This is a genomic window from Paraburkholderia sp. RL17-347-BIC-D, from assembly GCF_046027915.1.
In the GTDB taxonomy this organism is placed as follows: Bacteria; Pseudomonadota; Gammaproteobacteria; order Burkholderiales; family Burkholderiaceae; genus Paraburkholderia.
This window is the reverse complement of record NZ_JARESS010000033.1, coordinates 1-57,325: the sequence shown is the minus strand read 5'-3', so window position 1 is coordinate 57,325 and position 57,325 is coordinate 1. Positions and strand designations below refer to the sequence as shown.

Here is a 57,325-nt window from a genome sequence, read left to right as displayed (position 1 = left end):
TGCCGTGGCCGGCGCACGAGGAGGTCTTTCTCAGCGAGTCCGGCGAACGCCTGCGGACTCGTGTACTCGTTCATGATATGCAGGTCCGCATACAGCAGCACATGCTGTTCGTCGAGGCGGTCGACCGTATGTGACGCGACGAGCTTTTGATAGAAGGTGTGCGGCATGGACTCCTCTGGCCGGTTGAATCTGAAGCGTGGGGCGCGGTCATGATCGACCGATGAGCGGGAGTCTAATTCGCCAATTCCGTTATAGAATTCAGTAGAATCTAAACTACTCTTAAATTAAATTTATCAATGGATGCGGTTTCGGACCTCGAGTTTTTCGTCAAACTCGTCAAACATGGCAGCCTGTCGGCGCTCGCGCGGGACGTTGGGGTCACGCCGCCCGCGGTGAGCGCGCGTCTTGCGCAGATGGAGCGGCGCCTCGGTGTGCGGCTACTGAACCGGACTACCCGGCGGCTCAGCATGACGCACGAGGGCGAGCAATACCTGACGACGGGGTCGAAGCTGCTGTCTGCGTTACAGGAACTCGACCGGACCATTTCGAGCAGCAGAGCGACGCCAAAGGGGCTGCTGCGCGTGAATGCGACGTTCGGCTTTGGCCGCCGTCACATCGCCCCGGCCATCGCAGCGTTTCATCGCCAGTATCCCGACGTCGAGGTACAACTCGAGTTGACGGATCGCCCGTTGAATCTCGCCGAAGCGGCGTTTGACGTCGGCGTGCGGTTCGGCGAGATTCCTGATTCGAGGTTGATCGCACGCAAGGTCGCGACGAACCGCCGGATGGTCTGTGCGTCGCCTATCTACGTGCGCGCGAAAGGCGAACCGGATACGCCGCGCGATCTGCAGCGGCATCAATGCATCGTACTCAGGGAAAACGACACGGCCTACGGCACCTGGCATTTCAGCAAGGGGAAGCGCCACGAGACGGTCAAGGTGCACGGTGTGCTGAGCAGCAATGATGGCGAAGCAACGCTCGTTTGGGCGCTTGACGGACAGGGCATCCTGATGCGTTCGGAGTGGGATGCGACCACCTATCTGCAGTCCGGCCGTCTCAAGCAGTTGCTGCCCGATTGGTCGTTGCCACCAGCAGATATCTACGCTGTGTATCCAGAGCGGCTCAATCTGACGGCGAAGGTGACGGCGTTCGTCGAGTTTCTCGAAGGCTTTCTCGGGAAGGGGCCGGGAGCGGGCTGAGATGGCGAAAAAGCCGGTGGTTTTCCGCTCACCTGCGATTTGCACCGCAACCCGGAACACGTCGGTCGAGCCGGCTGGCAATGGACATTTTGCCGTGCGTCTAGTCGGCGTCGTCGACGCGCTTCCAGAATTCGAACGCAGCGGCGCATACGTTGAGCGGCGCGCCCGTCGCGACCAGCAGCCAGAGAAGTAGACGCGCCTTGCGCGGCCCGAGCCACCCTGAAAACAAAGCGCCACGGCGGGCCAAGTCGATTTCTGAACCAGAAAATCCATAGGTGCGCGCCGCCGTCGATCCCGATCCCGTGCGGCTGGCGATGACGATCGGCAGCCGCGGCGCCAGCGCTTCGATGCGCTGTGCTTCGTCATCCGAAACATGCCCTGCACCGTAGGCCGCGATGACGATCCCGTGATATCCCGCGTGGGCGACCGCATCGAGCATCTCACCCGTCTCGCCCAGACATGTCTCGACGAGTGCCACTCGAACCGACAGGTTGGGCTTTGAGAAGCGCTGGGAATAACGCCTTGACGGTGGACGGAAATACTGGGGCACACCTTCGAGCACCATGCCAGCCGACCCCACGACCGGCGACTCGAAGGTTTCGACGGACATTGAGTTCGCTTTGCGCACCCAGCGCGCCTCATGGATCGTGTTGTTCATGACCACGGCTACACCGCGCCCGCGGCTGGCGCTGCACGCCGCGCAGGCCACCGCGGCGAGAATGTTGGCCGGCCCATCCGCGCCCGCAGCCAGCGGCGTGCGCATCGCGCCTGTGACTACCAGTGGCTGTGGATGCGTCCATAGAAGATCGAGCAGGAAGGCGGTTTCCTCGAGCGTGTCGGTCCCTTGGGTCAGGACGATCCCGGCGGCGCCGTCAGCCACCATGCGCTCTGCCCACACTAGACTGTCCAGCACATGCGCAAAGTTCAGCGAAGGGCTGGGTAACTGCAAAAGCGTCTCGGCGTGAATCTGCGCGATGTCAGCCAGACCGGGGACCGCAGCCACCAATTGTTGCGCCGAAAGACGTGGCAGCGCGCCAGCGTCGGCGTTGTCGGCGGACATGCATATCGTGCCGCCCAATGCCCCGACAGCGATGCTCGGATAGTTCATCGAAGTATTCCTTTCGAGTGTTTGGGAAAAAGACCAGCTTGAACCGTAGCTCAAATAGCGTGCAAAGAGTCGGTACCGACGAGGAGCGCCGTATCGCGCCCGGAATCGGTGCGATGCCGAACTTGCACTGCTTGATGCACCTTCCTCGCGCGCACTTGCACAAGTCCCGCGCATCGCGGTGCGCTCTTGCCGATTGAGTAAGTGTCCGCTCGCCCACACGTACTGGATTTACGCATGATGGCACGCTTCGTGCCTATACGCATGTAAATTGCAATTGTTGCAAGTTGCAATTAATCGGCATAGTGGAATCGCAGATCAGCCCGTCGCAAGCGCATATCCGAGATTGGAGCATCTGAACTTCAGCCTGGATGTCCGAAGGCTTACCACTGTATCGACGAGCTTACTGAACACGTCGAAGAGAGTGGCGAGTGGACGCGGCCGCCAATACGGCGCAAGCGCGGCCCGAATTCATTTTGTGTCATTTCTTCCTATTGGAGTGAAGCATGTTGAAGCGATTGTTTACTCGATGCGTGGCTGGAGCGCTGATCGCGAGCGCTGCGACGATGGTGTGTGCGCAGGATGCATCCAAGGTGTTACGAATCGTGCCGCAAGCCGATCTGAAGATCCTCGATCCGATCTGGACCACGGCATTCATCACGCGCGATCACGGCTACATGATCTACGACACCCTGTTCGGGGTGGATGCCAAGGGTGTAGTACAACCGGAGATGGTGGACACATATACGACCTCACCGGACAGCAAGACCTGGACGTTCACGCTGCGCAAGGGGCTCGCGTTCAGCGACGGCAAGCCGGTCACCTCAGCTGACGTTATCGCGTCGATCACGCGCTGGGGCAAGCGCGACGTGTTCGGTGAGAGAATGTTTGCGGCCCTGCAGTCGTTCGATGCGGTCGACGCCAAGTCCTTTCGCATGACGTTCAAGCAACCCTTTCCGATGGTCCTGGACGCGCTAGGCAAGCCGTCGGGCAGCGCCCCGTTCATCATGCCGAAGCGGGTCGCCGATACGCCGGCGGACCAGCAGATCTCTGATTACACCGGTTCGGGCCCCTACATCTTCAAACAGGACGAGTATCGCCCGGGCGCGAAGATCGTATACATCAAGAACCCAAACTATGTGCCGCGATCGGAGCCGGCTTCCGGGACCGCAGGCGGCAAGCATGTCTATGTCGACCGGGTCGAATGGATCGTGCTCAAGGACGCACAGACGCAGGCCAATGCGATTGCGAACGGTGAAGTGGACATGATCGAATGGATGCCCGCCGAGCAGTACGCCGCGTTCAAGAACAATCCGAAGCTGGAATTGCTGAAGCCGACGCCGGCCGGACTCTTCGACCTGCACCTGAATCATCTCGTGCCGCCGTTCAACAACCCGAAGATTGCCCAGGCGGCAATCATGGCGATCAATCAGGAAGCGTTGATGCGCGCGCAACTGGTGAACAAGGATCTGTACCGGACATGTTCCTCGATTTACCCGTGCGATTCGCCGTTGGCGTCGACCGAGACGGCCTATTTCACTGGCAAGCCTCAGTTCGCGGCGGCCCGCAATCTGCTGAAGGAAGCAGGCTACGACGGCAAGCCGGTCGTGCTGATGTATCCGTCGGACTACGCAGTACTGAACAAGTTTCCGCCGGTCATGGCGCAACTGTTGAAGCAGGCCGGGTTCAATGTCGACCTTCAGGCAATGGACTGGTCGACGCTTGTGACGCGCCGAACCAGCAAGGCGCCGGCCGAGAAAGGTGGCTGGAACCTGTTCATTACCGGATGGGCGCCCGGCGACACGATGAATCCCTTGTTCTTCACGCCGCTGACGGGCAATGGGGAGAAGGGCTGGTTTGGCTGGGCCACTGACGACAAGATCGAGCAGCTCAAGAGCGATTACCTTGCCGCCAGCGATCCTGCGCAGCGCAAGAAGATCGCCGCGGCGATCCAACTGGAAACGTACCAGAGCGGGATCCTGGCGCCGTTGGGCGACTTCGATTTCTATTCGGTGATCCGCAAGGGCGTGGTTAGCGGCGTCGTCCCGGCTCAGGTCAACGTGTTCTGGAACATTCGCAAGAGCTAACCGGTGTCGGCGGCTGGGCCGTTCACCGGCCGGTCGCCGTCTCGCAGGGCAACGCAAACCTGTCCATCTGTCAACCGGCTTGGAGCGTAACCGACATGGCTTTCTTTCTTTTCCGACGCGTACTGTCGACGGCGCCAGTGCTGGTCATTGTCGCCCTTATCGTGTTCATGATTCTGCGCCTGACGCCGGGCGATCCGGCTGCGGCGCTCGTCGGAGACAACGGCACTAGCGCGGACATCGCGCGGATCCACGCGAGCCTCGGACTCGACCGGCCGCTGCCAGTGCAGTTCGTTAAATGGACTGGGCAATTGCTGCAGGGCAACCTCGGCGACTCGTACTACATGAAACAGCCGGTAACCCGATTGATTGCGCAACGCATCGCACCGACCGTGTCGTTGTCCGCCCTGACACTGGTGATGACGCTCCTGCTCGCGGTGCCGCTCGGCGTGATCGCGGCCTCGCGGCACGGAGGCTGGCTGGACCGGATGCTGATGGGAGTTTCCGTGATGGGGTTCTCGGTGCCGTCGTTCGTGGTCGGCTACATCCTCATATGGGCGGTCGCCTTGCATGCGAAGCTGTTGCCGGTGCAGGGATACGCACCACTGAGCGCGGGTATTGGTCCGTGGCTCGCGCACCTGATCCTGCCCGCCATTACGCTGTCCATTGTCTACCTTGCGCTCATTGCCCGCGTCACGCGCGCTGCGGTAGCCGAGGCGCTGACCGAAGACTACATTCGCACCGCCCGCGCCAAGGGTATCTCCGAAGCACGCGTGCTGATTCGCCATGCGCTAGCCAATGCCGCGGTTCCGATCGTTACGGTGATTGGCATCGGCATCGGCCTGCTGATCGGCGGAGTGGTGGTCACCGAAACCGTCTACGCGATCCCCGGGCTCGGGCAACTAACGGTCGATGCTGTACTGGCGCGCGACTTCCCTCTGGTACAAGGCATCACGCTGTTCTTTTCCTTTGTTTATGTGCTTATCAACCTGCTGGTCGATATGAGCTATCTGCTGCTCGACCCGCGTATCCGCTATTGAGTGAAAGGACGACTGGACATGAGCGACGATCACGATCCGATGACCCTTGCCGCGCCGGGCGCCATGCTTGCCAACCTGGAGGTGGCGCCGGCCATGCGCTCCCGCACACCGTTGTGGCGCCGCGTGCTGCGGAACTGGTCGGTGCGCCTGGGATGCGGCGCACTGGTGCTTCTGGTCTTCGTAGCTGTCGCCGCACCGTGGCTTGGCACGATCGATCCGACCGCGATGGATCCCGCGAGCGCTAACCTTGCGCCTGGCGTGAGGGCCGAATTCAGTGATCTGTCAGGCGCGACGTTCCAGCACTTCTTCGTGATGGGCACGGACAGTCTCGGCCGGGACACTTGGAGCCGGGTGGTATATGGTGCGCGCGTGTCACTGTCGGTCGGTATCTCGGTGGCACTGCTGGCGCTCACCTTCGGTGCAGTGGTCGGTGTGGCGGCGGGATATTTTCGCCGCCTCGACGATGTGATCATGCGCGCCATGGACAGCTTGATGGCGATTCCCAGCATCCTGTTCGCGATTACGTTGATGGCGCTCTGGCGGCCGACGCTGGTCACGGTGATCGTCGCGATCACGATTCCCGAAATTCCACGCGTCGCGCGGTTGGTGCGCTCGATCGTACTCACCATTCGCGAGGAGCCCTACATCGAGGCCGCCATTTCGTTGGCCACGCCGACCCTCAAGATTCTGTGGCGTCATATTCTGCCGAATGCCATCGCACCGCTGATTGTGCAGGGAACCTACGTGTGCGCGTCGGCGATCCTCGTGGAAGCGATCCTGTCGTTTCTCGGCGTTGGCCTGCCGCCGGATATTCCGACGTGGGGCAACGTCATGGCCGACGGGCGCATGCAGTTCAACCAATATCCTCAGACCGTGCTGTTCCCAGGTGTTTTTCTGGCGCTGACGGTGCTGGCGGTCAACATTCTGGGCGACGGATTGCGTGACACGCTCGATCCGAAATTCAACAAACGGGGGAGCTGACACGATGCGCGATTTCGACTCCAAAACGGCAGCACCCTCCGCCGCCGAGCCGGCCACGAGTGTCCTCGCCGTGAATAACCTCACCATTTCTCTGCCGGGCGGTGCCGACCGCCCCCATGCGATCCGGCATGTCTCGCTCGACGTGCGGCAGGGGGAGATTGTCTGCCTGCTGGGCGAGTCGGGCTCGGGCAAATCGGTGATCGCACAGGCGGTGATGGGCTTGCTGCCAGCGACGCTCAAGGCGGTGGACGGCAGCATCGAACTGCTCGGCGAGGACGTGCTGACAGCAAGCCCGGACCGCATCCGCCAATTGCGCGGCGAGAAAATGGCGATGGTTTTCCAGGAGCCGATGACGGCCCTCAATCCGATCATGACGTGCGGCGCGCAGGTCGACGAGATGCTGGCACAGCATAGCCGTGCCGGCGTCGGTGAGAGGCGTCGGCGCATACTGGAAATCTTCGCCCACGTCAGGCTGCCGGAACCGGAGCGTATCTACGCGTCTTATCCGCATCAGTTGTCGGGCGGACAGCGTCAGCGCATCGTGATTGCCATGGCGCTGATCCTGAAGCCGTCGCTGCTGATCTGCGACGAGCCCACCACGGCGCTCGACGTCACGACCCAGGCCGAGATCCTCAAGCTGATTCGCGAATTGCAGACTGAGAGCGGAACCGCCGTGTTGTTCATCACGCACGATTTCGGCGTTGTCGCCGAGATCGCCGATCGTGTCGTCGTATTGCGGTTGGGCGACATGGTCGAGCAGGGCGCCAAGTTGCAAGTATTGCAGCAGCCGCGCGAGCCCTACACCCGCATGTTGCTGGCAGCCGTGCCCGCGCTGGTGCCGCGCACGCGCCCCCCGGTGGAGAAAGCCTATCCGCTGCTCGACGCGCGGGGGATCGGGAAGACGTATGTGACGGGTTCCTGGCCGGGCCGCAAGCGCAAGGTGCAGGCGGCCAGTGATGTCTCGCTGACGGTGCATCCGGGCGAAACGGTCGGAATTGTGGGCGAATCCGGCTCGGGAAAATCGACTGTCGCGCGCTGCATTGCCCGGCTAATCGAGCCGAGCGCCGGCGATATCTTCGCCGACGGTCGATCGGTGGCCAAGGCGCGCGGCCGCGCGCTATATCCGTTCCGGCGCGGCGTACAGGTCGTGTTCCAGGATCCCTACCGGTCGCTGGATCCGCGCCAGACAGTGGGTGCCTCGATCGTCGAAGGGCCGTTGAATTTCGGCGTGCCATACGCTCAAGCGTGGCAACGTGCCGAAGAATTGATGACACTGGTACGGCTCAGGCCCGATGCGCTGAACCGCTACCCAAGCGAATTCTCCGGCGGCCAGCGGCAACGTATCTCGATTGCGCGGGCGCTGGCCTGCGAGCCACAAGTGTTGATTGCCGACGAGGCGGTGTCCGCACTCGACGTCTCGGTCCAGGCGCAAATTCTCGAATTACTGGACGACATTCAGCAGCGGCTGCGGATCGGCATTCTATTCATTACACACGATCTGCGAGTGGCCAGTCAGATCTGCGATCGGGTCATCGTGATGCGGCGCGGCGAGATTGTCGAGGAAGGGGCGATCCAGGACGTGTTCCTCACACCGCGCCACGAATATACGCAGGCTTTGCTGGCGGCGGCGCCAGGGCGCGGCTTTGCGTTCGGCGCCGCTTGACGCGAGCCATTTGATCACAAAGATTTCCTGAGGTTCTGGTCAGTCATGGCGATGACCCGATACCGTCGATATTTTCAAAGAGACAGCAATGCAAACACCTAAGCGAATCGTCTTCTGTGGCTTCCAGCACGAGACGAATACCTTCGCACCGACACAAGCGGACCTGCTCGCGTTCGAGCGCGGCGGTGGCTGGCCGGGACTGGTGAGCGGCGATGCGGTATTCGAAGCGATTGCGGGCAGAAATATCCCCGCCGCCGGTTTTGTCGATGCAGCACGAAGTGCCGGCCATACGCTGCTGCCGACCCTGTGGTGCGCGGCCAGCCCGTCAGCGCACGTCACCGAGGCAGCCTACGAACATATCGCCGGTGAGATCCTGGCCGGCATTGAGGCAGCGCTGCCGGTCGACGCGGTCTACCTGGACCTGCATGGCGCGATGGTCACGACTCATTTCGACGACGGCGAGGGCGAACTGCTGCGGCGCATACGTGCGCTCGTTGGTGATGCTGTGCCGGTGGTGGGCAGTCTCGATCTGCACGCCAACGTTACCGCGCAGATGTTCGACAGGGCAGACGCGCTGGTCGCATACCGTACCTATCCGCACGTCGACATGGCGTGCACCGGCAAGCGCGCATTTGTGCTCCTTGAGAAGCGCTGGTCGAGCGGTTCACGTGCCGCGCTCGCATTCCGCCGGCTACCGTTCCTCGTGCCGATCTGCTGGCAGTGCACCGACATGCAGCCGGCCGCGCGTCTTTATGCGTTGCTCGAGGAGATCGAAGCGGCGGATGGCGCCGACCTGTCGTTCGCGACGGGTTTCCCGGCGGCCGATTTTCCGGAATGCTCGCCGGTGATCTGGGCTTATGCGAACGATCCCGCCGTTGCCGAAGCGGCGGTCGACGAGTTGACGCGGGCGGCGAACGACGCTGAAGCCGAATTCGCCGGTACCCTGTATTCACCCGACGATGCGGTCCGTTACGCGATCGAACAGAGCCGCGCCGGCAGGCGCCCGATCATCGTGGCGGACGCGCAGGACAATCCGGGTGCCGGCGCGAATTCGGACACCACCGGGGTGCTGCGGTCTCTGATCCGCCAGGACGCGCAGCAGGCCGCGATCGGCCTGATCGTCGATCCGGCGGCCGCCGAAGCGATTCACGAGCGGCGTGTCGGAGAGACGATCCGGCTGTCACTGGGTGGTCATTCCGGCATCCCCGGCGATGCGCCTTACGAAGACGAGTTCCTGATTGAAGCGATCTCGGACGGCAAGATCGACGCGACCGGCCCATACTATGCCGGCTTTCACCTGGATGTCGGGCCGGCCGCCTGCCTGAGGCGCGGCGGCGTGCGTATCGTCGTGGCCTCGTTCAAGGTGCAGATGGCCGACCAGGCGCTGTTTCGCCTCGTCGGCATCGAGCCCGCCACGCAGGCGATCCTGGTCGTCAAGAGCGCGGTGCATTTCCGCGCCGACTTCGCACCGATCGCGGCCGAGATTATCGTCTGCGCAGCGCCCGGTTCAATGCCCATGCGGCTTGAGCAACTGCCGTGGAGCAAGCTTCCCGTCGGAATGCGGCTTGGCGCCAAGGGGCAGCCTTTCGAGCCAGGATGGACGGCCTCGGCGTGCGGCTGAGTTGCGCACCGACACCTTCTATCCTACTTTTTCAGTTACCCACTCGTCACATTTCACCAATCGAGATCGCTACACATGGAAGACTATTTTGTATTCAATGCCGGAAACGTGGTGTTGCAATCCGGTATCACGTTCAGAGATGCCAAGCTCGCCTACCAAACCTACGGAAAGCTGAACGCAGAAAAATCGAATGTCATTCTATACATGACGTCATTTTCCGCGCATCACTATGACATCGAGTGGATGGTCGGTCCGGGCAAGGCGCTAGACACCGACAAGTACTTCGTCGTTATTCCGAATCTATTCGGCAATGGATTGTCGTCCTCGCCCAGCAATGCAACCGAGCCCTTTAGCGGAAACCGTTGGCCGAATTTTACGATTGCCGATAACGTCGCGATTCAACACCAACTCCTGACGCAAGAACTCGGCATCGACGTATTGCAATTGGCGTGCGGATGGTCGATGGGCGGGTTGCAGGCGTATCAATGGGCAGCAATGTATCCGGACATGGTCAGGCGGCTGGTCGTGCTCTGCGGCGCGGCAAAGACCTCGCCGCACAATCAGGTATTCATCGAGGGCGTGCGCGCGACCCTGACGACGGATCCCGGTTTTCAAAACGGAACGTTCGTTGAGCGTCCCGAACGCGGTCTGCGGGCCATGGGCCGCAACTACGCCGCTATGGCGATGTCGCAGACGTTTTATCGTGACGAGGTGTGGCGGCAGGCCGGCTTTTCCTCGCTCGAAGACTATCTCGTGATGTCTTGGGAAGCGAATTTCCTGAAGCGAGATGGCAACAACCTGCTGGCTCACCTATGGACATGGCAGCATGCGAACATCGCGGCCAATTCCAAATATAACGGTGATTTTCACGCAGCGCTGAAGGCGATTACGGCAAAGGCGTTGATCATGCCTAGCGAAACCGATCTGTATTTTCAGGTGGAAGACAACCGTCTCGAGGTCGCGCAAATGCGAAATGCGAGGCTCCTCCCCATTTCGTCGATATGGGGCCATCGTGCCGGGCTGCCGACAGCCAATCTGGACGATGCCGCGTTTATTTCCGACTCGATAACCCGGCATCTCGAGGACTAACGTACCAGACTTGCCGCGGCGGTGCCTTGTGTTTATCTTGCAGTCCTCATCGGCACCGCACGCCCCTACCTCGGTGCTGTTGAGCAACATTGCGGAAGTCGCTGAAGCAGACCCGCGTGCGACTGCAACATGTCGGGCGGGACGTCAAAGGCGTCCCCGGCATGGCAATCATCCGGCCCAACGTGCCCTGATCCCAGGTCGCACGACTCTCTCCGCATGCTTTCGAAACGGGTCATTTCACGCGCGTGGCGTGCTGCCTGACGCAGCAACTTACGCGGCTGTCAGACCGGTGACGCAACAAAGGCAGCTCACACGAACCGGCGGCGTTCTCCATCATCGGCGAGCGTCGAGGACAACATATTGCGCACTGCGACGAAACTGAGTCGGGTGTTTCGGCAGATTGCATCGTCACATCTAAATCGCTCCTTGAGATCGTCGCAACCGTCCGGGTGCGACGAATGCCAATGCTGCGCCCGGAACCGGTGCAACGGTGATATTGCGTCGCGCAGTGCACCTTTCTCGCGCGCATCGCGCATGGTTTCTGCGCATGGCAGAGTCTGCATCGCGGTATGGAAAACGCCTGATTTGTCGATGAATACGGGTTTTGCCGGGACGTGGCACACTTCGTGCAAATCAAAGTCACATGTAAATGACAATTATTGGAAATTGCAACTATATCGACGCGATGTAAACGCACTGGCAGATTGTTGATAGGTGACGTTTCCAGGGCTGGGTCATCTGAACTTACGTTTCGATGTACTGAGCGCGTTGTCCAGCAGCGTGGCGTCGGATCTTCAGGAAAACGCGCTGCCTGAGTCATTTCGTGTCACTTATTCGTACGGAGTTGAAGCATGAGCACCCAGAATTTCGGCGCCGGCACCCGCGCCCCACTTGTCCTTTCACTACACAGCCGCTGGTGGCAATTATTGTGCGGCCTCGTATGCGCGATGGTCGCGTCCAATCCGCAATACATCTGGACTTTGTTGACGCGACCGCTGACAGCGCAGCTCGGCGTGTCGCTGCCGAGTCTGCAGGTCACCTTTTCCATCCTCATTGTCTGCCAGACTTTTCTGTCGCCGCTCGAGGGCTATTTGATCGAGCGCTTCGGGCCGCGCTGGTTACTGGCCGCGGGTGGCGCGATTACGGGGCTTAGCTGGGTACTGACGAGCCGCGCGGAGTCTCTGCTGTCCATTTACCTCTGCTATGGCGTTCTCGGGGGAATCGGTGTTGGCATTGTCGTGGTCGGCACGATCGGTCTGATGGCACGCTGGTTCCCAGACCGTCGCGGTTTTGCGATAGGCGTGGTGATGGCGGGCTTCGGCATGGGCGCGATGCTCACGACATTTCCGATCACCAATAGCATCGCCAAGTACGGCTATCAGCATACGCTGGTCGTCTATGGCGTGATCCTCGGCGTGATCGGCATACTTGCCGCGCTCGGCATGAGGCTGCCGCCTCCCGGCTACATGGCGGACTGGCGGCCGCAGAGAGCCGCGGCCGCCATACCCGACACGCGGCCCAGCAACATGCTGCGCACGCCGCTGTTCTGGCTGATGTTTGTGATGATGTCGATGATGGCGACCTCCGGCCTGATGGTGACTTCGCAAATGGCAGTCTTCACGCGAGATTTCGGCATGGCGGGAGTCACCGTGTTCGGCCTCGCCGCGTTGCCGCTTGCGTTGACGATCGATCGCGTGGCGAATGGCGTGACGCGGCCTATGTTCGGATGGATCTCCGACCTGATCGGGCGCGAGCATACGATGCTGATCGCGTTCGGGATGGAAGCGATAGCGATGGCCTTATGGCTCACATCGCGGCACGACCCGTTGTTGTTCGTGCTGCTGTCGGGCGTCGTTTTTCTCGGCTGGGGCGAGATTTTTTCGCTGTTCCCTTCGACGCTCACGGACACCTTTGGCAGCAAGCATGCGATCGTCAACTACGCGTGCCTGTCTTATGCGCAAGGTATCGGTTCGATCCTGGGCGGACCGGTGGCGGCGCTACTCCACGAGCATACGGGCGGTTGGGACGCGGTGTTCGGCACGGCAATCGCATTGGATAGTTGTACCGCGGTGCTCGCGATCGCCGCACTCAGGCCGATGCGCCGCGCGTGGTTTGCCCGCGCTTCCAGGCGCTCGTAATGCAATGGGCCACGTCCAGCCTGCCAGTAATCTCGCCCACGTGAATCTGCGCGGATGCCGCACCGCCTCGTCGATTCTCTGTTTTTTCGTCTCCTTGATTTTCCACTGAAAGGGATTAAATTCCGATGGATAGCGACCTGATCGACCTCATGATGAAGTGGCGGCACGCACTGCACTCCTGTCCGGAAACTGCGTTCGAGGAGGTTGCAACCGCGGACCTCGTCGCTGGCGTATTGCGACAGTATGGCTTCGAGGTACATGCCGGCATTGGCCGGACCGGTGTGGTGGGCACCATGACCCGAAGCGCGGGGCCTGCCATCGGCTTGCGCGCCGACATGGACGCGCTGCCGATCGCTGAAGCCAATAGCTTCGCGCATCGATCGCAACATGAAGGCAAGATGCATGCGTGTGGCCATGACGGCCATACTGCAATGCTGCTCGGCGCCGCCGTTTCGCTGAGCCGCGACTCCAGTTGGCGCGGTACGGTGCATGTGATTTTTCAGCCAGCAGAAGAAGGGCCGGCGGGCGGCGGCAGGATGATGGTCGAAGACGGACTCTTCGAGCGCTTTGCGTGCGATGCCGTGTTCGGTTTGCACAACTGGCCGGGCATCCCGCGCGGACATTTTGCGATCAACGACGGTCCGATGATGGCATCGTTCGACACGTTCGAGATTGTTGTCGACGGCAAGGGTTCGCATGCAGCGATGCCGGAGGAGGGGAGCGACGTGCTGGTGTGTGCCAGCCAGATTGTCACCGCATTGCAGACGATCATAAGCCGACGAATTTCCCCGAAGGAATCAGGCGTCGTTAGCGTCACGCAAATTCATGGTGGCGAAGCGTGGAACGTATTGCCTGACCGTGCAGTCATTCGCGGCACCGTCCGCTGTTTTTCAAGCGCTGTGCAGGAACGGATCCGCGCGTCGATCGGCGAAATCTCCTCGGGTATTGCGCGGGCACTGGGCGCAAACGCGACGCTCGACTATCGCTACGCGTATCCGGCCACCGTCAACAGTGCCGTTCAAGCCGACCTTGCGGCCGCAGCCGCTGAGGCGACCGTCGGCACTTCCGGCGTGCGGCGAGGTTGTGTGCCTTCAATGGCCTCGGAAGATTTTGCGTTCATGCTGCACGCAAGGCCCGGCGCGTATATCTGGATGGGTGTTGACGAGGCGACTCCGGCAGCACCGCTCCATAATCCGCATTACGATTTCAACGATGCCGCACTTGCGATCGGTGCGAGTTATTGGGTGAATCTCGTCAAGCTGTTTGGTGCCCGGTAAAGGACCCTCATGCAATCTGCCAACCTCCAGCATGCTGTGCAATTCGCGATCGATCATGAAACGCCCTGGGACCGCGAGGTCGATGGCGTTTGGGGCGTACATCCGGACGACCCGCCACCCTGGAACCGGCTGCTCGGACCGGTGCATGGACGTGGCCCGGTGTCCGGCGTCATCACTCGGGCCGGCCGCCCGCTAACTTCGTGGGGCGAACCTGATCGTGCCGACCTGACCTTTAGCATCGCCAAGACTTATCTGGCGCTGCTGGCCGGTGTTGCGCACGATCGAGGCCTGATGCCCGATGTCGACGAGCCGGTGCACGTGCGCGTGCCTGGTATCGGCTTTGATGACGAGCACAACGCGAGCGTGACCTGGGCGCATCTTCTGCAGCAGACGAGCGAATGGCAAGGCGTGTGTTTCGGCTTGCCCGACGAGGCCGACCACTATCGATACGTCAAATTCGGCAAGGAGCCCGATGGGAAAAAAGGGGAGCGGCGGTCGTTACGGGCTCCCGGTACCTACTGGGAATATAACGACGTGCGCATCAATCAGCTTTCGCTGGCGCTGCTGAACCTGTTCCGCCGCCCGGTGCCGGAGGTGTTTCGAGAAGCGATTATGCGGCCACTCGAAGCGAGCGAGAACTGGCAATGGGTCGGTTACGACAATGCCTGGGTGGAGGTGGGTGGGCAGCGCGTGCAGTCGGTTCCGGGCGGCACGCATTGGGGTGGCGGCCTGTCGATCAGCGCCCAGGACCAGATCAAGGTGGCTCACCTGTTGCTGGGTCAGGGCAGCGTCAACGGCCAACAGGTAGTCTCCAGCGATTGGCTGCAGCGCATGTTGACACCGTGTGCGATCGCACCGTTCTATGGCTACCTGGTCTGGCTCAACCATGAGCGCAGCGTATTTCCGAGCGTGCCGGCGTCCAGCTACTTCGCAATCGGTGCGGGCGGTTCGTTCACCTGGATCGAGCCCGAACGCGAGCTGGCGGTGGTGGTGCGTTGGCTCAATCCGGCGCATGCCGACGAATTTTTCGGTTTGGTGCTCAAGGCGATTGACGAAGGGGTGAGGGGTTAATCTGTGTCCATCCACTTGCCGCACAGGCATCGTGCGTGCTTGCCCCACTCGTGCGCATTGCGTTACGCTCGTGCCGTTTGGCAAGCGCCCGGCTTGTCCGCACCTTGGGGGTTTCCGCACGGTGGTATGTTTCGTGCACGAAACTCGTGAAATTTAAAAGTTGCAGTGTGCAACTGAATCAAAGTAGCCGAATGGGAGGACAGCATGTCGAAGGCGCCGTATCCAAGACTGGAACATTTGAACTTCCGCCTCGATGTACTGAGCGAGTTGGCCAAGGGCGTGGCGTCTGGCCTTTACGAAGCCGAATGTGACGTAACCCTTCGTGACCTGCGCGTGCTGCGTTTCGTCGATATGCAGCCGGGCATTTCCCTCGGCCCGCTGATTGAGCTGACATACCTAGAAAAGACGCTGGTTTCGAAGCTGGTCACTACGCTAGCAAATCGCGGCTTGCTGACGCGCTCTACCGGCACGACGGATGCACGTGTCATCAACCTGAACTTGACCAGGAAAGGCAAGGCGATTGTCCGCAAGTGCGACCGGATCGGCAAGATCTTCGACGAACAGCTCATGTCCGTTTTGTCAGCAGAGGAAAAGCGAGTGCTTTTTGACTGCATCAACAAGCTGACGGAACACGTTGAGGAGGGCGGCGAATGGACGCTCCCGGCGACACGGCGCAAACGCACAGCCTGAATTGAGACGCCGGGGCGAGTATAGGTTGCCACCGCTCGGGCAGACGATCGGCAGCATGTGGCGGACGCCGGTTGCCACGCCCGCGCGCTATCCGTGCTATCGCAATGCGGTCCGCGTATGGCCACTCACCTCCCGGCCTGCATCCGGGTCTATGCCGATAAAGTAGAAGACCGAGATCAGCACCAGCACAGCCACTAGCAGGAAGGCGACCCGGAAATCAGCTAGTGAGAGTTGGGCGTGATTTCCATGAACCAGGACCGCAGCGTGCAGCGCTATCGCACCAAATGCGATGCCCAGACCGATTGTCATCTGCTGAACCATACTGAAGAATGTGCTCGCTGAGCTCATTCGCGCCGGCGGAACGTCCGCAAACGCGAGCGTGTTGATGCTTGTGAACTGCATCGACCGGCACAGGCCGCCCGCGAGCAACACCAGCATGATCAGCGCGCGCGGCGTGTCCGGCGAAAGCAGGCTGCACAATGCGATTGTCACTGCGGTAAGCACCCCGTTGACGATCATTACCTTCCGAAAGCCAAAGCGTTTGAGGATCGGCGTGGTGACAGTCTTCATGCCCAGATTGCCAGCCGCGTACGCGAGCACCAGCAAACCCGCAGCGAATGCATTCAAGCCGAAGCCCAGTTGGAACAGCAGCGGTAACAGGAAGGGTGAGACGCTGACCGACACGACATATAACGAACCGCCGTCAAGGGTCACGCGGAACGTCGGAATTCGCCAGGGCGAAAGATCGATCAGGGGGTGTTCGGCGCGGCCGAAATGCCGTATGGCCAGGACTGCAGCGACCAAGCCGCAGATCAGCGCGCCGGCCGTGATGCGCCAGTCGCTATGCAGTTGCCCGATCAGGACCATGCCGTACATCAGGCACGTCAGCGCAATACCGCTCAGCACGAACCCCGGCACATCGAACGGACGGCGGGTGGGTTCGCGGTAGTTCGGAATGAATAGGGCGGTTAGCGCCAGACCCACCAACCCGATCGGCACGTTTAGCAGAAAGATCCAGCGCCAGTTGAAATAGGTCGAGATAAACCCGCCCAACGCTGGACCCAACACCGGTGCGGCGAGGCCGGGCCACGTGATATAGGCTATCGAGCGCATCAGGTGACGTTTCTCGGTGCTGCGCAGCACGGCGAGGCGGCCTACCGGCACCATCATTGCGCCGCCGATTCCCTGCAGGATCCGCGAGATCGTGAATTCGACGAGGCCGCTACTCATCCCGCACAATATGGAGGCGCCGGTGAACACGATGATCGCGCCACCGAACACCGAACGTTGCCCAAATCGGTCGGCCACCCATCCACTGATCGGAATGAAGACCGCGAGCGCCAGCAGATAGGCAGTCATGCCGATACTCAGGCTCACGGACGTGACGCCAAACGTGGCGGCCATGTGGGGCAGTGCGGTCGCGATCACCGTCGCATCCAGGTTCTCCATGAAATAGGCGCTGGCGACGATCAGCGCGATGATGACTGGCTGGCGGCTTGACAAAGACATGGGCGGAGAACGGAATTCGGGTTGTGCGACATGCCCTCAAGCGCGTCAGATTGTGGCGTTTGCAGCGGGTGGTAGTCGAAGATGGGGTTCGCCTCGCGGTAGCCTGAGATAATGCATGGCTGCGCCCGGGTGCGTGGCGAGACTGTTCCCCGTACCCGGACGATATACTCTACCAAACCATAAGTCGTCATGTGAAGACTTATTTTTCGAAAGCGATGGACCGAGGAGCATCATGAAGGCCAAACCCAGCGATGTTGCAGATCCGGGCAGCAAGACCGTAGCGGGTCGCGCGCCGATCAAGCGGCCAATGAGGAAAGCACCGCAGCGTCTGCCACGCGCCGAGCGTCAGGCGCGCGTGTTGGAGAAGGCCGCCGAATATTTCGCCGAGCACGGCCTGAACGCGCAGACTCGCGCGATTGCCGAGGCCTGTGGCGTGTCGCAACGTTTGCTGTATAGCCTGTTCCCCAGCAAGGCCGCGTTGATCGACGAAGTTTACAAGCGTGAAATTGTGGGGACCTTCAAGGCGATGTGGTTTGTTCAACTGAAAGACCGCAGTGTGCCCATTGAAAGCAGGCTCAATACTTTCTATCGCGACTACTACGATACCCTTCTGACGCGGCAGTGGCTTCGCCTGTTCCTTTACTCTTCGCTTGAAGATCTGCAAATGGCGCCGACGTACACGAATGCTGTCGTGACGCACGCGCTTGAGATCATTGTCACTGAGACGGCGCACGAATTGGGACGCGGCGTACCGGCCGATCCGGCTCATCTGACCGAGGTGGGCTGGCTGCTGCACGGCGCGGTGTCCCACCTTGCGATTCGCCGCCGTATTTATTCGAACGACAACGCCACGCCCAGCGACGCGGTGATTGCGATGCACGTGCGCGCCTTCCTCACGAGCGCGCCAGCGCTGCTTCCGGCGCTGGAAAGCACCTGAGCGCGAGGCGCTGGCGGCGTCACGTAGGTTGGTGCACCATCTTCGTCCTGTCAGCGGCGTTGAACATGGAGTCGATCGACCGCTTTTTCTCCTCATCGGCTATGGGAGCAACTAACCGCTCGCCGGCCACGCGGCGCGCACCAAGGCCGTCAGCTGATAGTCGCACGTGGTGGAATTACCGGGTGCGCATAGCGCGGTACGAGGCCAGTTCGTTCGAGCTGTTGCAACGTCTTTGTCGGTATTTTCTGGCTCACGCCGCTCACCTCGTCGCGTAACCGCGAAAAACGCATCGCGCCGTGCGTGCCGAGTACATCGATTGCGAGGTCGTGCATCTGTCGGCGATCTGCTCGATGATGTTGCGTGCGAGATCATCGAATTTCTTTTGCAGGTTGCTATCGTCGTGAAGGCCGTCGTAGCAATTAGTTTCCGTGAGGAAAGTATGAAACCGTCAGGTGCCTTCTTGCGATTGCTGGATGTGACTGAAATAATCGGTGCGCATGTCAGACCGACGGACACGGCTCCGTCTTTCAGGCTGCATCTGGCACTGACGCAGCGTTTCAAGCAGAGAACATCGCATGACTATTGAAACAATCGCTATTGAACGTTTGTCGAACCGGTAACGCGCGTCGGCCTGGGCACCTGGGAAATTGCCGAATGGATGTGGGACGGCACCGATGAGAAAGATTCGAACAAGGTGATTCGTCGGCGCTCGCGGCTGTGCGTTCAATCAAAGATTGCCGCAACGCCGCTAAAGCATGGACTAGATGTCTGACGTTATTCTGTGCGTACGCGCGGCCATCTAATTTTTCGACATATTGAAAATAGTATGGAGTAGAAATTGTTTAATTTTTTTGATATTCAGAAAATTATCAGCAAATTCCCCGACGATGCGGATAGCACAATCGTCGACACCTACCTCACCGACGAACCGTCTGCAAGCTCAAGACTCTTTCGTGTTTACTATCCGATACCTCGCCACTACCACGAAACGTGTGAAGAACATCTGTACCTCCTGACCGGCAAGGTCACTTTTGTGATCGAGGACGAGGCGCCCCGCGTCCTTACCGCCGGCCAATTGGTCACCTTTGAGCGGAACACCGTGCACGCAATCAGTGAGATTCTAGAGTCACCGGCGGTCTTTTTTACAGTAGATGCTCCGCGTCGTGTGCCGACCGATGTTGTGTATGTGAATCCCGATGACGCAAATATTCGACCTTTTGTGACTCACCTGGAAGATATCTAAAGGTTGACGCCTGGTGGAGACAAACGGCGTCCCATCGCGAACTGGGGTAGTCGCCGGCACTCGCGCTCGTCCTCACCCGAAAACGATAGGCGCCATCAAGGCCTCGCCAACCCCTTGCGAGGCCTGCCAAGCAGATTCAGGGTCACGCGTCGCATTGTAGTGCCATCGGGTTTCCACACAACCCGGCTGCTTCGCCGTCACCCTGTCAAGGCCCGTTGATTGCGGTGAACGGCCATTTACCCCGACTTCGATCGCAATTTTTCAGGCGTGCACCCGTGCTGACAAGACCGCCTGCATATGTCCTACTGATTTCGTTTCTTTTCGCTCTGAAATCCTTCCCGCAATGCCTCAATCAACGCCTCGCCTGCCGGCTGTATGGCACGTCCCTTGGCTCGCGTGATTGAAACCGTCCGATAAAGGCCGTCGGGCGCGACGCGCGCGGTGCCCAGCGCGGTCATGTCAAACATGGAAAGCATGCCCACAGGCATGAACGTCACGCCGAATCCCGCCTTGACGAGGGCCAGCACCGAGATCGCGTTGTGTGTCTCGAACGAAGGATGAAATGGCAATGCTTGCGCCGCGTAGGCGTTGGCAAGCATTTCGCGAGTCGCGGTTTCGCGCGGCAGCGTGAGCAAGGGGTACTTCGACGTCTGAGCAAGCGTGACCGTATCAGTCTGCACGAGTGGGTGGCCCTTCGGAGCAACGAGCACGAACTCCTCATCACTCAGCGGCTCGCAATCGAATCGGTCATCCGCATCGGCAGACGGCGTCACGGCGAAGTCGATTTCCCCGATGTGTACGCGATCCAGCGCACGACCGAGTAGATCATCGTGCAGCACGACTTCAATACCCGGCCAGCGTGCCCGGAACTGTTGAATGATGGAAGGGAGGAGCGCGCTGGCGATGGTCGGCGTCGCACCTAGCACAACGCGCCCGCGCTTGAGACGGGATTCGTCCCTGAACTCCTGCGCAAGCATGCGGAGTTCGACCATTGCCTGCTCCGCTCGAGCGACGAACCGTTCGCCGTGGCTCGTGATCGTGACCCTGCGCGTCGTGCGATTGAAGAGCTTTACGCCGAGCACGTCCTCTGCGTGACGTACGCGAGCCGACACCGACGGCTGTGCAATACCCAGTGCGGCGGCGGCGGCGCGAAACGATCCATGCCTGGCCACCGCGAGAATGGCCTCGATGTCGCGCGGTCCGATATTGATAGGATTCATCGATCAATTTATAGAATAAAAAGCCTTTTTCTGTCAATCGTCCATTCCTAGAATGCCATTACCGGTTAGCGCGATTCGCGCGCCGCAGCAAAACAGCGCGCCGATTGCGATCGGGCACGCTCAGGAGACGAGACATCATGCATTCCACACCGCCCGTTGCGGGGCGCACACAGTCGCAGGCGCTCGCGGCTTTCGCGTTGCAATTCGAGACTTCGTTGGTTCCCGACACGGTTCGCGATAGTGCGCGCGATCATTTCCTCGACACGCTAGGCGTCGCGCTCGCGTCGTCTACGTTCGGATTCGGCAACGCCGTGCTTGCCGCTGCACGTGAACTGGGATCCGGCGGCGATGCTCGCGCAATCGGTTCGGGCGCGGTATTGCCAGCGGCTTCCGCCGCGCTGGTCAACGGTACGCTCGCGCACGGACTCGACTACGACGACACGCACATCGGCGCGATCTATCACGCAAGCGCACCGGCGCTCGCAGCGGCGCTGGCGGCCGGACAGGCGGTGCACGCATCCGGGTCCGACGTACTCGATGCATACCTGATCGCGCTGGAGATCGGCTGCCGTCTCGCCGGCGCGGCACCGGGCGAGTTTCATGCGCACGGCCTGCATCCGACAGCGCAATGCGGCGTATTCGCCGCCGCCGCGGCCTCTGCGCGGTTAAGGCGCAGCGAACCTGGCGAACTGGTCTCGGCATTCGGTCTGGCCGGAAGTCAGGCCAGCGGCATTCTGGAGATCGGCCGGAGTTGGCTCAAGCGGCTGCATCCAGGCTGGGCTGCGCACGCCGGCCTAGTCGCGGACTCACTCGGGCGTGCCGGATTTCTCGGACCGGACACGGTCTTCGAAGGGCCGCATGGCTTCTACGCCGCTCACATTGGACACGTTCCGGAAGATGAGTCTCTGCCTGCTCACCGGCTCGGCGAATGCTGGCATGCATCGGATATCGCGCTCAAGCCGTATCCGTGCTGCCACTTCATCCACGCGTTCGTCGACGCGGCGCTGGCGGTGCGCCACGACGTGGTGATCACGGACATCGAGCGTATCGATTGCCTGTTGAGCCGCGATCTCCAACATCTGGTCGCCGAGCCGAGGGAGCACAAGATTCGCCCGGCCGCCGTCTATGAGGCATTGTTCAGCGTGCCGTACACCGTGGCATTGGCGCTCGTCAAGGGACGCGTCGATCTTGCTGCGTACTACGATGAACCACTTGATGACGCCCACGTACTGGCAGTTGCGGCCCGCACGCATTGCGTCGACGACCCGAAGAGCGACTACCCGAAACATTTCCCCGGTGAAATCCGCATCGTTCTCAAGAACGGCCGCGTCCTCGAGCATCGCGAAGCAAACAGCCTCGGCGCGCCTGAACGTCCGCTTTCGCGCTTGGCAGTCGAAGAAAAGTTCATAGCGAATGCTTCGCGCGCACTCGGCCGGAACGTGCGCAACGCGTGATCGAGGCCGTCCGGAATCTCGACGACATGCCCCGGATCGACGAGTTGCTCGAACTTTGTACCACTACTCCAGAGAAGCAAGCATGAATACGAAGCGCATTCCACATGGCCTGATGTATGAAGACTTCGAACCTGGCAGACGGTTTCGCCACCACTGGTCCCGCACGTTCAGCGACGCCGATGCCACCACGTATAGCGCGATGACGATGCAGTACAACCCGATCTACTTCAGCGCGCCGCATGCGGCGGCCGCCGGATATGACGGTATCCCCCTTCATCCGATGTTTGTTTTTGCGACGACAGTTGGACTGTCCGTAGAGGATCTGTCGGAAGCGGGCGGCCCGTTCCTCGGTGTGGACGATGTCGTTTTCCACCAGACCGTGTACCCGGGCGACACAATCTGCGCACTGTCGGTAGCGACGAGCCGCCGTGCGACCGAGTCTCGTCCCGGCTGGGGCGTCGTGGAATGGCATACCACGGCGCTCAATCAGCGCGGCGAGACGGTGATCGAATTTCGGCGGCGCAATCTCTCGCGGATGCGTTCGATTCCGCAACAGGTGGTTAGCTAACCGGTCAGGTCGGACGGTTCAATGGGAAGAGCAGAGATGAAAATAGATAGCATTACTGAATTTACGGATGAGCTTCGCGAACTGCAGCAGGCAACACGCGACTTCGCCGAAGCTGAAATCGCACCCGTGGCGCAGAAGCTTCACCTGGCTGGCGAGGAAATTCCGGACAGCCTGCTGGCGAAGATGCAGGAGATGGGTTTCTTCCGCGTGCTCGCATCACCCGAGTATGGTGGATTGGGGTTGGGCGCGCGCGCCGTGGCACTCGTTACGGAGGAACTTAGCCGGGCCTGGTTCAGTGCAGGTGCGCTTCCGGCGCGCAACTGGGGACTTGGCGTACTGCTCGAAAGGTTCGGCACGCTCGAGCAAAAGAAAAAGTGGCTGCCTGGAATCGCATCTGGTGAACTGCAGGCGGCGCACTCGGGCACAGAGCCGGAGGCCGGCTCGGATGCAGCGAACATCAAGACGACCGCAACCTTGCGCGACGGACGCTACGTGGTCAGCGGCACGAAGCAATGGTGCACGCACGCCAACCGCGCGGACCTGATCTCGCTCTTTTGCCGCACGGGGCGGGACGCCGGCAAGCACGGCGGCATTAGTTTGCTGCTCGTCGAGAAAACCCGCGGTGAGCAGTTCGTGCCGCCGACGCTGACCGGTAGCCGGATCGAGACGATCGGCTATCACGGCATGCACAGCTACACGCTCTTCTTCGATGACCATGAGATTCCCGAGGAGAACCTGCTGGGCGGTATCGAAGGGATCGCATTCAAGCAGTTGATGGCGATCTACGAGCTCGCTCGCTTGCAGTTTGCGTTTCGCTGCATCGGCCTCGCTCGGGCGGCATATGAAGCAGCGCTCGAGCATAGCCGCAACCGCGTGCAGTTCGGCCAGTCCATCAGCCAGTTCCAGGCGATACGCCACAAGCTGGCCGGCATGGCGACGCAGATCGAGGCGGCTCGCCAGCTAGGCTACATGGTCGCACGGAAGATGGACGCGGGTTGCCGCGTCGATCTCGAGGCCGGCATGGTCAAGCTCTTCGCATCGGAGATGGCCCACAAGGTGTGTCACGACGCCGTGCAGATACACGGAGGGATGGGCTTCGCGGTCGAGAGCCCCGTGAATCGTTACTGGCGAGATTCTGGTCTCTGCACCATCGGCGAAGGCACCAGTGAAATCCAGCGTGAAGTCATTGCGCGACGACTACTCGGAGAGAGGTGAACATGAGTCACGGTACCTACTTCGACGACTTTAACGTCGGCGAAACATACGAGCACACCAGGGGGCGCACGGTCACGAACTACGACAACTATGCGCTGACCCATCTGTCGATGAATACGGCCGAAGCCCATTTCAATCTGGTCTATAGCCGCCAGGCGCTGGATGGACGGTTCTCCGAGCGCATCGTCGCCGGCCCGTGCACGCTTGGTCTTGTCATCGGCCTGACAAGCCAGGACATGAGCGAAAACGCGTTTCTGGATGTCGGCCTGACGGCCTTGCGCTTGCCTAATCCGGTCTTTGCCGGCGATACGCTCCACGCGAGAAGCGAGGTGTTGAACCTCACCGACGACCGGCCCGACAGCGGCCTTTTGCGCTATCGCTTCAGCGCAACCAACCAGGATGGCAAGACTGTCGCCGAAGGCGAGCGTACGGTACGTCTTAAGAAGCGTTCGGCATGGGCTCACAAGGACGAAACCGTGATGCCCGGTCACGACATGGGAGAGCAATCGTGAGCGCTGCATTGTCGGGAATTACCATCGTGGACCTGACGCAGGGCGTGTCGGGACCCTTTGCCACGCGTCTACTCAGTCAGATGGGCGCGCGCATTATCAAGATCGAACGTCCCGGTACGGGCGATCTCATTCGTTACTGGGACGACATTGTCCACGGTATGTGTTCTGGGCATGCATGGGTCAACCCGGGCAAGGAGAGTGTGGCATTGGACCTGAAGAGCGAAAGCGGGCGCGACATTCTCCACCAGTTGATCGAGCGCGCAGACGTGCTCATCGAAAACTTTGTTCCAGGCACGGTTGACGCATGGGGTCTGAACTACGAAAAGGTCAAGTCGATCAAGCCGGATGTCATCTATTGCCACATCTCCGGCTTCGGTCAGGAGGGACCGTATCGCGACCGGGCTGCGCTCGATCTGATCGTGCAGGGCGAGGCAGGTCTCATCATGACCAATGGCACGCCCGAAGCGCCATCGAAAATTTCCGTGTCGCTCTGCGATATTGCCGGCTCGATGTACGCGACGATCGCCATTCTCGAAGCGCTGTTTCACCGCGAGCGAACGGGGCGAGGGCAGGACATTCAGATTTCGCTTCTCGACTCGGTGCTCACGTGGACTGGCTATTTCCCGTACATGGTCTGGTACGGCAATACGCTGCCGAAGCGCGTCGGTCTGCATCATCACACGATGGCGCCGTACGGCCCGTATCCATGCGGAGACGGGCGCATGGTGATCGTGGCTGCCGGCGGCGGTCATGTGGAGATGTGGCGCAAGTTCTGTCAGGCGATCGATTGCCCGGACATGGTCGACGACGAGCGATTTGCTACCAACGCATTGCGCCTCGCCAACCGTAACGCGCTCGACGAGCGAATTTGCCAGGCGATCGGCACTAACGAGCGCGCGTACTGGCTGGAGCGCTTCCACGCCTTTGGCATTCCGGCCGGCGCCATGAACGATCTCGGCGAAGCGCTGGATCATCCGGCCATTAAGGCGCGGGACCTGATCAAGGAAGTGGACAGCGCGGTGGGCAAGGTCAAGGTGTTCGACTTCCCGCCACAGTCGTCGGAGCTCGAATCGGTCAACAGGCTCGGCCCACCCGCACTCGGCGAGCATACGGCGCGGGTGCTGGCGGAACTCGGCATCGACGCCGCGACGATCGAAACGCTCGAGTCGGCCGGCGTCGTGCAATGCGCCGCGTCGACGAAGGAGAAGTCTCATGTCTGATTCATCCGCGAACGACGCGACACTCGAGTTGGCGCGCTTTGCCGCAACGACCGGATTGGAAAGTGTGCCATCGGTCGTATGCAACCGCCTCAAGGATTGTCTGCTTGATTTCATCGGCAATGCCGCGTACGCGGCCGTCAATGCGGAGAGCAGCGCCGCATTCCGCGCGGGCGCCACGGCGTTGCAGGGCGCGAACGACGACTCGACCGTGATCGGTGACACGCAGGGATATTCCTACCTGCAGGCTGCCTTGCTCAACGGCGCGTTCGCTCATACGCTCGATTTTGACGATACCAACGTATGGGGCTGCCTGCACCCCGGTGCGCCAGTGATCGCCGCCGCGCTGGCGGAGGCCGAGCGCATCCATGCCACGGGGAAACGATGGCTTGCTGCTCTGGCAGTCGGTTACGAGGTCGCGACGCGTGTCGGCGCGGCATTGGGCGATACCGCTTACGATCGCGGCTTTCACATTACGGCGGTCGCCGGGATCTTCGGCGCGGTCGCGGCCCTGGGCCGATTGCGTGGCGTCGATTCTGGCACGCTTGCCAGCGCGTTTGGTATCGCTGGGAGCAAAGCGGCGGGCTCCATGCAGTATCTCGCGAATGGCTCGTGGAACAAGCGCCTGCATCCAGGCTTTGCCGCGCACGACGCGTTACTTGCGCTCGCATTTGCGCAGGCAGGCGTGGTCGGTGCCGCTGCGCCGATAGAAGGTCGATACGGACTACTTGCAGGGTATACAAACGACGCGACGCCTTCGGCGCTGACGGACCGTCTCGGTCAGTGGTGGCCGTCGGGCGATACGGCGATCAAGCCCTTTCCGTCCTGTCGCTTCAATCACGGTGCAATCGAAGCCGCGTTGCAGCTACATGAACGGCTCGGTACCGGCGCGCGCAAGCGTATCGAGGCTGCCTTACGCGAGGGGACGCGGCTCGAGGTGCGTCTGTCGCCCAAAGCCGCGCAGATTGTCGGTGAGGCATCGCCAAACAAGGTACATCCGCGCAACATCGTCGATGCGCAGTTCAGTGTGTACTTTCAGGTTGCGGTGGCGCTGCTGGACGGAAGCTGCAACTGGCAGAGCTACGAGCGCATTGATGCGGCGGACGTCGCAGCGTTGTGCTCGGCCATCCATGTCGTGATCGACGGGCAGTCGCCCGTCGTGGGCGCGGTGTTGTCGTTCGCCGGGCACGTGGTCCGTGTCGATGAGCCGCTCGGCGAACCGTCGCGGCCCTGCGACGGCGCATCGCTTAGACGCAAGTTCGATGACCTCGCAGTGCCGGTGTTTGGCGCGGCGCACGCCGCTCGGATCGCGCAGCGTGTGGCGGTTCTCGAAGACGAAACGGATGCGTCGACGCTGATCCGGCAATTTCGCAGGAGCGTGCAATGACAGGGTTTTGTCGCCGTAGCCAGCTTGTCACGCCGGCGAGCAGCGAAAAGCTGCTGGAAAAGGCGCTGACGATCGACTGCGATTCGCTCGTCATCGATCTTGAAGACGCCGTCGCGCCGACGTTCAAACACGAGGCGCGCCAGGTGCTGCGTCGGGCGCTGACCGATAGCGTGCCCAGCAGACGTGAACTGTGCGTACGTATCAACGGTCTGGAGACGCCGTGGTGTCTCGACGATCTGCTCGCACTGGAAGGGTTGCCGATCGATGCGGTGGTCGTGCCGAAGGTGCAGGGTCCCGAGGATCTGTACGTGTACGACCAGTTGTTGCGGCAGATCGAACTGCGCGATGGCCGCTATGGATTGACGTTGCTTGCGCTGATCGAGAGCGCTGGCGGCGTGGAAAACGCGCTGTCGATTGCACGCGCGTCGCAACGCTGCCAGGCGTTGATTTTTGGCGTAGGCGACTTCATTGCCCAGACCGGCATGGCGTTCGACGAGCAGGCGTTATTGCCCGTGCGTTCGCGCATCGTTACCGCTGCGGTCGCGGCTGGCGTGCAGCCCATCGATCATGTGCACCCCGATGTGGCGGATACCGAAGGACTGTCGCGCGCTGCCCAGGCGGGCAAGCAACTCGGCTTCACAGGCAAATGGGCGATTCATCCGCGGCAGGTCGAGCCAATCGAGAGTGTATTCAGCCCGGACCGGGATGAAATTGCCAGTGCTCGCCGCACGATCGCGGCGTATGAGACCGCGCAGCGGGAAGGCCGCGGCGCAATCATCGTGGATGGCCTGCTGGTCGATGAGGCGGTCCTCAAGATAGCGCAGCACAAACTGGCCCTGGCAGAACGCATCGCTCCTGAAGCCGAAGCGGGGACTTCATAGACATGCGTCGCAATACGAGGCGAGCCGGGATTGGCCGAGTTTCAACTACCGGACTTGCCAGGAACTTCCATTGAGAGGACTGACATCATGAGCGACCCAACCGACTTCAACGAAATTCGGGAACGAGCCGGCTATACCAGCGACGAAGACGTGCGCAAGCGCAAATACCCGACAGACTTCAAATGCATCCGTGAGGAAGTCAGCGCGGAAGAATGGCAGGCACGAGTCGATCTGGCAGCGTGCTACCGGCTTGTCGACATCTACGGCATGAGCGACCTCATCTATAACCATATCACCGTGCGGATTCCGGGAACGGAGCATCTTCTCATCAACCTGTACGGGATGACGTACAAGGAAATCACCGCATCGAGCCTGATGAAAATCGATGTGGAAGGCAACGTCATCTGGAAGCCTGATACACAGTACGGCCTGAATTCCGCTGGCTATGTCATTCACGGCGCGATCCATACCGCGCGTCCAGAAATGAACTGTGTCATACACACGCACACGCGCGCCGGGATGGCTGTTTCGGCGATGGAGTGCGGACTGCTGCCGGTTACGCAGCATGCGATGCGGTTTCACGGACACATCGGCTATCACGACTATGAAGGCCCGGTTCTCGACCTGGGCGAGCGCGAGCGCCTGGTCAAGAACCTGGGACAGCACAACGCGCTGATCCTGCGTAATCACGGTCTCATCACCTGCGGCCCCAGCGCTGCGGAAGCGTTCAATCTGCTCTACCAGCTCGAGATGTCCTGCCGGGCCCAGGTCGATCTCATGGCCGCGGGTGCGAGCGTCAACATGCCGTCGCCGGAAGTGATCGACCGGACGTCGAGCATCTTTCAGCCGGGCAAGATCCGCTCCTACGGCATTCTCGAGTGGCCGGCGATGTTGCGCCGCCTCGAAGCCGAGCAGCGGAACAACGGCTATCCGCCGTATGACCAGTGAGCAGCCGGTGATCTCGATTGACCTTTTTGAAGGAAGAACCCATGACCACGAATGTTCCTGACAGGTTTGCCGTGTGTCCCGCACCAGACCGGAACCCGCGCGCACCGGCGCGCTTCCGGATGCCATGGGGCGTGGTCGACACTCACGCACATGTGATCGGTGCTCCGCCCGAGTACCCGCTGATTGAACACCGAAGTTATACGCCGCCGCCGGCAACGGGAGAAGACTACTTTCGCATGCTCGATGCAACGGGTGTGACCTTCGCCGTGCTCGTGCAGGTGAGCGTGCACGGCACGGACAACCGGCTGTTGATGGACATGCTCGACCGGTATCCCGAGCGGTTGCGCGGTGTCGCAGTCGCCCCGCACGATTTGTCTGAACGCGAGTGGCTGCAGTTGAAAGAGGCGGGTGTCGTGGGCTTGCGTCTCAATACGTTGTCCGGTGGTGGCATCGGGCTCGATCACCTGGACCGCTACGAAGCGCTATGCGCGGAGCTCGGCTGGCATCTGCAGTTCCTGACGGACACTAGCCGGCTCGAACCTGTCGCGCCAAGAATTTCTAAGTTGCGAGTGCCGTACGTCATGGACCACATGGGGCACTTCGCAGTGTCGGACGGACTTCAGTCGGCAGGGATGCAACTGATGCTCGAGCTGATGGCGGATGGTGCATGGGTCAAGCTCTCTGGTGCATACCGCGTTTCAAACGCGATTGACTACACGGATACCGTGCCTTTTGCGCGGGCCTTGATCGAAGCGGCACCGGAGCGGTGCGTGTGGGGTTCGGACTGGCCGCATCCGGCGTATTGGGGGGCGATGCCGAACGACGGCGATCTGCTCGATCTCCTTGCGGACTGGGCACCGGTTGAGACGGTTCGCAACGCAATTCTCGCGGACAACGCCCATCGGCTATACGGCTTTCCGGATTCACCCGTCGTTGCATAAGGGTATCCATCTCGACAGGAAAGGAGGGGGAGACATGACGAACAGACAGGCATCGACCGACCAGAATACAAAGATCGCGGCGGGCCAGGCCGAAAGTGCGTCCCGAACGACGGCCGATGCCGTGCGGTTTTCGATGCGCGGCGAACCGTTGCTGGCGAGCGGCGCGACGATGCGCTCACTCGGTACCGCGGGAAATCTGTGGGCGCACGTGAAGGTTTATTCGAGCGGCGGCGAAAACGGCATGCACTGCCACGACGTCGAGGATCATTGCTTCGTCGTATTGCAAGGCGAAGCGACGTTTCAGTTCGGCGACGGAAGCACACTCGTTGCCCACTCGTTCGAGGGTGTCATGCTGCCCAAGGGGACGTTCTACCAGTTCAGTGCCAATCCTGCGGGCAATCTCGTGATGATCCGTGTGGGCGGCGCGCAGGTCACATCGACCGATGACATCGACCCGAAGTACGGTGTGCCCAGGGAGATCTCCAGACAGCGTGTCGGCGTTGACAACCGGTATTTCGATGGAGAGTCGGCGGCCAACGGAGCACACTCGCAGCCCATCAGAGTGCTGCCGGATCAGTTCTTCGCCGCGGACTAAAACGGAAGCGTTGTTGCTGCACCGTCGCGAGGTGACTCTGCCATGCGGCCGGACGGGCACGTCTATGGAGCGGCAGTGCTTCCCGCATGTGCCGGGAAGATGGCGCTGCAGCATAAAACAAAATCAGGAGACAACGATGAGACAGTTGAACGTGCACGTAATCGCTGATGATGCGCGGTTCGGGACCTTGCATGCCACCATCCTACTGATCTGTACTCTGATAATCGTCGCCGACGGCTATGACCTGGCGATTGTGGGCGCGGCTCTGCCGTCAGTCATGAAGGACCTGCATGTCGCTGCGGCGCAGGCAGGCTTGATGGTGAGTGCGGGTTTCGCTGGCCTGATGATCGGTGCAATTGCTGCAGGGATGCTTGCTGACCGCGTCGGACGCAAGAAGACGATGGCTGTCTGCGTGGTTCTCTTCAGCATTGTGACGGCCTGCACCGGCTTCGTTCACGATGCTGTGCTGTTCGGCATTGTTCGCTTTGTGGCCGGCATGGGAATTGGTGGTGTCATGCCGTGCGTCGTGGCTCACGTAACGGAGTTTGCTCCGCGAAAGCATCGCGCGACGATGGTGACCGTGGCCTTCAGTGGCTTTGCGATTGGTGGAATGTTGGCTGCCGTCCTTGGCAATACGATGATCGAAGTGCATGGATGGCGGTCACTGTTTTTCGTCGCTGCACTGCCGCTTCTCTTCGTTCCGTTTTTGGTTGGACAACTGCCTGAGTCGATCGCGTATCTGGTCAGGACCGAGCGGGTCGCCGAATTGCGCTCTATCGTGCGCGGCCTGAATTCCCGGTTCGAAGTGCAGCCCGACGATGACTTTGTCGTTCCGGTTCGCAGCAGTGCAGGGTCCGTGATCGATGATGTCTCTATCGGCCTCCTGTTCAACGATGGCCGTCTGTCCAGCACAATCATGTTGTGGCTCGCTTCCTTCATGTGCGTGTTCGTCATCTACGGACTGGCATCATGGCTCGCGAAGATCATGACCAATGCCGGCTACAGCCTCACGTCGGCGTTGAATCTTCTGCTTGCGTTAAATGTCGGTGCCCTCGTCGGCGGCGTTTCGGCCGGCCTGCTTGCTGACCGCTTTCCGATCAAGATCGTCCTGTGCTCGTTTTATCTGCTCGCTTCGGTAGCAATACTGATATCGGGCAGCGGCGTTCCGGTCATATGGCTTTACGTCACGACAGGCTTTCTCGGTGCTTCGACGTATGGCGGCCAGATGCTGACCTATGCGTATGCCGGACAGTTTTACCCGCCCGCAGTCCGTTCCTCGGGAGTGGGATGGGTCACCGGGGTGGGAAGGCTGGGTGCAATTCTCGCGCCGATCGCGTTCGGTGCGCTGATGGCGCTACAACTGCCGCGCCAGCAGAACTTTCTGCTCATTGCAATTCCGATGTTTATCGCGGCGGCCGCAGTGACACGGATCGGTCACGGACGCTCGAACGGTAAGGGGAGTGCGGACGACATCCGCGCGTATGACGCATCCAGGTCGCGATAGGCGTTGGCCTTGTTGCCCGCGCCCCTTCATCAGCTCATTACGATAAATCTGCCGCGGAAGACTGGCGATGTAGAGTCACTTACATGATTAACATCACTAAATAAATTTTAAGGGTCAAGCCGGTCTTATGAGGCTGGAATCTATACAAGATAGAGGAGACGAGATGAAGAGGAAGTGGAGCGCGGCAGCCGCGTTGGTTGTCGTGGGAGGTGCAGCACACGCGCAATCGTCGGTGACGCTTTATGGTGCCCTTGATTCCGGATTGCTGTATCAGAGTACATCGGCCGCTTCGTTCTCACCGAAAGCGCCGAATACCGGGAGGGTATACGCATTCAAGGATGGGGGTATCTATTCGAGCATCTGGGGTCTTAAAGGCACTGAAGACATCGGAGGCGGCTACAAACTCAACTTCAAGCTGCAGGGGTCGTTCAATAGCGGCACTGGGAAGCTCGGATTGGCCGGTGCGCCGGGCGCCAATGCGGTCTTCAATCAGCAAACGACGGTGGGCGTATCGGGCCCGTTCGGCACCGTCGATGCGGGCCGGCAAATCGCTCCGATGATCTACGCGATGTATGATACCGACGTGCGGGGCGCGCAGTACTTCGGCAGTATCCTGACCGCGTGGCTTGGTATGAACCAGGCCGCGGGCTGGCAGGGCACCAGCACCAACGGCCCGATCGGCGCACTATGGGACGACAACGCGCTGGTCTACCAGTCGCCGAAATTCTATGGCGCGTCCCTCGCGCTGGAGTATGCACCGGGCGGCGTCGCGGGCCAGTTTCAAGGCGGAACGCGCGAGTCCGCCGTTCTGAAGTACTCGAACTACGGCCTCAATCTGGCCGCTGCATACTACAACGGTCACGATGCAAACCCTTCGACTACAACGATCCCGACCGGACTGGACAATAATCGCTTTTACTATCTGGGCGCGAAATATACGTTCAACGATTTTTCCGTATCGACCTCATACGGCATCGGCAAAAACCCTGCGAACAGTGCTCTCGTCAACTATGAGATGGTCTCTGCAGGTCTTGGCTACAGGTTTACCCCGGCCTTCAGGGTGACGTCGGGCTTCTACTACCTGAAGGACCGTAACAAGTCGGTCAATCACTCGGATGAATTCGCGGTGGGCGCCGAATATAGCCTGTCAAAGAGCACCGTGACTTACGCACAGGTGGGATACGTCAGCAACCATGGCACGATGAACCAGACGGTCGTGTACGGCCAGCCTGTTGCGCCCGGCGTGTCGACCATTGCAGCCATGATAGGCGTCCGGCACAGCTTCTGATACCGCATCCGCAACTGCCCGCGTTCAGATTGCCTGTACTGAAAGCCGATAGCGAATGGTGCGCGGCTCTTCAACAAGAAACCTTAGTCCAGAACGGGCCGCGAGTGGGTGGCTGGCAGGCGGGACCACGACGCGTCCGAGATCAAAGAAACTGTTAGCCGGCTCGACGCCAAGTGCGAAGTTCCTCCCGCACCACGGCGCGTTTGTCCGGCCGCCGTTGCTAATCCAAAGCAAAGCATCTGGAAGCTCTTCGACATTCCAGTCAAGCAGAACGTCGGCGCCGCTGGCTGCGTACCTCAAAACAAAGGGCGGCTGGCAACCTGCAATCTGCAAGATTTCTTCAGTTGCCACCGTGAGGGGCAGCAGAGTCACATCCAGAGATCCGGTTCCGGTTGGAAGTGCACTGAGCGATGTGGCCGTGCGGTCCGGCAAAACTTTTGACACCCCTGGCTCTACAGGGGCCGGGTAACTATGAATTGCCTGATGAGGACATCCGAGGATTTCAACTCCCTCGAGCGGGACAGCGAACGTCGGGTGATGGGCCACTGGCAAGACGACCTCCCGCCGAACGCGGACCGTCAGCGAGACATCCAGAATCGGTGCATCGGGATTGGCTTTGATGACACGCTCGAGACTCTCGATCTCGCCGTTTTCCGGGTAATCAATTCGAAGACGGAGCATGTCCGAAGTCTGCTCCACCAGTTGCCAAAGATGGTTGGATCCATAGCCGTGATTCCAGTCGTCGGAGGAATTCAGTGGCTCAAAACCTTGCGACAGGCCACTAGGGCAATGGACGGTTCCAAACGGAAGGCATGGCCACTCTCCGCGCAACGCTCGCATAAGTCCAGGCCACCGCGCATCGTCGCCCCACGGTGCGACATGTAGCGGCGATATGCTTTGACCTCCACCCAGTTCAAAGCGGACGGGCCCAAGCATTCCGCCCAGCGCCTGGATCGTTGCTTCACCATGCGGCCAGTTCAATGTCCAACGGGTCATTGCATTCATTGGCTTTTCCTCCGGCAGTTCCCACCAGACTGACCTACTGACCGTGGATATGGGGCGTCGTCGGATTCCGTTGCGCCGAATCGCATGGCCGACGGATCCGCAGGGGCTTCATTGGAAGGAAATCTCCAACGAAAAGAAAGCCCGCGCTAACGGCGGGCTAAATCCACATCTTGCAGACGTGGAGGAGACGTTCCTAAAGGCGACCTCATATCCCACGAATGACGTTGCATAACCGACTGATTTTTGCCAGGCGGTTGCGAACTCGTACCTATTTGGTCTTCGCTGCAGCGGCGACCTTGCGCATCCCCTCTTGCGGGTCATCATTCGAGTTCATGAAGTTCGTCACGACATCGGTAATCGCGCCCTGGGTGGCCGACGACTGAACATCACCAAAAGCGAATGACGGAAGAAACGTATTGGATTTGATTGTGGACTGTTCATCTGCGAATGATTTCTTGGCGCAGGCGTCGAACTTGCCCATGGGAACATCCTGCCGGACAGGAATGGAACCCTTGTAGAGACTGAACTGTTCCTGGAAATCGACGGACATGATCGTTTTGGCAAGCGCAAGCTGACCAGGCGTCGCTTCTTTTTTGCCGTTTTGCTGGAAAAACACGAACGAGTCTACTGTGTAGGTGAAGGCATTCGAAGTACCAGGCGCAGCCGCACAGATATAGTCAACGTCAGCCTTCTTGTTCGCATTCGCGAACTCGCCTTTCGCCCAGTCCCCCATGAACTGCATACCACCCGATCCGTTGATGACCATGGCAGTCGCGAGATTCCAGTCGCGACCGGTGGAGCCTTTGTCGAAGTAACCCTGAATCTTTCGGACAATCTGGAACACCTGCAACATCTGCGGCGAAGTCAGTGCTTTCTGGTCGAGATCAATCAAGGCCTTGCGATAAAAATCCGCACCCTGAGAAAGTACAACCGTCTCCCAGATGGTCATGTCTTGCCAAGGCTGGCCACCACGCGCGACTGGCGTAATGCCCGCCGCCCGGAACTTGTCGGCTAGCGCGAAGAACTCGGGCCATGTCGTCGGCGGCTTACCGCCCACTTTATCGAGGTCGGCTTTGTTGATCCACAACCAGTTGATTCGGTGCACCGAGAATGGCGCGGCCACATAGTGGCCTTTTGACATCATGGTCTTGTTGATCTGCGCTGGAAGTTGGGCTTTCCAATCGGTGGCGGACTTGTCTATATCGACCAACACGCCTTGATCAGCCCAGTCCTGTATCAACGGCCCCTTGATCTGCGCAGCCGACGGTGCGTTGCCGGACATGATCTGTGTCTTCAACGCCGTCATGGCAGCCGCACCCGCGCCTCCGGCTACGGCGAAGTCTTTCCACTCGTAACCCTGCTTATTCATGTCGTCCTTCAGCACTCTGATCGCCTTCGATTCGCCACCCGAGGTCCACCAATGCAACACGGAAAGTGACTCGGCAGCACTGGCGACCTGTGCGCCCGTGGCGAGCGCCGCTGCGACAATCGCGCCCGACATGAGTGTTCTTTTCATTGCTGTCTCCGTTAGTTTTGTTTATGAATCACCAGGCAGGCGCACGCCACGATGGCGTGCGTCAGGGTAGCGCTCACAGATCGAAACCGAGTTGAGCTTTACCGAGAGGCGTCAGATCTTCGGCGGTAGCCCGTCCGACAAAATCGACTTCGAAGTGGTCAGTAGGGAAGTCGGGCGGACTCTTGCCTTCAAGGAAGCTGGGCAATTGGCGCCTGAGGTATTCATCGTTTTTGGCACAAGCGGGCGCCGACGGGATATACATCACGTTGCTGTAGCCTGCACCGTGGTGCGCGTCTTCCACTGCGTGGATCACGTCGCTGTGCCAGAACACAGTGTCGCCCGCCTGCATGTGGGGAATCGATGACAGCGCGTCGAACAACGGCGCATGAAATTCCGGCTTGATGGAGAGCGCGCGACCAGGCATCGCCCCGCACAGGTCATCGTCGGCGACATCGTCCTGAAGGGCGCGCAGCAGAATGTAAGCCATCGCATTCGCAATGGGCACGAGCTGCAGGGTGCCGTCGCCGGGGCCTTGCGGCGTCAACGCAGTCCATCCCTGAAACGTGCGGAACATCGAACACACTGCGGGCGACGCGATCTCTTCGACGTCGGGCCGGAATGCGGCGTCGAACGGATCGTATTGACGCCAGTTGCCATCGAACACATGCCGGTACACCTTGCGGAAGTTACCTTCGATCCACCGCTCGACCGAGCCGCCGTCGCAATGCGCGGACAAGCCCAATGACTCGGAACCAGGCGGCCGTCGACGCATCCGGTCCGCGTAAACCGGCACCCGCTCTGGATCGAAATGGACCCGGCCTTCACTCTCATTGCGCCACAACTGGTTCAGAAACACACGGGCCGCCGTCAGCGACGGCGCCTGCCGCGCGAGGACCTGCGGCTTTGACCAGTACACGCCGTAAATCTGTGGCTTGCTCGACGCGAGCTGGCCAAAGTATTTGTCCTCGGCGCGGTTCTGCAGACGCGTATCCAGATCGTTGCGTTCGACGTAGTCCGCGATGTCGCGGTCCCACCCTTCCACCAGAGCGCGGTCGAACACATTGCGGATCACACACGCACCACGCGTTTTGACGAGGTCGATCTGCTCTGCGCTCACGCGCTGCTCCGCGATGTCGGAGAACTGGATTTCGGGGATCACGTTATCGCCGCGACTGCGTTGCGCGGCAATTCTGCTGGCTTCGGCGCGGATCGTTTCATCCACCTCGGCGAAAACATCACGATAGTTCGGAAGTCGTGCGCGAAGCTCCTGTTTGGCCTGCCGGATGGCTGCCGGCAGATCGTCGATGATGAGTGCCATGGTCGTCTCCTTGTGGGTTCTGCTATGTCCGAAGCATAGGCTGACCGCACCCACAAAAGTGATACCATCCAGACAATTTCTTTGCGCTTTCTGCCATGAAACCAGCATACGAACATGTCGAATTTGGCGACGACTGCTCGGTTAGGGTTTACCATCGGCGTTTGCCGCGCATTCCGTTTGAATGGCACCATCATCCCGAATACGAACTGACCCTGACGCTGAACAGTCACGGCAAGCGCTATATCGGAGATTCGATTGCAGACTATCTAGACGAGGACCTGGTTCTCGTGCCGCCGAATCTTCCTCATACCTGGGCGTCGAACCGCTCGATTGACTCGGCATCTCCTCAGGTTGCAATCGTGATCTGGTTCGGCGGCGACTGGGCGCGTCGGCTTGCGGATGTCTGCCCGGAATATGCGCCTTTGCGTAATCTGTTACGCCGGGCGGCCTGCGGGCTGGCGTTCAGTCCGGAGGTCGGCGCCGCGATGCACACCCAGGTCGACGAGCTCCTGTCCAGCGCCCCGCGAGAACGCCTTGCCGTAGCGCTAAACGTTTTGTGCACGCTAGCGGAAGCGCCTGGTGAGCCGCTCGCTTCGCCTACTGCGTTTAGCGACCGGACGGAGGGTCCTTCAGGCCACGAACCGGAACGTATAAATCGCGTGCTCTCGATGATCGATTTACGCTTCGCTGAACCGCTGCGTCTATCCGAACTTTGCGAGGCTGCAAATGTGTCGGAGCGTTCTCTGGCCCGCTACTTCGAGCAGCACATTGGAGAGAGCGTTGGGCGATATATCGCGCGGGTCAGGATTGGACATGCCTGCCGGATGCTCGCGCACACTTCCATCCCGGTTTCCGTCGTTGCAGCCCGCTCTGGATTTCCGAACGTCGCTAACTTCAACCGACAGTTCAAGGCGTTGAAGGAACTCACGCCCGCCGCTTATCGCAAACAGTTCACGGCCGGCGATATTGCCGAAACAGACGCCAGTCCGCAGATCAACGAACGCTCACCTTCATTGCAACGAAACCCGCGACTACCGAAATCAATTGCGTAACGCAGGCAAGCGGCCCTAGGCGCGGGATTGAAGCTGGCCGCATTGGAATGCCTTCTCGTCGGATAAGCGGTCTTGCCGGGGAAGACGCCCAACATGTCGTGCATCACAAGCACTTGCCCCGAACAGTCCGGACCAGCCCCGATACCGATTGTTGGGATCGCTAGCAACTCCGTCATCTCGCTCCCGACAGAAGTCGGATCGGACCATGTCGATCTCGAAGAAGCCCAAGTAGGTCCGACTCCCCGAATTTGCCGTGCTGGACCGCCTCATCGACAGATTCGCCGCCGAAGGCGGTACACAGATCTGCCCTGGACGCTGCCAGCCCCGGCATTGGACGGCCGGACTCTTGACTTCGAACGGGCGACGTCAGGCCGGCACCTGCCCGGGCGGACCGTCAAGGATACGGAGCTTGTCGCCAATGTCAGGAATATTGCGGCCGCCCGAGCGGAATTCGTTGTCAAGTCGATGCGCGGTTGCGCGACATTGCATAAGCGTCTCATGCAGTCGGGGTTCGGCCTGAAGGGCGGTCACCACCCTTTCCAGCTCAGACGGGGACTCACTCAGAAGGGCAGGAACGACCTCTTCTGGCGGTATCAGAGAGCCGTTACTTAGAATCTGTGCGGTCCAGTCGCATCCGTACAGAAGCGCGCGTCGCTCGGCCCTTTGCGCTTCTTCCTGGTCCAGTGTGGCAAGGCTGTGCCGGTTCCTGTGAAGGGAAGTGCGCCAGGTTGTGAGGATGTCAGCGCGCAGTCTTTCAATTGCGTCACCGAGCGGCGCGTTCTGCCCACCCGCCGCGAGGCGGCGTTCATCGAGTCGGTCGACGTAGTCCCGATATCCTTCCAGGAACGATTGCCAGTTCAGCGGTAGTTCGGTCGTCTGCGAGAACGAGAGGCTAAGCTCACCAAGCTCGTTGCTGATTTCGTGAAGGGACTGGGCGTCGGCAAGACGTGCTTCATAGACCTCATGAGCCGTCACCATCTGGCGGTGCAGGGGAAACAGGGGATTGCTGTAGCGTCGCTGCAGATGTCGCTCGGCAGCGCCAGGATGGGCGCTCCATTTCCAGTTCGATAGCGATTTCGCATCAAAGTCGACCTTGTCTATCATCGCTCGGAATACTGCCAGCGCCTCCTCGGTTGCATGGCCAAAGCAGTCAGCGAGCTTGTAATCATTGCCTTGCAGACTGGCGCTCTCATTCCCTCCGGCATAAGGGGATTCGGGTGCAAGTCGGAGGAAGCCGGTGGCCAGAAAGAATTCCATCGGTAGCTCTACCGACAGGCTCTCGAGCCGGAACGTGCGCGCCTCGGAGGAAATCCCCTCGATAGAATGCGCGAGGCGGCTTTCGAAGTCGAGGAGCGCATCAATCCTGTCACCGGACGACGGTTGCGCCTCCTCAGCGAACAGGCAGAAGGACTCGCGTACCATTCGTGCCGCGATCGGGCCGTGCTTCTCGGCAAAGAGCCAGAACCAGAGGGCAAGTTGATATCCACGAACTCCGTTTCGCAGGACCGGTTCGACATCTGGCGCGAATATGATTCCAGGTGCAGCCCACCCTGAAAACGGTGCTGCATCGCTGGCGAGGTACATGTCCAGAAGCTGCTTTATCGACTGATTCGTATCGCTGGGCCAGCTTTGCGTCCCATCTTGCCGCTTCCCGGTCTTCCAGAGTCTCCAAGCCATCCTGAACCTCGCAAAGGGATGTGGTATACGCCTCGGCACCGATACTTGCACACTCGGGCGGGGCCGTAAACCGACGGCTGCTCATTGTTCTTCCGGGACAGTTCGAAGCAGTCCTGGCGGCGCGTGTGAGGCCTGTAGGGGGAACGGCAATATCCGCAAATGCGACACCGATCACTGATCTGGTGCCGCCAAAAGCAAGGCTTTCTCCGCCCGCTCCCTGGGCGAAAGGACAAGGCGCGCGAGTTAAGGAGCAGCAAGAAGGGTTGCCAGAAGAGTCCGAAGCGGGTCGCGCAGTTGCGAAGCACGGCGCCGCTCGCGTGTGCGGTCCGTGCTATCGGCTGGCTCTGGCGCAACGATACAGTGGCCGGACGGAATGACCGTTTCCGGTTGTTCGGTCCAGCCGCACAAATCTCGTTGCGACCGATTGGAACCGTGCCACGACGGCCCTACGGCCGGCCAGTCACGCGTTGCACCATGGCGTAAAGCACCGACATCTGCAAGCCCTTCTTGAGCGCGAAGTTCGGGCCGTATTGATTGGAGTAACCCCACCAGTCAAAGCATGCATGCGGGTTCGTCGGCCCTGGCGCAGACGACGCAATCGTGTCGGGATACACGACGACCATTTTGTTCGTATCGGCCCATTCGTTGATGCCGGACTCGGCGACCATCTCAAGCGGATTGACGACCTGGTGTTGCGTGCCGGACCAGAGGTAGACGGGCTGTCCACGCAGGCTCGTCGCCGGGTCGTTCGAACGTCGGCTCCGCCCAGGTAACGGACCTTTCCCGACGATCGCACTCGTCGCGTCTTAGGCCGTTCCAGCGGGCCGTGACTGATTCTTGCCTGGTGCGAGTCACTTGCCTTCGAAACATGGACCAATTGGTGCTCCTGGCCACAACGCTGCCCATGCGGTCGCTTGTAAGAAAAATTATTTGTCGCGCAATGGAATAGTTGCGCGCTGGCCATGTTTACGTATGGCGACGCATCCTGGTCGCGGCCGGCCAGCAGTGCCGACCGTGAGCTACCTCATCAATCACGAGATCGCCTTGATTCACACAACGATTCAACCCGCCTGGGTCCGCATCACACACTGGATTAATGCGCTCGCTGTCGTATTGATGGTGACAAGCGGCTGGCAGATCTATGACGCCTCGCCGATCTTTCCAGCTTTACAGTTTCCTTCCGCCATCACATTGGGCGGCTGGCTCGGCGGGGCCTTGCAATGGCATTTTGCGATCATGTGGATGCTGGTCGCGAATTTCCTCATCTACGTCGGGCTGAATATCGCTTCGGGACGTCTGCGCCGGAAACTGCTGCCGGTCAGCTTCAAGTCGCTTGCAACCGATCTCGTCGCCGCCCTGCGCGGCACGCTCGCGCATGAGGACCTCACACGCTACAACGCGGTACAGAAATTGGCCTATCTGGTCGTCATCGTCGATATCGCGCTCGTGATCCTGTCGGGGCTGGCGATATGGAAGTCGGTGCAGTTCCCCCTGCTGCGCACGCTGATGGGCGGATACGACAATGCGCGCGTCGTGCATTTCGTTGCAATGAGCGTGCTGGTTGCGTTCTTCGTCGTGCATGTCGTCATGGTCGCGCTGGTGCCGCGCTCGCTGCTTCTGATGATTCGCGGACGGTGACCATGAGCTTTCGAAAAAAGGCTGTGGAGCCTGATACGTTTCTTCGGTCTCACGCTGAATCCATCATCAAGGATGCGCGCAACGAGCTGAAAAATCCGGCCCGCCGGCTGCTTGGCAAGCGAGTTATCACGCTCGGCGGCTTAGCTTTGCTGTCGGGCTGCGATCTGACCAATGACAAGTCGGTGAACACCATGCTGCGCAGAATGTCGTTCTTCAACGACGAGGTGCAAGCCCTGTTGTTCAATCCGAACGAGATGGCCCCGACCTATCCGGAGTCGATGATCACACGGCCGTTTCCGTTCAACGCGTTCTACGATATCGACGATGTGCCCGAAGTCGACGCCGCGACCTACCGCCTACAGGTGGGTGGCCTCGCGACTGGCAAACGCGTCTGGGCGCTCGACGAGCTCCGCGCAATGCCGCAGGAAAGCCAGATCACGCGCCATATCTGCATTGAAGGATGGAGTGCGATCGGCCGATGGGGCGGCGTGCGCTTCTCGAGTTTCCTGAAGCATTCGGGCGCGGACCTCACGGCGAAGTACGTGTCACTGCACTGTGCGGACAACTACTGGACCAGCATCGACATGCCAACCGCGTTGCATGCCCAGACGCTGCTCACACTCACATACGACGGCGAGGTGCTGCCGCCGAAATACGGCTTCCCGATGAAGTTGCGTATGCCGACCAAGCTCGGCTACAAGAATCCGAAGCATATCGTCGCAATCAGTGTGACGAACGAATATCCCGGTGGTTACTGGGAGAACCAGGGCTATAACTGGTTCGGCGGTTCCTGATGTGCATTAGTCCACTCTCGAAACTCAACAGTCCTTTATGGAGCATCCATGTCTATCCGCTTGAAACTTGGCGTCACCCTCGCCACGCTGGCTTTTGCCAGTGTCGTGCTCGCTCAGACGCCCGCCGCCAAACCGTCGCGTATCCGCGGCGATATTGTCTCGCTCGACGGCGACGTCCTGAAGGTGCATCGTCGTAGCGGCGACACTGTGTCGATCGAGCTCAAACCGACCGTTACCGTATCGGCGGTCAAGGCCATGCAGCTTTCGGACATCAAGCCGGGCTCCTTCGTCGGCACGGCCGCAACAACGGGCACCGACGGAAAGTTGACGGCCACCGAAGTGGTCGTCTTCCCCGAATCCGCGCGCGGCTCGGGTGAAGGTCACTACGCATGGGACCTCGGTCCGAACAGCACGATGACGAATGCGAACGTCGACACGGTGGTTCAGGGTACCAGCGGCCGGAATCTGAAGCTGTCGTACAAAGGCGGGAACAATGAGGTAACCGTACCGCCTAACGTACCCATCGTGACTTTCACGCCGGCCGCACGCACCGACCTGACCGCGGGCAAGAAGGTGTTTGTGGTCGCGACGGCCGCGTCGCAGGGTGCATTTGTCGCGCAGCGCGTGGTGGTCGAAAAGGATGGAGTCGCTCCGCCGATGTAGTCGATCGTCGGTCGGACGAATGACCTGCCCGCTGCGGTAGCACGTGGTTCAACCTCCGCAGCGGGTCGATTTATACTATCTGCAGCATCGCGCGTTCGCTGGTTCCTAAAGGAGAAAACAAAATGTCACGATCCATCTCGCAGTGCGCTTTCATGGTGTTGGGTGGCCTGGCCTTGGCAGGTACGATGACCTTGGCGCAAGCGGCGCCGGTCTCGTTTGAAGTGCCGTTGACGGGCGCTCAACAGGTTCCGCCGGTGCAGACTCCGGGCAGCGGCACCGCCAACCTCACGTACGACTCAGGCACGCGGGTCGTAACCTGGAACATCAGCTTCGGCGGATTGTCGAGTCAGGCCACCATGGCACATTTCCACGGGCCCGCCCCGGCCGGCAAAAACGCTGGCGTGAAGGTGTGGCTCTCCCAGAAAGGCAACATGGAGATGACGAGTCCGATCAGCGGCCAGGCCACGCTATCCCCGGACGATGCCAAGATGTTCGAAGCGGGTGACATGTACATCAACGTTCACACCAAAACCAATCCGAATGGCGAGATCCGCGGCCAGGTGGTGCCGCCGAAGAGCAACTGACGCGACCACTGAAGCGGCATCCTGAGATCGCTCAGAGATAAGCCGCGAGCAGCATCACCACGGCAGCGCCGACGCCGAGCGGCAGCAGCGCCAGCAGCGCTGGCGTCTGCCGCGGCGCATCGATAGACGAGGGCAACAGCTTGTATCCCGTTAGCATCGGGCGCAGCAGGTTGTGTCCCTTCGCTACCGCGTAGAGAGCGATCACGAGCACGTGCAGTGCGACCGCGGCGAGCAGCACGTCCCAAACAAGCCCGTGCAGCGTCGAGATCGCGTTGGCGAGCCAAGCGGGCACGACTTCGCTCAACGGCCCTTCGTCGGCGATGTCGTTGTTGACATAGAGCCCGCTCAGCGTCTCAACCAGCAGCAACGCGAGCAGCAGCAGGACCATCCAGCCGCCGGCCGCATTGTGGCCCACCTGCACATCCGGATCGCGGCGAAACAGGTGGTGCAAATGACGAAGTGCTGCTGCGGGCGACGCCACGAAACTGCGAAAGCGCGCGGTCTCACTGCCAAAGCAGCCCCACAGCAGCCGGGAAATAACCAACGCGAGCAGCGTCTCGCCGACCCGGACGTGCCAGTCGATCCAGTTTAGTTTCAAGGTGACATAGGCCGCCGTGACCAGCAGGACCACCAGCCAGTGAAACAGTCGCACCGGCGCGTCCCAGACCAGCACCGGGCGGCGGACAGGCTGTGTCGGCCGGGTGGCGAGTTCGTGAGTATCCATGTGTTGCGCCTCCGTCCGCAAGCGATTGGAAGAGATACAGGCCCGGGGTGAACACCACTCCGGAAAATAGCAACGCGGTGACGCAATAGTCCATGATATCCCGTACGCAGGCTTCTCAATCGCGAGCGCCGGCAGCGCCCAGAACGGTTGCTTAATGGTCCGAGCCTCGCCGAAAGCGATTGCCATCGCCGCCTTGCCCAAGTCCGCGTGCAGCGCGCACGCGGCTGGTATCGCGATTACGAATCTATCAGCTCATCCAACCGCGCGCCCGTTGTGGGTGGCGAAACGGCCGATGTACTTCGCAGGCGGCCGTTGAATTCCCGCCCGGTCGAAGGGCCCAATTGGGGCGCATCGCGCCGATCGCCAGCTTGCGAGTTTCAGGCATGATGCACCATCCGCCGTTTGCGTTCAGTGTGGGGCTCCCTGTGGCACCGCATGCCGCCGCTGGCGATACGGAGTTCGTCCCTGAGCCATCGTGCGTGCGGTCCAAACGCTCGATGATCCGGGTATCGATCAATGTGAGACTTACGGATTGGACCTGGTTAGTGGCGCATTAAAGAATTCGAATCGCCGAGCCGATATTCACCGTATCCCAGAGATCAAGCGCCATGGAAGGTGCGGGAGCGCCTGATCCAAACCGTTCGGGCGAGGAGCGGTAGCCGTGAGCCGATGCACTGGAAGACCTTCATTGCACGAGAGGCACTGAGCTAATGCCCGGTGCCTCTCGTCTTCGATCAGAAGCTGTCGATCATCCCCATCGCAGGGTCGGTCACCGAGTGACGGCCGGTTTCGATACGCCCGGCGATGCGACGCAAGAAGCTGCGGTCTGTGCTGCTGGTGATCTCGAAGTCATACCAGAAGCCGGTCTGGGCGAGGTTCCAGAAGAGCGCGACCGGGAACGCGCCGTTGGTGCTTACCGCCCAGGTGTGACTTGGGTCGAGGCGATCATTCCGGGAGAACGGGGCAGGCTCCGGCCATGCGCCGAAGCCCGGCACCGGGAAACCAGCGAAGCCCAAAGGACCTTGGCCAAAAACCGGACTCGGCAAACCTGGGAAAGCCTGCAGCGCACCGTAGACCTTGTTGGACTTCACTGTGAACTGTGCGAGACCGGCACCTTCGTTGCGCAGTTGCAGGTGCAGGTTGCCGGTTAGGGACCCGTAACCCACACGAACTTCCAGATTGGCGGTTCTGTGCCCCTTCAGCGCGGTGAGGTCGCCCTTGAATTCGCGATGGTAGCCATTCGGGCCGAGTACCCACAGGTCGTACTTGCCGAGGTCCGTGGAGCCCGGCGCCCACACGTCGTCCAGCGTCTTGCTTGGCTCGACTGCGTAACGCTTCGGCAGGCGGTCCAGGTGCAACTTGTCATAGACGTGGAACACAGCACCTTGGCGACCGGTATTGGCGAACAGCAGTTTTACGGTACCGGTGCTCGCGTCCACATGAGCGCTGGCATGCAGTTCGTACGGCAGCGCACGCGACGGGCGGAAGCCGTTAGCCTGCTTCGGCATACCCCGGCTGGCGTCCGGCACGATCTGGCCCAGCGCCTGCTGCGTGGCGCGCAACGCATCGGCGTCGGCCTTGCTCTTCTCGCCCGCGATGGTCGGCAGCGGCTCGTTGTTCGGCGTCGCGAAGTTGAAGGCCGAAGTCAGGTCGCCGTTGATCAGCCGGCGGTACGTCGAGATGTTGCCTTCCTTGATGCCGAAGCGGGCTTCGAGGAAGCGCAGCACCGAAGTGTGATCGAACGTCTGCGAATTGACCCAGCCGCCGCGGCTCCACGGCGAAATCACCCACAGCGGCACGCGCGGACCCGGGCCGTACGGCTTGCCGTCCGGCCCGCTCGGCTGGCTGTTAGGCGTCGCGCCTGTGTCGGCGCGGGTCACGTACGGATGTGTGAAGTATTCGACGCCCAGGTCGGCGCTGCCCAGCGTGGTCTTTCCGGCGTAGGTGCCGTCACCGTTCGGCGACGGGACAGCGGCCGGGGGCACGTGGTCGAAGAAGCCGTCGTTCTCGTCAAAGTTGACGAGCAGGACGGTCTTGCTCCATACCTCGGGCACGGCGGTCAACGCATCGAGAAATTGCTGCACGAACCACGCGCCCTGCACCGGGCTCGAAGGCCCCGGGTGCTCGGAGTAGACGTCGGTCGGAACGACCCACGAGACTTCCGGCAGACGGCCGTTTCTCACATCATCGGCGAAAGCCTCGACGAAGGTGCCGTTGGTGTTCGGGTCGGTGTCCGTGGTCGGCAGTGTGTTCGCGTAGCCCTTGATCAGCGGCTGGGCCACGGCATCGGTCGGGTTGTAGACCGGCTCGGCGGCCTGGCTCAGCGACGTGCTGACCTGGCGCGCCGACGGCAGCGCCTCGTTGGCCCGGCGGTACTGCCTGAAGCCGAGCAGCGGGTTGCAGCCGAAGGTGTTCTTGATGTTCTGATACACCTTCCAGGTCACACCGGCCTCTTCCAGGCGCTCGGCGGTGGTCTTCCAGTCGAAGTAGGCGGATGCCGATGTGGTGACGTCAAAGTCGCCGCTGAAGTTGTTCACGAAGGTTTTGCCATACGCAGGACCATTCGTGCCGGTGGAATGGATGATGCGATTCGGGTGCGTGCCGCCAAGGAACGCGCAGTGGTAGTCGTCACAGATGGTGAACGCTTCGGCCAGCGCTCGCTGAAACGGGATTTCAGCCGTGTCGAAGTAGCCCATGGTCTGGTCCTGCTTGGACACCGGCCATGCAGCCATGCGGCCACCATCCCATGCGTTTTGCGTATCGACCCAGCTATGCGGCGTGCCGGTCACGCGCTGCGCATTGCCCTTGGTCTCATCCAGATGGTATGGCAGGTCCACGTTGCCGTTGGCATCGATCTGCTGCCACACGTTACGGCCGTTCGGTAGCGGAATCGTGAAGCGATCGCCGTAGCCGCGCACACCCTTATAGGTGCCGAAGTAGTGGTCGAACGCGCGGTTTTCCATCATCAGGATCACGACGTGCTTGACGTCCTTGATCGTGCCGCTCTCATGATGCGCGGGAATCGCGAGCGCACGACGGATGCTGGGTGGAAATACGCTGAGCGCGGCAGCCGACAGGCCGGCCGTGGCGGTACTCTGGAGAAATTTGCGGCGGGAATTCACGTGCAGGTGCTCCTTCTTGTTTGGCTGATCGTCGAAACCTTCGATAGCGTTCACTGCAGCCGATCGCTCGGCGAACCCGCATGGCTTGTCACGATCGACCGCATGCATCGTTCGCGCTCCATGCTCGATATCGCCCGTTAAGACGGCTGCCTGCCGAGACCCCGCTCGTGGAAGCTCAAGGATGTCTTGTTGCATGCCCGTAACCTGTCGTTCGGTAATTGTCAGGATCGGGCGACTGACGAATATAGGGAGCAACAATGACGGTATGGTGTCGGTGCTCTAATAGTTTTCGTAGTCGAGGGACGGCGATGGTCAGCGTGTCGGCATCCTTGGGCAGGCTCCGACAGGTTGTCCGATGTGGTTTCGATGTCCGGCCTTCTCCGATAGCAGCCTTTGACTAGCGGAGCGTGTGACAGGCAGGAGTGGGTCGCGTGTCGTCGATCGGCGGCAGGCAGTGACCGGCCACAAAACGACACTCACAATTTTGGAAACGCGCCCGGATCGTACGGAAACCGGTGCGCGACTGGGTTCGGAATCGGACACCAGCTGTCTTGCTTCCCGCGCTGCACGCTGTTGCGTTCCGCATGCAGCGGCTCGACATCTTATGCGCCGGTGCTTAGCGAAGTGCAGCCGCTACCGCCTCGTCAATCTGCAGCGCAAAGCGTGCTTCGACATCGGGCACCGTGTAGCCAATTGACAGTTCCAGATACGCGTCGCCAAGCACCAACTGAACGAATGTCGCTGCCCGCGTTGCAGCAGTCGATTCGTCAAATCGCTCTCGCAGAATATTTGCGGCGAAGGCACGCACGACCTTTGCACCATTTTCGAAAAACACCTGGCCGAGTGCCGGAAGACGCTCGGCCTCAGCAACGATGGCCCGGTAAAGCCGCAGATTATCCGGCGTAATTAGGCTTCGTGCCAACACCCATCCCAACTCGCGCAACTCGACTTCGGGTGATCCATCGGATTGCTCGTCCCGAGCGCTGGCAAGAAGTCCACCCACCTGAGCGCACATCGAGCTCACCAGACCAACGAAGAGCGCCTCCTTCGACTTGAAGTGGCGGTAGACCGTCTGTTTGCCGACGCCAGCGGCCGCGGCGACATCGTCCATCGTTGCCAGACCGAAACCCTCGCGTAAGAAAACGGTTTTCGCGCCGTCGAGGATTGCAGACCGCTTGCGGCTTTGCAGCGGGCTCAGGCCGGGGAGAGAAGAAGTGTCCATGCGAGATAAATAACAGATCGCCGAGTAGTTGACAAGACTGGGTAGTCTCGTTTAGATTCGTCAAAACGAGACTGATTAGTCTCGTTTGTATGGCTTTTCAACTTCGCAGGCAATCATCGAGGAGAACGCTATGGAACTATTCATCACAGGTGGTACGGGCTTCATCGGGCAGGCGGTCGCGCGCAGGGCAATCAGCCTCGGCCATCAGGTGACGGCGCTGGTGCGCGAGGACAGTTCGGCGGCCGCCAGCGCGCTGACACGTCTCGGCGTGAAACTGCATGGCGGCGACTTGCGCGAGCCACAGTCTTTCGCTGCGACTGCCGGTGCCGCTGATGGCGTGGTGCACATGGCGTCGACCAACGATGCTTCCGCCGCTGCTGCTGACGAGGCCGCGGCTGTAGCGATGCTTTCGCATCTGCATCCGGGCGCGGCGTTTGTCTATACGTCGGGCACCTGGGTCTATGGCAATACAGAGGGGGAGCCCGCGACTGAAGCATCGGCGCTGAATCCGACACCACTCATCGCATGGCGGCCCGCAGTGGAGCAACAGGTGCTGGCGCTAGCGGCACGCCGCTCGATTGCTGCAGTGATCCTCAGGCCGGCCATGGTGCACGGCTATGGCGGCGGCATCTTCGGCATGCTTGCCGGCATGGTCCGTCAGACAGGCAGTGTGAGGTTCGTCGGCGATGGTCGCAACCACTGGCCTGCCGTTCACGTCGATGATCTCGCCACGGCCTACCTGAGCGCGGTGGAGCGGGCGGCAAGCGGGGACGGTCGAGTCGCGGGACAGATCTTCAACGTGGTCGCGGAAGACGCCGTTGCCATTGCCGAAATGGGCGAAGCGATTCGTGCCTCGGTCGGCGCCGACCGCGTCGAATTTTGGCCGCTCGACGATGCTCGCAAATCGCTTGGGCCATTTGCTGACGCACTGGCGCTCGACCAGACGGTAAGCGGCCAGCATGCCCGGCGAGTTCTTTCGTGGGAACCCCACGGCCGCGGCCTGATTGCGGACCTCTCCGTACAGAAGCACTTTCAGCAAAGCAACGGAGCATGACCATGGCGTTAAACACTGCATCTTTCGAATCGATTCTCGCGACGATCGTAGCGGTTCTGTTCGCCGTTGCTGGGGTCGTCAATCTCGCACGACGCGGCGCGGTGAAGCGCGACTTCGCGCGCTGGGGTTACCCGGCCTGGTTTCAGTTGCTCTGTGGCGCGCTCGAGTTGCTCAGTGCGGCACTTCTTCTTGGACAACAAACCAGAGTTTTGGGCCTAACGCTGGCCGGTGCGATCATGATTGGCGCGCTCTTCACGTTGCTAAGAAATCGGGAGCCGTTCCGGCATCTCGCCCCGGCGCTGATCTTCTCGGCTCTCGTTGTGGCTACTGTGGCGCTCCGCGGTTGATGTCCTCGCCACCAGGCGGCGCGGGCAAATCCGTGCTGCAGGTACTTGAAATGCGCACATGGATAGCGGCATTGGAGCAACTCCGATTTGATCAAGTGCGTCACGTGTCTGCTTTTTGTAGCGATGGCTGGGCGCTCCGGGTCGTCTGCCGCAGATCACCGCTTTACGTGCCACGGGAAACGGCCCCTCACGCATGGGGCAGCGGGCGGCGAGTTTGCGCCGTTCGCCATCGCTGCGACGCTGACATCCGACCGTCTGCTTCGCTCGGCCACCGGCCGCCTTTGGGTGAGCCGTGCGCGTGGGCCAGGGTCGCTGCGCCAGGCGACGTCAGTTGCCGGCGGCCGGTGCCGCGCGGGCGCTCCTACGCAGGACATCGGCAGGTACACCAAACGTTCGGAGGAACGCACGCCGCATACGTTCCCGATCCGAGAAACCCGTTTCCTGCGCCACCACGTTAATTGTGTGGCGGCCGTGCTCAATCATGAATCTGGCTGCTTCCAGGCGAAGCTGTTCCACAGCTTTGGCCGGCGACTGACCGGTCTCGGCGACGAAGGCGCGGCTGAACTGTCGAGGGCTGAGGTTTGCGACGTCCGCGAGCTCCTCAATGGTGAGCGGATTGCGCAGATTACGGCGAATATGCGCGAGGACCAATTCGATCCGATCGGATTTCGGCGTCATGTCCAGTAACGCGGAATGCTGCATCTGACCACCAAGCCGACGCTGATTCATGACGAGAATTCGGGCAACCATTTTTGCGGCGTCGGGGCCGAGGTCGTTATCGAGCAACGCCAGGCCGAGGTCGATGCCGGCCGTCATTCCCGCCGAAGTCCAGACTGGACCGTCGTTGACAAATATCCGGTCTTCTTCTGTGCGGACTTTCGGGAATCGCGCTCTGAATTCGGATGCGTGTGCCCAATGCATGGTTGCGCGTCTGCCATCCAGGAGTCCCGCCTCGGCAAGGACAAATGCGCCACTGCAGATCGAGGCTATCCGTCTGGATGCCTTGGCCGCCTCTTTCACGAATGCAACTACGGGAGCATCGGAAGCGGGCATTTTCATTTCAGTGATTGAGCCGACGATGACCGTGTCGAATGCCGGGTCGCCAAACGCCTCGGTTTCCAGGGTCATTCCACCCGAAGATACAACAGGACCACCGTGTTCAGACAGGAGATGGACGTCGTAGCACTGGCCTCTCGGCGGCATGTTCGCGATCTCGAATACCGTAAGGGCCGCGAGGCTCATCATCTGAAATCTTCTCGGCACTATGAAGCCAATCCGGTGCATGTCTGATCCTGCCGTTCGCAACATGAACGTGCTGTGAATGAGCGCCGTATGGGTCGAATTCCCAAATAGCAACTAATGATTCCGAGCTGCGAGCTTTCTGCGCGCGAGCGACGGATGTCATGAATGGTGGCAACAACGACATACATCGTAATGGCCTGCGACGTTAAGGTACAAGCACTTCTCTCATCCGCCTCGCAGCCAGCGAAAGGAACACCATCATGTCGAAAATCATCCGCGCCGCAGCCGTTCAGATCGCGCCTGTCCTCTATAGCCGGGAAGGCACTGTCGATAAAGTCGTCAGAAAAATTCTGGAGCTCGGCAAGCAGGGCGTCCAGTTCGCGACGTTCCCTGAGACCGTAGTTCCCTATTATCCGTACTTCTCGTTCATCGAATCGCCATTTGCAATGGGTGCCGAGCATTACAAGCTGCTCGAGCAGGCGGTGACTGTCCCTTCGGACGCGACTCGCGCAATCGGCGAGGCCGCACGCCAGGCCGGAATGGTGGTGTCGATTGGCGTCAATGAACGCGATGGCGGCACGATCTACAACACGCAACTGCTGTTCGATGCCGACGGCACGCTCGTGCAGCGGCGCCGCAAGCTGTCGCCGACTTATCACGAGCGAATGGTCTGGGGAATGGGCGACGGCTCAGGCCTGCGAGCAATCGATACCGCCGTGGGCCGCGTCGGCCAGTTGGCCTGCTGGGAGCACTACAACCCGCTCGCACGTTACGCGCTGATGGCAGATGGTGAGGAAATCCATTCGGCAATGTATCCGGGTTCGTTCGCCGGTGATCTTTTCTCGGAGCAAATCTCCGTGAACATCCGCCAGCATGCGCTGGAGGCGGGTGCCTTTGTGGTCAACGCGACCGCCTGGCTGACGCCCGAACAGCAACAGCAGATTCTGCGGGATACCAATACAACCCAGATTGGCCCGATCTCCAGCGGCTGTTTCACCGCCATTGTTTCGCCGGACGGCGAGTACATGGGTGGCGCGCCGCTGCGTCAAGGAGAGGGAGAGATCATCGCGGATCTGGATTTCTGGCAGATCGACAAGCGCAAACGCATGATGGACTCGCGTGGTCACTACAGCCGTCCCGACGTGCTCGGACTGGTGATCGACCGTACACCGAAGCTGCACGTCATCGAGCGATCGGTGCACGCAGTGGGTGAAGAGTCAGCCAGCGATCTGGAAGAGCTCGCCTGAGCCGCGTGTGAAATCGCGGGATATCGGCGTCGAGTGCGCATCGCGCGAGTGCGATGCGACAGACGCGCGAAATTCAATCAGGCCCAAGAGGCTTGCCGTTGAACCTCCGGCTATGGGTTGTGTGCGCTTCCGTCGACAACAGTTGGTCTAGGCGGCTTGGCGAGTATTCGCATCGCTGCTGCAGCGAGCGTCTTCGATGACCTGCATGAGTGCCTCGCAGGAGAACGGCTTCTGCAAATAGACAAAGCGTCTGTCGTCATTGAAACGAGGAAAGCCGCGGAGCGAATCGGCGTTTCCCTCAGCGACCATGCGACAGCACTGCCTTTTATGTCGGGCAGGTTCTCGTCAAGGAAAGTGATTTCAAAAGCGCCGATACGAAGGAGTCTGGGCGCAGTTTCGCCATCGTAGGCCACAGCACTATGGTGGTCATAGCAGTCCAGCAGGAAAGCGAGACTGTCCGCGACAGACTCAATGTCGTCAGGCTTCGATCGGATTCGAAGCCTCGAGGACATCGTACAAACACGGGATACGTAGGCGGACCGCATGTGTCGCGATCTAACCCACAGCACCAGACGGAGAGTTGGATCCGACCCACCAGCCGCAGCGCGCACGTCTCTCTATCAATCTGCACTGATCGCCATTAAAAATCCAATATTTTCAACTAGTTGTGTGATCGCTTACCGCGACGCCACCGTTTGGCACGCACTTTGCGTTGAACCTCCACGAGGAGTGGCGACACCCTCAAAACAGGCTCTGACATTCCTGACTGACTAATTTCCCCTTGGAGAATCGAAATGAACACGCTGGCAATCAAAGACCTCCCCGTAGCCGTTGAGATGGATCGTACTGCAATGACCGCCGTCAGCGGCGGCAGGTTGCCGCAACAGATCGTGAACATCATCCAGGCCGTTTCAGACTATGCAAATGACGCTCCTACCCAGCACAGTTTTACTGGCAGTGGGGCTTCTGTGACGTACTAACAGAAACACGGTGTTTCGTAGCTCAAGGCCCCGCCAACGAGGGGCCTCTTTGAATTCGCTTCCGGTTCCTCACCAAGCGTGCTCAACTTTTCTCCTCGCAAAACAACCTGCAGCCCACGCTGCAAGGGATCAGCGCTGCGCTGCACTGCGCGCTAAGTCCGAGGAGGTCCGTAGTGGCTCCAGGGGCCTCTCACTTGGGATGTGACTGCTTGCATTCCGTTTCGAACCAATGGTCGACCTGGCGCTGCGCCGCGTGTAGATTCGCTGGGTAGTGTGGGTCGTTGTGCCAAGGTGATGGGTTGTAGCCCGCTTTCCTCAGGGCCGAAAGCTCGCTTTGGTGTTGCGACTTCGTCCGAGGCGCGTTGCTTCTAATCGCGGCCAGGTCACGGCACTCCGTTGGGCTCAGATGTGGCGCGCTTTGTGGCACGCCGGCGGCGGCATATCCAGTCAGCAGGAGCGTCAACGCGGCAAGCGCCGAGCAGTTTCTCATGAGGTTTTCCATAGCGCATCTCCACGCGTCCGATTGGCGCAACTCGAGCGGTGCGATACCGCCGGTCGCGCGTGACTTCCGCGTTTATTTTGCCTTAGTCCAGTCACCGGAAGAAGGCCACTGTACAAAGAGAAGAAAGTCAGGCGCCAGCGCCTCGAATGACCATCGCACCTCCGAAAAGAGAATACGCCCACCGGTTGTCGAGCGTCCGGGAAGCGTCGGCTACGGCCGATCGCTCGTAGGGCGGAAGTCGGCCACATTGGGACGTTGATCCATGCCTTCATGCAGACGTTCGAACGTCTGCGCCACCCCAGATAGCGTTTCCAGGTTCGTCACTTTGCCGGGAAGGCGTGGCGGCGACCGAACCAGACCACCAGGAATGTCGGCACGAGCAGAAGAGCAATCACGCCAGGCAGGTAACGAGCGCCAAGCGTCGTAAGCATCGCGCCACCGACCAGGCCGCCGCCTGCAATCGCAATATTCCAGCAAGTGACGAATATCGACTGTGCGACATCAGCCGCCTCGCCAGCAGCATTTGCGGATGCATTCTGATACAGCGTTCCGGCACCGCCGAAGCTAAGCCCCCACGCTGCGATGCTCGCATAGATTACGAAAGGAGACTCTTGCCAGATGAACATTGCTGCGGAGGCGAGGCAGAACATAGCGACGCTAGCAAGGACGAGTTCTCGCAGCCACTGGTCAACGAGGACGCCGATAATCCAGATGCCGACGAGAGCACTCATGCCGAAGACGAACAATGCTGTTTGCACGCTGCCCGACATGCCTGACGAGGCGAGGAACGGCGAGATGTAGGTATAGATGACGTTGTGGGACATCGCATACGCGAGCGTGACGATCAGCACAGGCTTCACACCCGGAATGCCAAACACTTTGCCGATGGACACGTGGCGACTTGCGGCGAGGCCCGGAAAGTCGGGTACGCCAAAGCGTACCCACGCCAGCAACAGAACTGTCAAGGCGCTCATGACGCCAAAGGCGGAGCGCCAGCCAACAGCCTGTCCGAGGACGGTGCTGAGCGGGATACCAAGCGACAGTGCGATTGGTGCGCCTACCATCGCTATCGCGATGGCGCGGCCGCGCAGATGTTCGGGGGCCATGCGACTGGCGTGACCCGCAACAAGAGCCCAAAGCAGGCCAGCGAAGACTCCCGCGAAGAACCGTGCTGCGAGTGTAATCGCGTAGTTCGTCGACAGGGCCGTCACCGTATTCAGCACGAAGAAGCCACCGATGGCCAGCAGCAGCACTGACCTTCTACGCCATCCGCGTGTCATGGCCGTCAAGGGGATAGCTGCGATTATCGAGCCAATCGCATAGGCAGTGACGAGCTGCCCAGTCAGCGCTTCCGAAACATTCAAATCCGCGCCAATCTGCGGCAACAATCCGGCCGGCATTGCCTCGGTCATCATTCCAATGAAGCAGGCTGTGGCCAATGCAAGTAATCCCAATACTGGGAGTTTTGTTGATACGTCTATTTCAGTTGACGCTGCGGGTGTAGCCATTCTGTTCTCTCATGTGCGTGGGTTACGAAGCTGTTCCAAACCCAGAGACTCGATTGAATTCGTTTGTTGCGATCACGACTCCTGCATCGAAGCCCACGCCGGGCTCCTCTGCCAAGGCTGGGACCCCGCACTTCAACGACTTTCCGCGCGCTCGACCGAATAGGCGGGGAAGTCCGTGTAGCCCACTTCACCGCGGCGGGTATAGAAGGTCGATGGGTCGGCTTCGGCTAGCGGCCAGCCATGCTTGAGCCGCTCCGCCAGGTCCGGGTTTGCGATGTAGGGTCTGCCGAAGGCGATCAGGTCCACTAGCCCGGTGTCGAGCGCAGCCTGAGCGCTCTCGCGGTTCGTGAAGCCGCCGCACCAGATAATCGCGCCCGGAAAAGCGGCGCGAACCTTGGCGAGCAAAACGTGGTCGATGTGCCGTTCCTTGAACTCGCTGCTCTCCATGTTTCCCGAAGGCATGAGCTGGTAGACCAGATGCATGTAGGCGACCCCGCGGCGACCCAATTGCTCTGCCACGTACAGCAGGGTTTCCTCTGCAAGAGGGTCTGCCGGCATGGAGTTGTACTTGCCGAACGGAGACAAACGAGCGCCAACGCGCCCCGGACCCAATTCACGCACCGCCGCTTCAACGACTTCCATCAGAAATCGCGTGCGATCTTCGACATTGCTGCCTCCGTAGCGGTCGTCACGGGTGTTGAGCACCGAGTTCATGAACTGGTCGAACAGATAGCCGTTGGCTCCGTGGATTTCGACACCATCGAAACCGGCCTGCCGGGCGTTGGCGAAGGCCTGGGAAAAGGTGCCGACCAAAGCCGACACTTCATCGGTGCTGAGGCGCCTTGGCGTGCCTGCACGAATGAAGCCCAACTTGCCATCGGCATCGTGGGCAAACACATCGGAATGCTCAGCCCGTTCCCCGGTTACCCCCCAAGGGGGCTCGCCATTCGGCATGATCGACGGATGCGCCATCCTGCCGACATGCCATATCTGCAAAAATATCGTGCCGTCATGGCGGTGAACTTCATCGGTCACCCAACGCCAGCCCTGCCGCTGGGCTTCTGTGTAGATGCCGGGCGTCAAGGCGTAGCCTTTGCTGGATGGTGCAACGTCGGTGGCCTCGGTCACGATCAGGCCGGCACCGGCCCGCTGCCCATAATAGGTACCCATCAGTTCATTGGGGACATCGCGATCGGACGTCCGCGTGCGAGTCATGGGCGCCAGGACAATGCGATTCTTCAGCGGAACGATGCCGCCAAGGACTTGAGATTCGAACAGGTTGGCCATATGTCTTCCTTCGATTGGTTACGATCGAAAGCTTACTTTTCGGTAGTCGCCCCCTCTACACACCGTTTGGTCAGTGGTTAGCAAATGAAGATCATCAACAAGCTACCGGGCTTGCCGGGCGAGCGAGCGCTAGCCGTCCTTTCAGGACGCTGGAAGGCGGTCATCCTCTATGTGCTGCTGGATGGCCCGCAACGCACGTGCGAGCTGGAGAAGCGCATTGCCGGCATCTCGCAGAAGGTGTTGATCGAGCAGCTGCGAGCGCTAGAGGAACACGGAGTGGTGAGCCGGCAGCCCAGCGCTGGGGATAGTCAAGGGATCGAATACCTGCTCACCCCGCTTGGCGCAAGCCTGCGGCCCATCCTGGATTCTCTGATCGAATGGGGAGCGCATCACGCCAAGGAGCTTGACGAGGTCCATAGGCTTCTGCCATGCGATGCTGTCGTTCGAGATCGTATTGGCTGACGGC

Annotated in this window: 53 protein-coding genes and 2 pseudogenes (1 of these 55 cut by a window edge); 36 read left to right on the top strand and 19 right to left on the bottom strand. The window is 60.4% G+C overall.

The annotated features are described in order from the left end of the window. A protein-coding gene (gene leuC / locus P0D96_RS32880; protein WP_408317725.1) for a 3-isopropylmalate dehydratase large subunit crosses the window boundary here: on the bottom strand, positions 1-167 show its beginning. 1,249 nt of this gene lie to the left of the window's left edge; the window shows 167 of its 1,416 coding nt (coding positions 1-167); its start codon is at positions 165-167; its stop codon lies off the left edge, out of view. A gap of 129 nt (positions 168-296) precedes the next feature. Between leuC and P0D96_RS32875 the strand changes: the two genes are divergently transcribed. Next, the gene (locus P0D96_RS32875) at positions 297-1,199 is read left to right on the top strand and encodes a LysR family transcriptional regulator (RefSeq protein WP_408317723.1); all 903 of its coding nucleotides are present in this window, start codon (positions 297-299) and stop codon (positions 1,197-1,199) included. Positions 1,200-1,299: 100 nt separating this feature from the next. Here the strand turns inward: P0D96_RS32875 and P0D96_RS32870 are convergent, their stop codons facing one another. After that, positions 1,300-2,307 carry an asparaginase gene (locus tag P0D96_RS32870; protein WP_408317721.1) on the bottom strand — a complete coding sequence of 336 codons (1,008 nt, stop codon included), beginning with the start codon at positions 2,305-2,307 and terminating at the stop codon, positions 1,300-1,302. A 503-nt stretch (positions 2,308-2,810) separates the two neighbouring features. On the opposite strand from P0D96_RS32870, the gene P0D96_RS32865 reads away from it, so the two are divergent. The 10 genes from P0D96_RS32865 to P0D96_RS32820 all read left to right on the top strand — a co-directional run bounded on the left by P0D96_RS32865 (position 2,811) and on the right by P0D96_RS32820 (position 15,958). Continuing rightward, the gene (locus P0D96_RS32865) at positions 2,811-4,391 is read left to right on the top strand and encodes an ABC transporter substrate-binding protein (protein WP_408317719.1); all 1,581 of its coding nucleotides are present in this window, start codon (positions 2,811-2,813) and stop codon (positions 4,389-4,391) included. Between the two features lie 95 nt (positions 4,392-4,486). Further along, positions 4,487-5,428: an ABC transporter permease gene (locus P0D96_RS32860; RefSeq protein ID WP_408317717.1), complete on the top strand. Its 942-nt coding sequence runs from the start codon at positions 4,487-4,489 to the stop codon at positions 5,426-5,428. Positions 5,429-5,491: 63 nt separating this feature from the next. Further along, positions 5,492-6,409: an ABC transporter permease gene (locus P0D96_RS32855; protein ID WP_408317783.1), complete on the top strand. Its 918-nt coding sequence runs from the start codon at positions 5,492-5,494 to the stop codon at positions 6,407-6,409. A 4-nt stretch (positions 6,410-6,413) separates the two neighbouring features. Further along, complete coding sequence (locus tag P0D96_RS32850; protein WP_408317715.1) at positions 6,414-8,072, top strand: dipeptide ABC transporter ATP-binding protein; 1,659 nt, start codon at positions 6,414-6,416, stop codon at positions 8,070-8,072. Positions 8,073-8,160: 88 nt separating this feature from the next. Beyond that, positions 8,161-9,693, top strand: a complete 1,533-nt coding sequence (locus P0D96_RS32845; protein WP_408317713.1) for a M81 family metallopeptidase — start codon at positions 8,161-8,163, stop codon at positions 9,691-9,693. Positions 9,694-9,768: 75 nt separating this feature from the next. Next, the gene (locus tag P0D96_RS32840; RefSeq protein ID WP_408317711.1) at positions 9,769-10,782 is read left to right on the top strand and encodes an alpha/beta fold hydrolase; all 1,014 of its coding nucleotides are present in this window, start codon (positions 9,769-9,771) and stop codon (positions 10,780-10,782) included. An 851-nt stretch (positions 10,783-11,633) separates the two neighbouring features. Beyond that, on the top strand, positions 11,634-12,920 hold the full coding sequence (gene oxlT / locus P0D96_RS32835) for an oxalate/formate MFS antiporter (protein WP_408317709.1): 1,287 nt from the start codon (positions 11,634-11,636) through the stop codon (positions 12,918-12,920). A gap of 125 nt (positions 12,921-13,045) precedes the next feature. Next, positions 13,046-14,197, top strand: a complete 1,152-nt coding sequence (locus tag P0D96_RS32830; protein ID WP_408317707.1) for a M20 aminoacylase family protein — start codon at positions 13,046-13,048, stop codon at positions 14,195-14,197. Positions 14,198-14,206: 9 nt separating this feature from the next. Next, entirely contained in the window at positions 14,207-15,268 is a 1,062-nt protein-coding gene (locus tag P0D96_RS32825) for a serine hydrolase domain-containing protein (RefSeq protein ID WP_408317705.1), read from the top strand. A gap of 204 nt (positions 15,269-15,472) precedes the next feature. Further along, positions 15,473-15,958, top strand: a complete 486-nt coding sequence (locus tag P0D96_RS32820; protein WP_408179722.1) for a MarR family winged helix-turn-helix transcriptional regulator — start codon at positions 15,473-15,475, stop codon at positions 15,956-15,958. 96 nt (positions 15,959-16,054) lie between these two features. Here the strand turns inward: P0D96_RS32820 and P0D96_RS32815 are convergent, their stop codons facing one another. Next, complete coding sequence (locus P0D96_RS32815; protein ID WP_408317703.1) at positions 16,055-17,467, bottom strand: MFS transporter; 1,413 nt, start codon at positions 17,465-17,467, stop codon at positions 16,055-16,057. A gap of 133 nt (positions 17,468-17,600) precedes the next feature. On the opposite strand from P0D96_RS32815, the gene P0D96_RS32810 reads away from it, so the two are divergent. Next, positions 17,601-18,404: a TetR/AcrR family transcriptional regulator gene (locus P0D96_RS32810; RefSeq protein ID WP_408317701.1), complete on the top strand. Its 804-nt coding sequence runs from the start codon at positions 17,601-17,603 to the stop codon at positions 18,402-18,404. A gap of 149 nt (positions 18,405-18,553) precedes the next feature. Here the strand turns inward: P0D96_RS32810 and P0D96_RS32805 are convergent, their stop codons facing one another. Then, the gene (locus P0D96_RS32805; protein ID WP_408317781.1) at positions 18,554-18,694 is read right to left on the bottom strand and encodes a winged helix-turn-helix transcriptional regulator; all 141 of its coding nucleotides are present in this window, start codon (positions 18,692-18,694) and stop codon (positions 18,554-18,556) included. A 26-nt stretch (positions 18,695-18,720) separates the two neighbouring features. Here P0D96_RS32805 and P0D96_RS32800 point away from each other — a divergent pair, with 26 nt between their 5' ends. Together P0D96_RS32800 and P0D96_RS32795 are read left to right on the top strand one after the other, a co-directional pair. Then, complete coding sequence (locus tag P0D96_RS32800; protein WP_408317785.1) at positions 18,721-18,990, top strand: hypothetical protein; 270 nt, start codon at positions 18,721-18,723, stop codon at positions 18,988-18,990. Between the two features lie 252 nt (positions 18,991-19,242). Then, entirely contained in the window at positions 19,243-19,647 is a 405-nt protein-coding gene (locus tag P0D96_RS32795) for a cupin domain-containing protein (RefSeq protein WP_408317699.1), read from the top strand. Positions 19,648-19,949: 302 nt separating this feature from the next. Here P0D96_RS32795 and P0D96_RS32790 read toward each other — a convergent pair whose 3' ends face one another. Continuing rightward, on the bottom strand, positions 19,950-20,867 hold the full coding sequence (locus P0D96_RS32790; RefSeq protein WP_408317697.1) for a LysR family transcriptional regulator: 918 nt from the start codon (positions 20,865-20,867) through the stop codon (positions 19,950-19,952). Between the two features lie 137 nt (positions 20,868-21,004). Between P0D96_RS32790 and P0D96_RS32785 the strand changes: the two genes are divergently transcribed. From P0D96_RS32785 to P0D96_RS32730, 12 genes are all read left to right on the top strand, one after another. After that, positions 21,005-22,321 carry an MmgE/PrpD family protein gene (locus P0D96_RS32785; protein ID WP_408317695.1) on the top strand — a complete coding sequence of 439 codons (1,317 nt, stop codon included), beginning with the start codon at positions 21,005-21,007 and terminating at the stop codon, positions 22,319-22,321. 82 nt (positions 22,322-22,403) lie between these two features. Beyond that, the gene (locus P0D96_RS32780; RefSeq protein ID WP_408317693.1) at positions 22,404-22,889 is read left to right on the top strand and encodes a MaoC family dehydratase; all 486 of its coding nucleotides are present in this window, start codon (positions 22,404-22,406) and stop codon (positions 22,887-22,889) included. A gap of 36 nt (positions 22,890-22,925) precedes the next feature. Next, positions 22,926-24,104, top strand: a complete 1,179-nt coding sequence (locus P0D96_RS32775; protein WP_408317691.1) for an acyl-CoA dehydrogenase family protein — start codon at positions 22,926-22,928, stop codon at positions 24,102-24,104. Between the two features lie 2 nt (positions 24,105-24,106). After that, the gene (locus P0D96_RS32770; RefSeq protein ID WP_408317689.1) at positions 24,107-24,616 is read left to right on the top strand and encodes a MaoC family dehydratase; all 510 of its coding nucleotides are present in this window, start codon (positions 24,107-24,109) and stop codon (positions 24,614-24,616) included. Beyond that, entirely contained in the window at positions 24,613-25,836 is a 1,224-nt protein-coding gene (locus tag P0D96_RS32765; RefSeq protein WP_408317687.1) for a CaiB/BaiF CoA transferase family protein, read from the top strand. Before P0D96_RS32770 ends, P0D96_RS32765 begins: the two co-directional genes overlap by 4 nt. Beyond that, positions 25,829-27,220, top strand: coding sequence for an MmgE/PrpD family protein (locus tag P0D96_RS32760; protein ID WP_408317685.1), 1,392 nt, complete (start codon positions 25,829-25,831; stop codon positions 27,218-27,220). Before P0D96_RS32765 ends, P0D96_RS32760 begins: the two co-directional genes overlap by 8 nt. After that, entirely contained in the window at positions 27,217-28,101 is an 885-nt protein-coding gene (locus P0D96_RS32755) for an HpcH/HpaI aldolase/citrate lyase family protein (RefSeq protein ID WP_408317683.1), read from the top strand. Before P0D96_RS32760 ends, P0D96_RS32755 begins: the two co-directional genes overlap by 4 nt. A gap of 87 nt (positions 28,102-28,188) precedes the next feature. Continuing rightward, positions 28,189-29,049, top strand: a complete 861-nt coding sequence (locus tag P0D96_RS32750) for a class II aldolase/adducin family protein (protein ID WP_408317681.1) — start codon at positions 28,189-28,191, stop codon at positions 29,047-29,049. 41 nt (positions 29,050-29,090) lie between these two features. Then, positions 29,091-29,990, top strand: a complete 900-nt coding sequence (locus tag P0D96_RS32745) for an amidohydrolase family protein (RefSeq protein ID WP_408317679.1) — start codon at positions 29,091-29,093, stop codon at positions 29,988-29,990. Positions 29,991-30,024: 34 nt separating this feature from the next. Then, complete coding sequence (locus P0D96_RS32740) at positions 30,025-30,585, top strand: cupin domain-containing protein (protein ID WP_408317677.1); 561 nt, start codon at positions 30,025-30,027, stop codon at positions 30,583-30,585. 136 nt (positions 30,586-30,721) lie between these two features. Further along, a complete protein-coding gene (locus P0D96_RS32735) occupies positions 30,722-32,089 on the top strand; it encodes an MFS transporter (RefSeq protein ID WP_408317675.1) in 1,368 nt (455 codons plus the stop codon). A gap of 163 nt (positions 32,090-32,252) precedes the next feature. Then, positions 32,253-33,377 (top strand): porin, encoded by a 1,125-nt coding sequence (locus tag P0D96_RS32730; RefSeq protein ID WP_408317779.1) that lies wholly within the window; start codon positions 32,253-32,255, stop codon positions 33,375-33,377. Positions 33,378-33,401: 24 nt separating this feature from the next. On the opposite strand, the gene P0D96_RS32725 is transcribed toward P0D96_RS32730, so the two are convergent. The 3 genes from P0D96_RS32725 to P0D96_RS32715 all read right to left on the bottom strand — a co-directional run bounded on the left by P0D96_RS32725 (position 33,402) and on the right by P0D96_RS32715 (position 37,216). Continuing rightward, positions 33,402-34,382 (bottom strand): aldose epimerase family protein, encoded by a 981-nt coding sequence (locus tag P0D96_RS32725; RefSeq protein ID WP_408317673.1) that lies wholly within the window; start codon positions 34,380-34,382, stop codon positions 33,402-33,404. A 268-nt stretch (positions 34,383-34,650) separates the two neighbouring features. Further along, positions 34,651-35,898, bottom strand: a complete 1,248-nt coding sequence (locus P0D96_RS32720; protein ID WP_132379730.1) for an ABC transporter substrate-binding protein — start codon at positions 35,896-35,898, stop codon at positions 34,651-34,653. A gap of 73 nt (positions 35,899-35,971) precedes the next feature. Beyond that, positions 35,972-37,216 (bottom strand): DUF1479 domain-containing protein, encoded by a 1,245-nt coding sequence (locus P0D96_RS32715; RefSeq protein WP_408317671.1) that lies wholly within the window; start codon positions 37,214-37,216, stop codon positions 35,972-35,974. Positions 37,217-37,311: 95 nt separating this feature from the next. Here P0D96_RS32715 and P0D96_RS32710 point away from each other — a divergent pair, with 95 nt between their 5' ends. Then, a complete protein-coding gene (locus tag P0D96_RS32710; protein WP_408317669.1) occupies positions 37,312-38,268 on the top strand; it encodes a helix-turn-helix domain-containing protein in 957 nt (318 codons plus the stop codon). A 32-nt stretch (positions 38,269-38,300) separates the two neighbouring features. Here P0D96_RS32710 and P0D96_RS32705 read toward each other — a convergent pair. The 3 genes and pseudogenes from P0D96_RS32705 to P0D96_RS32695 all read right to left on the bottom strand — a co-directional run. Continuing rightward, positions 38,301-38,465: pseudogene (locus tag P0D96_RS32705) on the bottom strand (3-methyl-2-oxobutanoate hydroxymethyltransferase); the annotation flags it as partial. Positions 38,466-38,634: 169 nt separating this feature from the next. Further along, positions 38,635-39,852: a tryptophan leader peptide gene (locus P0D96_RS32700; protein ID WP_408317667.1), complete on the bottom strand. Its 1,218-nt coding sequence runs from the start codon at positions 39,850-39,852 to the stop codon at positions 38,635-38,637. 539 nt (positions 39,853-40,391) lie between these two features. Next, positions 40,392-40,613: a hypothetical protein gene (locus P0D96_RS32695; protein ID WP_408317665.1), complete on the bottom strand. Its 222-nt coding sequence runs from the start codon at positions 40,611-40,613 to the stop codon at positions 40,392-40,394. 376 nt (positions 40,614-40,989) lie between these two features. On the opposite strand from P0D96_RS32695, the gene P0D96_RS32690 reads away from it, so the two are divergent. The 4 genes from P0D96_RS32690 to P0D96_RS32675 all read left to right on the top strand — a co-directional run bounded on the left by P0D96_RS32690 (position 40,990) and on the right by P0D96_RS32675 (position 43,624). Further along, the gene (locus tag P0D96_RS32690; RefSeq protein WP_408317777.1) at positions 40,990-41,583 is read left to right on the top strand and encodes a cytochrome b/b6 domain-containing protein; all 594 of its coding nucleotides are present in this window, start codon (positions 40,990-40,992) and stop codon (positions 41,581-41,583) included. A 2-nt stretch (positions 41,584-41,585) separates the two neighbouring features. Next, positions 41,586-42,377, top strand: a complete 792-nt coding sequence (locus P0D96_RS32685) for a molybdopterin-dependent oxidoreductase (protein WP_408317663.1) — start codon at positions 41,586-41,588, stop codon at positions 42,375-42,377. 48 nt (positions 42,378-42,425) lie between these two features. Further along, positions 42,426-43,040, top strand: coding sequence for a hypothetical protein (locus tag P0D96_RS32680; RefSeq protein ID WP_408317661.1), 615 nt, complete (start codon positions 42,426-42,428; stop codon positions 43,038-43,040). Positions 43,041-43,162: 122 nt separating this feature from the next. After that, a complete protein-coding gene (locus P0D96_RS32675; protein ID WP_408317659.1) occupies positions 43,163-43,624 on the top strand; it encodes a CHRD domain-containing protein in 462 nt (153 codons plus the stop codon). 31 nt (positions 43,625-43,655) lie between these two features. Here the strand turns inward: P0D96_RS32675 and P0D96_RS32670 are convergent, their stop codons facing one another. From P0D96_RS32670 to P0D96_RS32655, 4 genes and pseudogenes are all read right to left on the bottom strand, one after another. Further along, a complete protein-coding gene (locus tag P0D96_RS32670; RefSeq protein ID WP_408317657.1) occupies positions 43,656-44,348 on the bottom strand; it encodes a cytochrome b/b6 domain-containing protein in 693 nt (230 codons plus the stop codon). 28 nt (positions 44,349-44,376) lie between these two features. Then, positions 44,377-44,579, bottom strand: a pseudogene (locus P0D96_RS32665) (TIGR00366 family protein); the annotation flags it as partial. 503 nt (positions 44,580-45,082) lie between these two features. Then, entirely contained in the window at positions 45,083-47,470 is a 2,388-nt protein-coding gene (locus tag P0D96_RS32660) for a phosphocholine-specific phospholipase C (RefSeq protein ID WP_408317775.1), read from the bottom strand. Between the two features lie 616 nt (positions 47,471-48,086). Beyond that, the gene (locus tag P0D96_RS32655; protein ID WP_408317655.1) at positions 48,087-48,692 is read right to left on the bottom strand and encodes a TetR/AcrR family transcriptional regulator; all 606 of its coding nucleotides are present in this window, start codon (positions 48,690-48,692) and stop codon (positions 48,087-48,089) included. A gap of 130 nt (positions 48,693-48,822) precedes the next feature. Here P0D96_RS32655 and P0D96_RS32650 point away from each other — a divergent pair, with 130 nt between their 5' ends. Together P0D96_RS32650 and P0D96_RS32645 are read left to right on the top strand one after the other, a co-directional pair. Beyond that, a complete protein-coding gene (locus tag P0D96_RS32650) occupies positions 48,823-49,746 on the top strand; it encodes an NAD-dependent epimerase/dehydratase family protein (protein ID WP_408317653.1) in 924 nt (307 codons plus the stop codon). A 2-nt stretch (positions 49,747-49,748) separates the two neighbouring features. Further along, positions 49,749-50,093 (top strand): DoxX family protein, encoded by a 345-nt coding sequence (locus P0D96_RS32645; RefSeq protein ID WP_408317651.1) that lies wholly within the window; start codon positions 49,749-49,751, stop codon positions 50,091-50,093. Between the two features lie 327 nt (positions 50,094-50,420). On the opposite strand, the gene P0D96_RS32640 is transcribed toward P0D96_RS32645, so the two are convergent. Then, a complete protein-coding gene (locus tag P0D96_RS32640; RefSeq protein WP_132379706.1) occupies positions 50,421-51,377 on the bottom strand; it encodes a GlxA family transcriptional regulator in 957 nt (318 codons plus the stop codon). Positions 51,378-51,595: 218 nt separating this feature from the next. On the opposite strand from P0D96_RS32640, the gene P0D96_RS32635 reads away from it, so the two are divergent. Both P0D96_RS32635 and P0D96_RS32630 read left to right on the top strand, forming a co-directional pair. Further along, positions 51,596-52,582 carry a nitrilase-related carbon-nitrogen hydrolase gene (locus tag P0D96_RS32635; RefSeq protein WP_408317648.1) on the top strand — a complete coding sequence of 329 codons (987 nt, stop codon included), beginning with the start codon at positions 51,596-51,598 and terminating at the stop codon, positions 52,580-52,582. A gap of 794 nt (positions 52,583-53,376) precedes the next feature. Then, the gene (locus tag P0D96_RS32630; RefSeq protein ID WP_132379702.1) at positions 53,377-53,562 is read left to right on the top strand and encodes a hypothetical protein; all 186 of its coding nucleotides are present in this window, start codon (positions 53,377-53,379) and stop codon (positions 53,560-53,562) included. A 190-nt stretch (positions 53,563-53,752) separates the two neighbouring features. Here the strand turns inward: P0D96_RS32630 and P0D96_RS32625 are convergent, their stop codons facing one another. The 3 genes from P0D96_RS32625 to P0D96_RS32615 form a co-directional block, all read right to left on the bottom strand. Further along, positions 53,753-54,064 carry a DUF4148 domain-containing protein gene (locus P0D96_RS32625; protein WP_408317646.1) on the bottom strand — a complete coding sequence of 104 codons (312 nt, stop codon included), beginning with the start codon at positions 54,062-54,064 and terminating at the stop codon, positions 53,753-53,755. A gap of 320 nt (positions 54,065-54,384) precedes the next feature. Continuing rightward, positions 54,385-55,572 carry an MFS transporter gene (locus P0D96_RS32620; RefSeq protein WP_408317644.1) on the bottom strand — a complete coding sequence of 396 codons (1,188 nt, stop codon included), beginning with the start codon at positions 55,570-55,572 and terminating at the stop codon, positions 54,385-54,387. A gap of 132 nt (positions 55,573-55,704) precedes the next feature. Next, positions 55,705-56,859 (bottom strand): alkene reductase, encoded by a 1,155-nt coding sequence (locus tag P0D96_RS32615; RefSeq protein WP_408317642.1) that lies wholly within the window; start codon positions 56,857-56,859, stop codon positions 55,705-55,707. A gap of 84 nt (positions 56,860-56,943) precedes the next feature. Between P0D96_RS32615 and P0D96_RS32610 the strand changes: the two genes are divergently transcribed. Next, positions 56,944-57,321 carry a winged helix-turn-helix transcriptional regulator gene (locus P0D96_RS32610; RefSeq protein WP_132379694.1) on the top strand — a complete coding sequence of 126 codons (378 nt, stop codon included), beginning with the start codon at positions 56,944-56,946 and terminating at the stop codon, positions 57,319-57,321. Positions 57,322-57,325: the final 4 nt, after the last annotated feature.

Bases quoted from the DNA above. Each gene is read 5' to 3' on its own strand.
- P0D96_RS32875 (WP_408317723.1), top strand. From the start codon at position 297: ATGGATGCGGTTTCGGACCTCGAGTTTTTCGTCAAACTCGTCAAACAT.
- P0D96_RS32870 (WP_408317721.1), bottom strand. From the start codon at position 2,307: ATGAACTATCCGAGCATCGCTGTCGGGGCATTGGGCGGCACGATATGC.
- P0D96_RS32865 (WP_408317719.1), top strand. From the start codon at position 2,811: ATGTTGAAGCGATTGTTTACTCGATGCGTGGCTGGAGCGCTGATCGCG.
- P0D96_RS32860 (WP_408317717.1), top strand. From the start codon at position 4,487: ATGGCTTTCTTTCTTTTCCGACGCGTACTGTCGACGGCGCCAGTGCTG.
- P0D96_RS32855 (WP_408317783.1), top strand. From the start codon at position 5,492: ATGCTTGCCAACCTGGAGGTGGCGCCGGCCATGCGCTCCCGCACACCG.
- P0D96_RS32850 (WP_408317715.1), top strand. From the start codon at position 6,414: ATGCGCGATTTCGACTCCAAAACGGCAGCACCCTCCGCCGCCGAGCCG.
- P0D96_RS32845 (WP_408317713.1), top strand. From the start codon at position 8,161: ATGCAAACACCTAAGCGAATCGTCTTCTGTGGCTTCCAGCACGAGACG.
- P0D96_RS32840 (WP_408317711.1), top strand. From the start codon at position 9,769: ATGGAAGACTATTTTGTATTCAATGCCGGAAACGTGGTGTTGCAATCC.
- oxlT (WP_408317709.1), top strand. From the start codon at position 11,634: ATGAGCACCCAGAATTTCGGCGCCGGCACCCGCGCCCCACTTGTCCTT.
- P0D96_RS32830 (WP_408317707.1), top strand. From the start codon at position 13,046: ATGGATAGCGACCTGATCGACCTCATGATGAAGTGGCGGCACGCACTG.
- P0D96_RS32825 (WP_408317705.1), top strand. From the start codon at position 14,207: ATGCAATCTGCCAACCTCCAGCATGCTGTGCAATTCGCGATCGATCAT.
- P0D96_RS32820 (WP_408179722.1), top strand. From the start codon at position 15,473: ATGTCGAAGGCGCCGTATCCAAGACTGGAACATTTGAACTTCCGCCTC.
- P0D96_RS32815 (WP_408317703.1), bottom strand. From the start codon at position 17,467: ATGTCTTTGTCAAGCCGCCAGCCAGTCATCATCGCGCTGATCGTCGCC.
- P0D96_RS32805 (WP_408317781.1), bottom strand. From the start codon at position 18,694: ATGCGTTTTTCGCGGTTACGCGACGAGGTGAGCGGCGTGAGCCAGAAA.
- P0D96_RS32790 (WP_408317697.1), bottom strand. From the start codon at position 20,867: ATGAATCCTATCAATATCGGACCGCGCGACATCGAGGCCATTCTCGCG.
- P0D96_RS32785 (WP_408317695.1), top strand. From the start codon at position 21,005: ATGCATTCCACACCGCCCGTTGCGGGGCGCACACAGTCGCAGGCGCTC.
- P0D96_RS32780 (WP_408317693.1), top strand. From the start codon at position 22,404: ATGAATACGAAGCGCATTCCACATGGCCTGATGTATGAAGACTTCGAA.
- P0D96_RS32775 (WP_408317691.1), top strand. From the start codon at position 22,926: ATGAAAATAGATAGCATTACTGAATTTACGGATGAGCTTCGCGAACTG.
- P0D96_RS32770 (WP_408317689.1), top strand. From the start codon at position 24,107: ATGAGTCACGGTACCTACTTCGACGACTTTAACGTCGGCGAAACATAC.
- P0D96_RS32760 (WP_408317685.1), top strand. From the start codon at position 25,829: ATGTCTGATTCATCCGCGAACGACGCGACACTCGAGTTGGCGCGCTTT.
- P0D96_RS32755 (WP_408317683.1), top strand. From the start codon at position 27,217: ATGACAGGGTTTTGTCGCCGTAGCCAGCTTGTCACGCCGGCGAGCAGC.
- P0D96_RS32750 (WP_408317681.1), top strand. From the start codon at position 28,189: ATGAGCGACCCAACCGACTTCAACGAAATTCGGGAACGAGCCGGCTAT.
- P0D96_RS32745 (WP_408317679.1), top strand. From the start codon at position 29,091: ATGACCACGAATGTTCCTGACAGGTTTGCCGTGTGTCCCGCACCAGAC.
- P0D96_RS32740 (WP_408317677.1), top strand. From the start codon at position 30,025: ATGACGAACAGACAGGCATCGACCGACCAGAATACAAAGATCGCGGCG.
- P0D96_RS32735 (WP_408317675.1), top strand. From the start codon at position 30,722: ATGAGACAGTTGAACGTGCACGTAATCGCTGATGATGCGCGGTTCGGG.
- P0D96_RS32730 (WP_408317779.1), top strand. From the start codon at position 32,253: ATGAAGAGGAAGTGGAGCGCGGCAGCCGCGTTGGTTGTCGTGGGAGGT.
- P0D96_RS32725 (WP_408317673.1), bottom strand. From the start codon at position 34,382: ATGAATGCAATGACCCGTTGGACATTGAACTGGCCGCATGGTGAAGCA.
- P0D96_RS32720 (WP_132379730.1), bottom strand. From the start codon at position 35,898: ATGAAAAGAACACTCATGTCGGGCGCGATTGTCGCAGCGGCGCTCGCC.
- P0D96_RS32715 (WP_408317671.1), bottom strand. From the start codon at position 37,216: ATGGCACTCATCATCGACGATCTGCCGGCAGCCATCCGGCAGGCCAAA.
- P0D96_RS32710 (WP_408317669.1), top strand. From the start codon at position 37,312: ATGAAACCAGCATACGAACATGTCGAATTTGGCGACGACTGCTCGGTT.
- P0D96_RS32700 (WP_408317667.1), bottom strand. From the start codon at position 39,852: ATGTACCTCGCCAGCGATGCAGCACCGTTTTCAGGGTGGGCTGCACCT.
- P0D96_RS32695 (WP_408317665.1), bottom strand. From the start codon at position 40,613: ATGGTCGCCGAGTCCGGCATCAACGAATGGGCCGATACGAACAAAATG.
- P0D96_RS32685 (WP_408317663.1), top strand. From the start codon at position 41,586: ATGAGCTTTCGAAAAAAGGCTGTGGAGCCTGATACGTTTCTTCGGTCT.
- P0D96_RS32680 (WP_408317661.1), top strand. From the start codon at position 42,426: ATGTCTATCCGCTTGAAACTTGGCGTCACCCTCGCCACGCTGGCTTTT.
- P0D96_RS32675 (WP_408317659.1), top strand. From the start codon at position 43,163: ATGTCACGATCCATCTCGCAGTGCGCTTTCATGGTGTTGGGTGGCCTG.
- P0D96_RS32670 (WP_408317657.1), bottom strand. From the start codon at position 44,348: ATGGATACTCACGAACTCGCCACCCGGCCGACACAGCCTGTCCGCCGC.
- P0D96_RS32655 (WP_408317655.1), bottom strand. From the start codon at position 48,692: ATGGACACTTCTTCTCTCCCCGGCCTGAGCCCGCTGCAAAGCCGCAAG.
- P0D96_RS32650 (WP_408317653.1), top strand. From the start codon at position 48,823: ATGGAACTATTCATCACAGGTGGTACGGGCTTCATCGGGCAGGCGGTC.
- P0D96_RS32645 (WP_408317651.1), top strand. From the start codon at position 49,749: ATGGCGTTAAACACTGCATCTTTCGAATCGATTCTCGCGACGATCGTA.
- P0D96_RS32640 (WP_132379706.1), bottom strand. From the start codon at position 51,377: ATGCACCGGATTGGCTTCATAGTGCCGAGAAGATTTCAGATGATGAGC.
- P0D96_RS32635 (WP_408317648.1), top strand. From the start codon at position 51,596: ATGTCGAAAATCATCCGCGCCGCAGCCGTTCAGATCGCGCCTGTCCTC.
- P0D96_RS32630 (WP_132379702.1), top strand. From the start codon at position 53,377: ATGAACACGCTGGCAATCAAAGACCTCCCCGTAGCCGTTGAGATGGAT.
- P0D96_RS32625 (WP_408317646.1), bottom strand. From the start codon at position 54,064: ATGGAAAACCTCATGAGAAACTGCTCGGCGCTTGCCGCGTTGACGCTC.
- P0D96_RS32620 (WP_408317644.1), bottom strand. From the start codon at position 55,572: ATGGCTACACCCGCAGCGTCAACTGAAATAGACGTATCAACAAAACTC.
- P0D96_RS32615 (WP_408317642.1), bottom strand. From the start codon at position 56,859: ATGGCCAACCTGTTCGAATCTCAAGTCCTTGGCGGCATCGTTCCGCTG.
- P0D96_RS32610 (WP_132379694.1), top strand. From the start codon at position 56,944: ATGAAGATCATCAACAAGCTACCGGGCTTGCCGGGCGAGCGAGCGCTA.